General features: G+C 37.2%; 65 protein-coding genes and 1 tRNA gene (2 of these 66 cut by a window edge). 53 read left to right on the top strand and 13 right to left on the bottom strand.

Annotated elements, in window-relative coordinates:
• The 13 genes from E7Z78_RS01025 to E7Z78_RS00965 all read left to right on the top strand — a co-directional run.
• Positions 1-70, top strand: partial view of an iron ABC transporter permease gene (locus E7Z78_RS01025; RefSeq protein WP_303723317.1) — the final stretch only. The gene continues 944 nt to the left of window position 1, outside the view; 70 of the gene's 1,014 nt are visible here — the last part of the coding sequence; its start codon lies off the left edge, out of view; it ends in the stop codon at positions 68-70.
• Positions 61-864, top strand: a complete 804-nt coding sequence (locus E7Z78_RS01020; protein WP_303723316.1) for an ABC transporter ATP-binding protein — start codon at positions 61-63, stop codon at positions 862-864. Before E7Z78_RS01025 ends, E7Z78_RS01020 begins: the two co-directional genes overlap by 10 nt.
• 6 nt (positions 865-870) lie before the next feature.
• Positions 871-1,443: an FmdE family protein gene (locus E7Z78_RS01015; RefSeq protein ID WP_303723396.1), complete on the top strand. Its 573-nt coding sequence runs from the start codon at positions 871-873 to the stop codon at positions 1,441-1,443.
• 213 nt (positions 1,444-1,656) lie between these two features.
• A complete protein-coding gene (locus tag E7Z78_RS01010; protein ID WP_303723315.1) occupies positions 1,657-2,304 on the top strand; it encodes a peptide ABC transporter permease in 648 nt (215 codons plus the stop codon).
• A complete protein-coding gene (locus E7Z78_RS01005) occupies positions 2,305-2,946 on the top strand; it encodes a MotA/TolQ/ExbB proton channel family protein (RefSeq protein ID WP_298523370.1) in 642 nt (213 codons plus the stop codon).
• A gap of 4 nt (positions 2,947-2,950) precedes the next feature.
• Positions 2,951-3,250, top strand: coding sequence for a DUF2149 domain-containing protein (locus E7Z78_RS01000; protein ID WP_303723314.1), 300 nt, complete (start codon positions 2,951-2,953; stop codon positions 3,248-3,250).
• Positions 3,251-3,386: 136 nt separating this feature from the next.
• Positions 3,387-3,599, top strand: a complete 213-nt coding sequence (locus E7Z78_RS00995) for a hypothetical protein (RefSeq protein WP_303723313.1) — start codon at positions 3,387-3,389, stop codon at positions 3,597-3,599.
• Between the two features lie 182 nt (positions 3,600-3,781).
• Entirely contained in the window at positions 3,782-4,339 is a 558-nt protein-coding gene (locus tag E7Z78_RS00990; protein ID WP_303723312.1) for a 50S ribosomal protein L15e, read from the top strand.
• A gap of 35 nt (positions 4,340-4,374) precedes the next feature.
• Positions 4,375-4,794 (top strand): RNA-binding protein, encoded by a 420-nt coding sequence (locus tag E7Z78_RS00985; protein WP_303723311.1) that lies wholly within the window; start codon positions 4,375-4,377, stop codon positions 4,792-4,794.
• A gap of 102 nt (positions 4,795-4,896) precedes the next feature.
• Positions 4,897-5,094 carry a helix-turn-helix transcriptional regulator gene (locus E7Z78_RS00980; protein WP_303723310.1) on the top strand — a complete coding sequence of 66 codons (198 nt, stop codon included), beginning with the start codon at positions 4,897-4,899 and terminating at the stop codon, positions 5,092-5,094.
• A 113-nt stretch (positions 5,095-5,207) separates the two neighbouring features.
• The gene (locus E7Z78_RS00975) at positions 5,208-5,897 is read left to right on the top strand and encodes a DUF4013 domain-containing protein (RefSeq protein WP_303723309.1); all 690 of its coding nucleotides are present in this window, start codon (positions 5,208-5,210) and stop codon (positions 5,895-5,897) included.
• Positions 5,898-6,348: 451 nt separating this feature from the next.
• The gene (locus E7Z78_RS00970) at positions 6,349-6,738 is read left to right on the top strand and encodes a hypothetical protein (protein ID WP_303723308.1); all 390 of its coding nucleotides are present in this window, start codon (positions 6,349-6,351) and stop codon (positions 6,736-6,738) included.
• A gap of 80 nt (positions 6,739-6,818) precedes the next feature.
• Positions 6,819-7,016 carry a helix-turn-helix transcriptional regulator gene (locus E7Z78_RS00965; RefSeq protein ID WP_303723307.1) on the top strand — a complete coding sequence of 66 codons (198 nt, stop codon included), beginning with the start codon at positions 6,819-6,821 and terminating at the stop codon, positions 7,014-7,016.
• A gap of 140 nt (positions 7,017-7,156) precedes the next feature.
• On the opposite strand, the gene E7Z78_RS00960 is transcribed toward E7Z78_RS00965, so the two are convergent.
• Positions 7,157-8,395: a transposase gene (locus E7Z78_RS00960; protein WP_303723306.1), complete on the bottom strand. Its 1,239-nt coding sequence runs from the start codon at positions 8,393-8,395 to the stop codon at positions 7,157-7,159.
• Between the two features lie 524 nt (positions 8,396-8,919).
• Here E7Z78_RS00960 and E7Z78_RS00955 point away from each other — a divergent pair.
• Entirely contained in the window at positions 8,920-9,255 is a 336-nt protein-coding gene (locus E7Z78_RS00955; RefSeq protein WP_303723305.1) for a carboxymuconolactone decarboxylase family protein, read from the top strand.
• A gap of 160 nt (positions 9,256-9,415) precedes the next feature.
• Here the strand turns inward: E7Z78_RS00955 and E7Z78_RS00950 are convergent, their stop codons facing one another.
• Positions 9,416-10,372 (bottom strand): CPBP family intramembrane glutamic endopeptidase, encoded by a 957-nt coding sequence (locus tag E7Z78_RS00950; protein WP_303723304.1) that lies wholly within the window; start codon positions 10,370-10,372, stop codon positions 9,416-9,418.
• A gap of 114 nt (positions 10,373-10,486) precedes the next feature.
• On the opposite strand from E7Z78_RS00950, the gene E7Z78_RS00945 reads away from it, so the two are divergent.
• Positions 10,487-10,762 (top strand): 4Fe-4S dicluster domain-containing protein, encoded by a 276-nt coding sequence (locus E7Z78_RS00945; protein WP_303723303.1) that lies wholly within the window; start codon positions 10,487-10,489, stop codon positions 10,760-10,762.
• Between the two features lie 422 nt (positions 10,763-11,184).
• Here E7Z78_RS00945 and E7Z78_RS00940 read toward each other — a convergent pair whose 3' ends face one another.
• Positions 11,185-11,373, bottom strand: coding sequence for a hypothetical protein (locus tag E7Z78_RS00940; protein ID WP_303723302.1), 189 nt, complete (start codon positions 11,371-11,373; stop codon positions 11,185-11,187).
• Between the two features lie 440 nt (positions 11,374-11,813).
• Between E7Z78_RS00940 and E7Z78_RS00935 the strand changes: the two genes are divergently transcribed.
• From E7Z78_RS00935 to E7Z78_RS00920, 4 genes are all read left to right on the top strand, one after another.
• On the top strand, positions 11,814-12,080 hold the full coding sequence (locus tag E7Z78_RS00935) for a DUF6110 family protein (RefSeq protein WP_303723301.1): 267 nt from the start codon (positions 11,814-11,816) through the stop codon (positions 12,078-12,080).
• A 26-nt stretch (positions 12,081-12,106) separates the two neighbouring features.
• Positions 12,107-14,254 (top strand): heavy metal translocating P-type ATPase, encoded by a 2,148-nt coding sequence (locus tag E7Z78_RS00930; protein ID WP_303723300.1) that lies wholly within the window; start codon positions 12,107-12,109, stop codon positions 14,252-14,254.
• Positions 14,255-14,341: 87 nt separating this feature from the next.
• A complete protein-coding gene (locus tag E7Z78_RS00925) occupies positions 14,342-15,091 on the top strand; it encodes an ABC transporter permease (RefSeq protein WP_303723299.1) in 750 nt (249 codons plus the stop codon).
• A gap of 8 nt (positions 15,092-15,099) precedes the next feature.
• Positions 15,100-15,852 (top strand): ABC transporter ATP-binding protein, encoded by a 753-nt coding sequence (locus E7Z78_RS00920; RefSeq protein ID WP_303723298.1) that lies wholly within the window; start codon positions 15,100-15,102, stop codon positions 15,850-15,852.
• A gap of 17 nt (positions 15,853-15,869) precedes the next feature.
• On the opposite strand, the gene E7Z78_RS00915 is transcribed toward E7Z78_RS00920, so the two are convergent.
• Genes E7Z78_RS00915 through proS form a run of 4 tightly spaced genes read right to left on the bottom strand, consistent with a single transcriptional unit; the run spans position 15,870 to position 19,073 of the window.
• Positions 15,870-16,247, bottom strand: coding sequence for a putative zinc-binding protein (locus tag E7Z78_RS00915; RefSeq protein WP_303723297.1), 378 nt, complete (start codon positions 16,245-16,247; stop codon positions 15,870-15,872).
• A gap of 4 nt (positions 16,248-16,251) precedes the next feature.
• A complete protein-coding gene (thiD, locus tag E7Z78_RS00910) occupies positions 16,252-16,986 on the bottom strand; it encodes a bifunctional hydroxymethylpyrimidine kinase/phosphomethylpyrimidine kinase (protein ID WP_303723296.1) in 735 nt (244 codons plus the stop codon).
• 4 nt (positions 16,987-16,990) lie between these two features.
• Positions 16,991-17,662 carry a 2-phospho-L-lactate guanylyltransferase gene (gene cofC, locus E7Z78_RS00905; RefSeq protein WP_303723295.1) on the bottom strand — a complete coding sequence of 224 codons (672 nt, stop codon included), beginning with the start codon at positions 17,660-17,662 and terminating at the stop codon, positions 16,991-16,993.
• 7 nt (positions 17,663-17,669) lie between these two features.
• Positions 17,670-19,073: a proline--tRNA ligase gene (gene proS, locus E7Z78_RS00900; RefSeq protein ID WP_303723294.1), complete on the bottom strand. Its 1,404-nt coding sequence runs from the start codon at positions 19,071-19,073 to the stop codon at positions 17,670-17,672.
• Between the two features lie 188 nt (positions 19,074-19,261).
• Between proS and E7Z78_RS00895 the strand changes: the two genes are divergently transcribed.
• Genes E7Z78_RS00895 through E7Z78_RS00880 form a run of 4 tightly spaced genes read left to right on the top strand, consistent with a single transcriptional unit; the run spans position 19,262 to position 21,653 of the window.
• Positions 19,262-20,305, top strand: a complete 1,044-nt coding sequence (locus tag E7Z78_RS00895) for an NAD(P)-dependent glycerol-1-phosphate dehydrogenase (RefSeq protein WP_303723293.1) — start codon at positions 19,262-19,264, stop codon at positions 20,303-20,305.
• A complete protein-coding gene (locus E7Z78_RS00890) occupies positions 20,306-20,743 on the top strand; it encodes a UPF0179 family protein (protein WP_303723292.1) in 438 nt (145 codons plus the stop codon). It begins immediately after the preceding gene.
• Positions 20,744-21,430 (top strand): ribose-5-phosphate isomerase RpiA, encoded by a 687-nt coding sequence (gene rpiA, locus E7Z78_RS00885; RefSeq protein WP_303723291.1) that lies wholly within the window; start codon positions 20,744-20,746, stop codon positions 21,428-21,430.
• 7 nt (positions 21,431-21,437) lie between these two features.
• Positions 21,438-21,653 (top strand): hypothetical protein, encoded by a 216-nt coding sequence (locus E7Z78_RS00880; RefSeq protein ID WP_303723290.1) that lies wholly within the window; start codon positions 21,438-21,440, stop codon positions 21,651-21,653.
• A 46-nt stretch (positions 21,654-21,699) separates the two neighbouring features.
• Here E7Z78_RS00880 and E7Z78_RS00875 read toward each other — a convergent pair whose 3' ends face one another.
• Positions 21,700-24,651 (bottom strand): right-handed parallel beta-helix repeat-containing protein, encoded by a 2,952-nt coding sequence (locus E7Z78_RS00875; RefSeq protein ID WP_303723289.1) that lies wholly within the window; start codon positions 24,649-24,651, stop codon positions 21,700-21,702.
• A gap of 365 nt (positions 24,652-25,016) precedes the next feature.
• On the opposite strand from E7Z78_RS00875, the gene E7Z78_RS00870 reads away from it, so the two are divergent.
• From E7Z78_RS00870 to E7Z78_RS00860, 3 genes are read left to right on the top strand one after another with little or no spacing between them, the layout of a single operon-like run.
• Complete coding sequence (locus E7Z78_RS00870) at positions 25,017-26,747, top strand: nitrous oxide reductase family maturation protein NosD (RefSeq protein ID WP_303723288.1); 1,731 nt, start codon at positions 25,017-25,019, stop codon at positions 26,745-26,747.
• 55 nt (positions 26,748-26,802) lie between these two features.
• A complete protein-coding gene (locus tag E7Z78_RS00865) occupies positions 26,803-27,207 on the top strand; it encodes a secondary thiamine-phosphate synthase enzyme YjbQ (protein WP_303723287.1) in 405 nt (134 codons plus the stop codon).
• Positions 27,208-27,230: 23 nt separating this feature from the next.
• Positions 27,231-27,491, top strand: a complete 261-nt coding sequence (locus E7Z78_RS00860; RefSeq protein ID WP_303723286.1) for a winged helix-turn-helix domain-containing protein — start codon at positions 27,231-27,233, stop codon at positions 27,489-27,491.
• A 189-nt stretch (positions 27,492-27,680) separates the two neighbouring features.
• On the opposite strand, the gene pheT is transcribed toward E7Z78_RS00860, so the two are convergent.
• A complete protein-coding gene (gene pheT, locus E7Z78_RS00855) occupies positions 27,681-29,339 on the bottom strand; it encodes a phenylalanine--tRNA ligase subunit beta (RefSeq protein WP_303723285.1) in 1,659 nt (552 codons plus the stop codon).
• Positions 29,340-29,357: 18 nt separating this feature from the next.
• Entirely contained in the window at positions 29,358-29,714 is a 357-nt protein-coding gene (locus tag E7Z78_RS00850; protein WP_303723284.1) for a hypothetical protein, read from the bottom strand.
• A 174-nt stretch (positions 29,715-29,888) separates the two neighbouring features.
• On the opposite strand from E7Z78_RS00850, the gene E7Z78_RS00845 reads away from it, so the two are divergent.
• Positions 29,889-32,603: a valine--tRNA ligase gene (locus tag E7Z78_RS00845; RefSeq protein WP_303723283.1), complete on the top strand. Its 2,715-nt coding sequence runs from the start codon at positions 29,889-29,891 to the stop codon at positions 32,601-32,603.
• Here the strand turns inward: E7Z78_RS00845 and E7Z78_RS00840 are convergent.
• Both E7Z78_RS00840 and E7Z78_RS00835 read right to left on the bottom strand, forming a co-directional pair.
• Positions 32,596-33,189 carry a hypothetical protein gene (locus tag E7Z78_RS00840; RefSeq protein ID WP_303723282.1) on the bottom strand — a complete coding sequence of 198 codons (594 nt, stop codon included), beginning with the start codon at positions 33,187-33,189 and terminating at the stop codon, positions 32,596-32,598. The genes E7Z78_RS00845 and E7Z78_RS00840 overlap by 8 nt on opposite strands.
• Before the next feature lie 8 nt (positions 33,190-33,197).
• Positions 33,198-33,764, bottom strand: coding sequence for a sugar O-acetyltransferase (locus E7Z78_RS00835; RefSeq protein WP_303723281.1), 567 nt, complete (start codon positions 33,762-33,764; stop codon positions 33,198-33,200).
• A gap of 44 nt (positions 33,765-33,808) precedes the next feature.
• On the opposite strand from E7Z78_RS00835, the gene aroA reads away from it, so the two are divergent.
• From aroA to E7Z78_RS00740, 19 genes are all read left to right on the top strand, one after another.
• Entirely contained in the window at positions 33,809-35,131 is a 1,323-nt protein-coding gene (gene aroA / locus E7Z78_RS00830) for a 3-phosphoshikimate 1-carboxyvinyltransferase (RefSeq protein ID WP_303723280.1), read from the top strand.
• Entirely contained in the window at positions 35,124-35,753 is a 630-nt protein-coding gene (gene nth, locus E7Z78_RS00825) for an endonuclease III (protein WP_303723279.1), read from the top strand. The genes aroA and nth overlap by 8 nt, the downstream gene beginning before the upstream one ends.
• A 140-nt stretch (positions 35,754-35,893) precedes the next feature.
• Positions 35,894-36,841, top strand: coding sequence for a cysteine synthase A (gene cysK, locus E7Z78_RS00820; protein ID WP_303723278.1), 948 nt, complete (start codon positions 35,894-35,896; stop codon positions 36,839-36,841).
• Positions 36,842-36,901: 60 nt separating this feature from the next.
• On the top strand, positions 36,902-37,609 hold the full coding sequence (gene cysE / locus E7Z78_RS00815; protein WP_303723277.1) for a serine O-acetyltransferase: 708 nt from the start codon (positions 36,902-36,904) through the stop codon (positions 37,607-37,609).
• 11 nt (positions 37,610-37,620) lie between these two features.
• The gene (locus tag E7Z78_RS00810; protein WP_303723276.1) at positions 37,621-37,995 is read left to right on the top strand and encodes a transcriptional regulator; all 375 of its coding nucleotides are present in this window, start codon (positions 37,621-37,623) and stop codon (positions 37,993-37,995) included.
• A gap of 73 nt (positions 37,996-38,068) precedes the next feature.
• Positions 38,069-38,140, top strand: a tRNA-Cys gene (locus E7Z78_RS00805).
• A 32-nt stretch (positions 38,141-38,172) separates the two neighbouring features.
• Complete coding sequence (gene cysS / locus E7Z78_RS00800) at positions 38,173-39,519, top strand: cysteine--tRNA ligase (protein ID WP_303723275.1); 1,347 nt, start codon at positions 38,173-38,175, stop codon at positions 39,517-39,519.
• 83 nt (positions 39,520-39,602) lie between these two features.
• Entirely contained in the window at positions 39,603-40,031 is a 429-nt protein-coding gene (locus tag E7Z78_RS00795; protein ID WP_303723274.1) for a M48 family metallopeptidase, read from the top strand.
• Positions 40,032-40,299: 268 nt separating this feature from the next.
• On the top strand, positions 40,300-41,058 hold the full coding sequence (locus E7Z78_RS00790) for a hypothetical protein (RefSeq protein ID WP_303723273.1): 759 nt from the start codon (positions 40,300-40,302) through the stop codon (positions 41,056-41,058).
• A gap of 1,034 nt (positions 41,059-42,092) precedes the next feature.
• Positions 42,093-42,977 (top strand): tetratricopeptide repeat protein, encoded by an 885-nt coding sequence (locus E7Z78_RS00785; protein WP_303723272.1) that lies wholly within the window; start codon positions 42,093-42,095, stop codon positions 42,975-42,977.
• Between the two features lie 18 nt (positions 42,978-42,995).
• Positions 42,996-44,102: a tetratricopeptide repeat protein gene (locus tag E7Z78_RS00780; protein WP_303723271.1), complete on the top strand. Its 1,107-nt coding sequence runs from the start codon at positions 42,996-42,998 to the stop codon at positions 44,100-44,102.
• 345 nt (positions 44,103-44,447) lie between these two features.
• On the top strand, positions 44,448-45,743 hold the full coding sequence (locus E7Z78_RS00775; RefSeq protein ID WP_303723270.1) for an O-acetylhomoserine aminocarboxypropyltransferase/cysteine synthase family protein: 1,296 nt from the start codon (positions 44,448-44,450) through the stop codon (positions 45,741-45,743).
• A 55-nt stretch (positions 45,744-45,798) separates the two neighbouring features.
• Positions 45,799-47,007, top strand: coding sequence for a cysteine desulfurase family protein (locus E7Z78_RS00770; RefSeq protein ID WP_303723269.1), 1,209 nt, complete (start codon positions 45,799-45,801; stop codon positions 47,005-47,007).
• Between the two features lie 2 nt (positions 47,008-47,009).
• The gene (gene nifU / locus E7Z78_RS00765) at positions 47,010-47,384 is read left to right on the top strand and encodes a Fe-S cluster assembly scaffold protein NifU (protein ID WP_296789873.1); all 375 of its coding nucleotides are present in this window, start codon (positions 47,010-47,012) and stop codon (positions 47,382-47,384) included.
• A gap of 54 nt (positions 47,385-47,438) precedes the next feature.
• A complete protein-coding gene (locus E7Z78_RS00760; protein ID WP_303723268.1) occupies positions 47,439-47,804 on the top strand; it encodes a desulfoferrodoxin family protein in 366 nt (121 codons plus the stop codon).
• A gap of 88 nt (positions 47,805-47,892) precedes the next feature.
• Positions 47,893-48,393: a hypothetical protein gene (locus E7Z78_RS00755; protein ID WP_303723267.1), complete on the top strand. Its 501-nt coding sequence runs from the start codon at positions 47,893-47,895 to the stop codon at positions 48,391-48,393.
• Positions 48,394-48,407: 14 nt separating this feature from the next.
• Positions 48,408-50,669: a DHH family phosphoesterase gene (locus E7Z78_RS00750; RefSeq protein ID WP_303723266.1), complete on the top strand. Its 2,262-nt coding sequence runs from the start codon at positions 48,408-48,410 to the stop codon at positions 50,667-50,669.
• 5 nt (positions 50,670-50,674) lie between these two features.
• The gene (locus E7Z78_RS00745; protein ID WP_303723265.1) at positions 50,675-51,568 is read left to right on the top strand and encodes a hypothetical protein; all 894 of its coding nucleotides are present in this window, start codon (positions 50,675-50,677) and stop codon (positions 51,566-51,568) included.
• Positions 51,565-52,545: a zinc ribbon domain-containing protein gene (locus tag E7Z78_RS00740; protein WP_303723264.1), complete on the top strand. Its 981-nt coding sequence runs from the start codon at positions 51,565-51,567 to the stop codon at positions 52,543-52,545. Before E7Z78_RS00745 ends, E7Z78_RS00740 begins: the two co-directional genes overlap by 4 nt.
• A 2-nt stretch (positions 52,546-52,547) precedes the next feature.
• On the opposite strand, the gene E7Z78_RS00735 is transcribed toward E7Z78_RS00740, so the two are convergent.
• Complete coding sequence (locus tag E7Z78_RS00735) at positions 52,548-52,835, bottom strand: winged helix-turn-helix domain-containing protein (protein WP_303723263.1); 288 nt, start codon at positions 52,833-52,835, stop codon at positions 52,548-52,550.
• 131 nt (positions 52,836-52,966) lie between these two features.
• Here E7Z78_RS00735 and E7Z78_RS00730 point away from each other — a divergent pair, with 131 nt between their 5' ends.
• The 7 genes from E7Z78_RS00730 to rrp41 form a co-directional block, all read left to right on the top strand.
• Entirely contained in the window at positions 52,967-53,596 is a 630-nt protein-coding gene (locus tag E7Z78_RS00730) for a zinc ribbon domain-containing protein (RefSeq protein ID WP_303723262.1), read from the top strand.
• Between the two features lie 75 nt (positions 53,597-53,671).
• Positions 53,672-54,382 (top strand): ribonuclease P protein component 3, encoded by a 711-nt coding sequence (gene rnp3, locus E7Z78_RS00725; RefSeq protein ID WP_303723261.1) that lies wholly within the window; start codon positions 53,672-53,674, stop codon positions 54,380-54,382.
• Entirely contained in the window at positions 54,372-54,728 is a 357-nt protein-coding gene (locus E7Z78_RS00720) for an Rpp14/Pop5 family protein (RefSeq protein ID WP_303723260.1), read from the top strand. The genes rnp3 and E7Z78_RS00720 overlap by 11 nt, the downstream gene beginning before the upstream one ends.
• 210 nt (positions 54,729-54,938) lie before the next feature.
• Entirely contained in the window at positions 54,939-55,718 is a 780-nt protein-coding gene (psmA, locus tag E7Z78_RS00715) for an archaeal proteasome endopeptidase complex subunit alpha (protein WP_303723259.1), read from the top strand.
• A 36-nt stretch (positions 55,719-55,754) separates the two neighbouring features.
• Positions 55,755-56,456 carry a ribosome assembly factor SBDS gene (locus tag E7Z78_RS00710; protein ID WP_303723258.1) on the top strand — a complete coding sequence of 234 codons (702 nt, stop codon included), beginning with the start codon at positions 55,755-55,757 and terminating at the stop codon, positions 56,454-56,456.
• A 26-nt stretch (positions 56,457-56,482) separates the two neighbouring features.
• Positions 56,483-57,394 (top strand): exosome complex RNA-binding protein Rrp4, encoded by a 912-nt coding sequence (gene rrp4 / locus E7Z78_RS00705; RefSeq protein WP_303723257.1) that lies wholly within the window; start codon positions 56,483-56,485, stop codon positions 57,392-57,394.
• 22 nt (positions 57,395-57,416) lie between these two features.
• Positions 57,417-57,671 carry the start of an exosome complex exonuclease Rrp41 gene (gene rrp41 / locus E7Z78_RS00700; protein WP_303723256.1) on the top strand. The gene runs 438 nt beyond the window's last position, so the window shows 255 of its 693 coding nt (coding positions 1-255); its start codon is at positions 57,417-57,419; its stop codon lies beyond the right edge, outside the window.

Below are 57,671 nucleotides of genomic sequence, written 5' to 3'. Positions count from 1 at the left end.
ACTTACAGCAATAATTGGAGTGCCGATTTTCCTATACTTACTTAAGAGGGGTTATTCAGAATGGTCATAGAAGACAAGCTATTTGAAGTCAAAAACATTTCCTTTGACTATGACGGCGAGGAGATATTCTCCAATATCAGCTTTTCCATTGAAAAGGGTGACGTATTGTGCATTCTCGGGCCAAACGGAACCGGAAAGACAACACTGATTAAATGCCTCAACGGACTTCATGAGATAAACTCAGGCGAGATACTGATTAACGGTGAAAACATCAGGAAACTGTCATTCAAGCAAATCTCAAAGCATATTGGCTACATTCCACAGGCACATGTTCCATCATTCCCTTTCAAGGTGTTTGATGTGGTCCTGATGGGAAGGGCACCATACCTGAACCTTACGGATTCCCCGAAAGAGGAGGATAAGAAAATCGCCCTTGAAGCCCTCAAGACTCTTGGTATTGAGGATTTGAAGGACAAGGAATACACTAACCTGAGCGGAGGGGAAAGGCAGCTCGTTTTCCTGGCAAGGGTATTGTGCCAAAAGCCGGACATACTAATATTGGACGAGCCGACATCCCATTTGGATTTTGGAAATCAGATTAAGCTATTGGAGATAATCGACAATCTCTCAAAAAGCGGGCTGTCCATTATAATGTCATCACACTTCCCTGATCACGCTTTCTTAAGCTCAACAAAAGTGGCAATCATGAAAGACAAGAAATTCATTGATTTCGGAACTCCTGATGATGTGGTTACAGAGGATAATTTGAGAAAAGCATATTCCATTGACGTTAAGCTGATGGAACTGGATGATGAGAGAAAGGTATGTGTACCTTTAAAGACAAACTTAAAATTAGATTTATAGGTGATAATTATGAATGAAAAGGATTATGATGAGCAACTGGCTAAGGCCGCTGAGTTTCACGGACACATCTGTGGTGGAATAGCCATTGGAACAAAGCTTGCAATGTACGGATTAGAGCTTTTGGGAATGGAACTTAACCAAAGGCACAAGAACCTTATCGTCTTTTTGGAAATCGACAGGTGCATGTCCGATGCAGTGCAGTCAGTGACAGGATGCTCCATGGGTAAAAGAACCCTGAAACAAATGTATTACGGCAAGTTTGCAGCAACATTCATGAACCAGGACACTGGTGAGGCATTAAGGATAACTGATGCTGATGCCAACAAGAAATTCAAGGATGAGGAAACAAAAGAGGAAATGATTGCAAGATTCAGAAGAACACCTCCTGAAGAGCTTTTCAAGGTCGATAAGGTAAAAATTGAATTGGGTCCGGGGGACATGCCGGGCAAGCCTTACACCACGGCGTTCTGTTCAGTTTGCGGTGAAAAGGTTTCTGACGGAAGGCATAGGCTCATCGGTGGAAAGCCAGTTTGCAAGTCCTGTGCCGAAGGGTCTTATTACGAGTTAATTGAAGAGTAATTTATATTGTATTTTATTTTTCTTTTAATTTTCATTTTTTTATATTTTAAATCAAAATTCTTCATCTATTTTTATATTTTTTAATCTATAATTTTTATTTAACTATTTAAATTGATATTTGCTCTTTATTTTATTTTTAATTAATTCATTTCGATATGCTTATATATTCATGTTGTCTAATATTAAATTAGATAACGAGTATGAAAAGGTTAAATGATGGATTTGATTGGAGGATATCTGTTAATCATTCTGGTGTTGTTTGCGGCAAATGTCGCACTGATGCTTGGAAATTATAAGCTGAATAATGTAAAGGTAATAGTGCTGGCATTGGCATGTGCCGCAGTCACTTTTGCATTGATGAGCATTTCAGTTTATCTGAATGCTCCATTGTCATTTCTATTGTATAATTTCAGCTATCTGTTTTTAATCATCACAATAGTAATCTTTGCATCTATCGTGTACTACATCAAGAGGGATGATTTCAGATTGCCGTTTTATGCAATCCTCGTGACATCTGCGGTTTCAACAATATTGTTCTCCTCCCAGACAAGTCTTGACATTTTATCAATGATTTTATATTCATTATTCGTTTTCATAATATTATTTGTTGTTTATCAACTCACAAAATTATTGCATCATGCAAAAAGACAATATCCTGTAATAATCGGCGAGTACATGAGCCTGTTTTCAATATTGATGTTCATTTTCGCATTGACATACAATTCCACAATGGCCCTGGACTACACCAAATTCAGTCCTTTTTTAATATTGACTCCAACCTATCAGCTGATTTACGTTGTTATAGGAATCATTGTTGTCTTGGTTGCTGGTGTCCTTATAAATGATACAAGGGGGAAATAAATGATTATTCAAGGAACTGAAACATTGACCTCACTGATTCACATAATCTCCGAAAGCCTATTGACACCGGTTGTCATACTGCTTGTAATATCAATCGTCATAGTTATCCTGGCATTCGGAGGGCTGATCAATGAGTTCATTTCAAGAAAGGCCATATCCTCTGCAAACCTGGAGGATCTGGTGAGACGCGTTTCATTCTCAACTAATGTAGGTCAAATGAAAGAGGAAATATCCAATAGTGATCTGTTTGACTATCAAAAGGAGATACTGACAAGAATTGCAGACAACCATGACATTGGTCCTGAAGCAAGAAAGGCACTTGCAAGCGAACTCATCTCAGCACATGAGACAAGACTGATTAAAAAGACCAACAAGACAGACATTCTTGTTCGTGTAGGGCCTATCCTTGGGCTTTTGGGAACATTGATACCATTGGGTCCTGGTCTTGCAGCACTTGGAACAGGGGACATTGCAACCCTTGCACAATCTCTGACAATAGCATTCGACACTACCGTTACAGGTTTGACCGTCGGGGCTGTTGCATTCCTGATTTCCAAATATAAAAAGCAATGGTATGAGTCCGAACTGATTGATGTTGAAACCGTTGCGGAAGCGGAACTTGAAACAATAAACAAATGGTGATTTGATGCTTAGGAAAAAAAGAAGAATTTCGGAATCTGTTGACGATGACCCGATGGGAGGATTGAACAACCTTTCGGATGCAATGCTCGTGTTGGCCTTGGGCTTTCTGATTTTTGCAATTATGGCTTTATCGGCCAATCCTGATATGATTACACAATCTCAATCCACACAGGATGTTTCAACAGCGGACACTTTCACCCAGAACTACACTGATGCTGGCGGACTCGAGGACAGCGGATACAGTGAAGTCGGAAAGGTCTATGAGGACCCGACCACCGGTGAGCTGGTGATGGTATCGGGTTAAATCAGGAGTTAACGCTCCTTTTTTTTCTATTTTTTTTCATTACAATATTGCTTTAACCTTGTAAAATTGCTATTTTTTGAAACTGATTGTTTTATATGTTTTTAAGATATATATTAAAAATGAGGAGTAGCTTAAAATGCTTTTTAATCAAGACAATTTGGACATATTTGGATATCCTGTTAGTGATTTTGACCCTCGTATGAAAAAGGATTGGTTATTAAATCATATTGATGAGGCTATGGAGGAAGTTTCCAAATGGGATTCAAATCCTCGTGAAGATCTTATTAATTTAAATAAGGAATTAGGCATTGACTTTGATTTTGATAAATTTCTTCGATTAGATGAGTAATTGTTTAATTCTTTTTTTTGGTTTTGTATTAAATTTCATGATAGTGTCTATTAACGATACCTTTATAAATAAATAAAATGAAATATTTTATTACTGTTATTTTATGACAGTGATAATTACTTTTTTTGGGATAAGTTCCCAATTGGATGTGGCCCTCGTGGCTGAACAAAAAGGTGTTATTTATGTACAAATATATTAGAGACGCATGGAAAAACCCAGATGAGTCCTACGTACGTGAACTCATGTGGCAAAGAGCCCCTAAATGGGCAAAACAAGGCGCAGTTCAAAGAATTGAAAGACCTACCAGACTCGACAGAGCTAGAAGTTTAGGTTACAGAGCTAAAAAAGGTTTCATTGTAGTAAGAACCAGAGTAAGACGTGGTGGAAGAAGGAAAACCCGTCGTTTCAATGGTCGTAAACCTAAAAGAATGGGTGTAAACAAAATTACCCAAGCTAAATCCATTCAAAGAATTGCAGAAGAACGTGTAGCTAAAAAATACCCTAACATGGAAGTTTTAAACTCTTACTGGGTATGGTCTACAGGAAAACATAAATATTATGAAGTAATTTTAGTTGATCCTAACAGTCCTTCTATCATTAACGATAAGAAAATCAATTGGATTTGCTCCAAAAAACACACTAACAGAGCTCTCAGAGGCTTAACCAGTGCTGGTAACAAAGGACGTGGAATCAAATCTAAAGGAAAAGGCTCAGAACAAGCTAGAAGAAGAGATTTATAATCCTTCTTTTCCTTTTTTTATTTTTTTGATATAAAATGATTCATAATATCAAATTCAGGGCTTTCGTCTATGAGGATGAGGATGTAGACGAGATCTCACAAGCTATTTTAAACATACTTCCTGAAGCTGAAATCGAGGCCGAAGAGGCTGAAGGTATGCTTGAGGACAGGATACTTATTTTATCAGGTGTTGTTTCAAAGAAAAGATACACAAAGGCTTTTTTCAACACACTTCTTGAAAGCGTTGACTTGGATAAGCTCAATGATGACTTGGAACGCAAGATGGATGAGAAAGGTAACTGGTTTTTACGCTTAGACAAAACCGATGCATTAGACGAGAAATGGACTATTCTCGACAAGGGCGATGCGATACACTTAAAGGTTAAGGTTGCTGCATTTCCAGCTAAAAAAGAGATTGCTGTTGACAAGGTTCGCGAGGCCATTTTAGATAGATGACTTTTTTTAGTTGTAACAATAAACAAACTTTTATAATAAGGTTGCATATAATATTATTAAACCGTTCCATTTTGTACTTATGGAGTGTATAATCGGATTGTCATGAAGAATAATATTAAAATTTTAAGGAAAGCCAAGGGGATTACCCAAGAAGAGCTGGCAAAAGAGGTGGGCATTTCACGCCAGGCCATGAACGCCATTGAAAACAATCGTATGAGTCCTAATTTGATTCATGCATTCAAGATAACGTTTTGCCTTAATCAGAAATATATTGAAGATGTATTTCTATATGAGGATTAGTCAAAAATTTATTCCACAAATTTTAAATAATTAGTAAACATAAGTTTACATAACAGTTGAAATTCGTTCACTTTTTGAACAATTCTAAAAAATTTCAATTGTTGTGTGATATGATGATACTTGATATACTATACGACTCATTGAAATATTCATTTTCCAATCCTAAAAATATTTTAAAGTTGGGATTGTTTGAGCTTTTCTCCATATTTTTCATACCTTCGTTTTTCGTTTCAGGATATCAATATAAAATCATCAAGCATTCCCTTAATCTCATGATCCATGAAAATACCCAAATGGTGGAATTAAATGGGTTTAAGGAGCTTTTCATCAATGGAATTAAATTATATTTTGTAAAATTTGTTTATTTGATTATTCCATTATTTTTAATGTTGTTGCTTCGATTGGATATTATTCAGGGATTATCCTATCTGTCACTGTTTACAGTATTGTTTGTCGTGATGTATTGCTATTCATATGTTGCAATTGCCCATATGATCAGGCACGATTCCGTAAGAAAGGCCTTCAATCTTAAAGAAATAACCAACATAATCTTAAACGGAATTGGAGTTAGGGTGTTGGTCGGCATTCTAATCGGTTTCATAATAATTTATGGGGGATGCGGATTATTCATAGATGACTTTGCATATTATCTGGGTGTTATAATCAATGTTCGCTTTGTAATTTTTTCCCATACGCTTAGCTTAACCAGTGTGGTTCTGTTTTTGATAACAGCGTTGTTTTTCCAACCGTTCTTCCACATCATGGTTGCAAGAATATCAGGCATGGCATATACGGATTTGTAGTTAAATTAATTTCCAGAATTGATTATGGTGTTTTTATTTTTTTGGATGGATTTAAATAAATGATTCATTGAAAAAAACTTCCTGTAGTACTTGAAGTTGCGTTTATTAATTTTAAGTGTGAATTCTTTGTCTTTTTCAATCAAGAATGGTTCAATGCCTGGAAATTAATTTCAATGGTTAGATTTAAAAGGGAGATATGATTTTATTGAGTTGAAATTTAACTAATAATATCAAAAATCTAACCAGTTATGTAAATATATATTTACATATTTGTTATTTTATTGCATTATATTATATAAATATTTTGGTAAACTATTTTTTAAAAATTATTAATTATCTTTATTTCTTGTTTTAAATGTTTATAATTTCTTTTTTATTTTGTAAATCTATATTTACATATGACCAATAACTTTATTTTGATATATTTTCAAATATAATTCCAGGGGATATTGTGGAAAGGCAAAGCAAGTACTTAATAATTCTATTGGTGGCATTGGTAATATGTATAGGAGTGTTCTGGTTCCAGTTCAACAATAACGTTTCAACATTCATAATAGTCAATGAGACAGAGGTTGCCGAGAACGGATCATTTTCAGGCATGCTTATGGATGCATACAGCTATGGCGTTGCAAACAAGACAATAACTTACCACAAGCCTGGCCATGATATGGGAACAATTGTGGATACGACAACCGATGAGAATGGTGAGTTCACGATTGAAAACGCAGAATATCTTCCGGATGCAGGGGATGACAATTACTATGGCAATTTCACATTCGCCGGTGACGGCAAGTATGTTGGCTGCACATATGAGGGTAAAGTCACTGTAAATCCGAACTGATATTGTTTTCATTACCTTTTTAAATGATGAAATCAAACATACTAATGTTAAAAATATATTTCATTTTTTAAGGTAATCATATGATGAACAATATTAGACAGTTAAGGGAACAGTTAGATATCTCTCAAGAGCAATTGGCAAGCCTTGCAGACATATCTGTTGAGGAATTGGATGATATAGAAAACAATAGGACAATTCCCTCTTTAATCACTGCCAACAACATTAAAAATGCGCTGAATGAGGATTTCATCGCAAATGTCTTTATCTTTGATGATTAAGACACACTTTTTTTAATTTAATATTCATTCTATTTTGAAAAAATTGAATGATGTCCATAATTTTTACAAGTTTGTCTAAATGTTTATATCAATATAAACTAAATTATTGAACCTCTCCAGCTTGTAGAAGCTGGAGATTCTTAGGCCATACCTATTGTTTTGTCAAGGCCTTTCCATTCGTAATAATATTCGAATTTGCCTTGACCAATTGGTATGAAATCTACTAAGCATAGCACCATTGAACCAGTGGCGCGTAGAGCTTCGTCTAAAATATTTTTTGCAGCATTAACATCTCTTTGAAGTATGCTATGGCAGCGTGGACATTCCCATTCTCTTTCATCACGACCTAAACCATGATTTATTTCACCACAAACATTGCATCTTTTACTGGAAGGGAACCATCGATCGATTTGTACGAATTCACGTCCGTACCATTCTGATTTGTATCGTATCATTTCAATGAGTTTTCCCCAGCCTATTTCATGAATGCTTCTGCTTAAACTTCTTGCTCGTATCATTCCTCGTATGTTTAATGTTTCCATTGCTATGAATTCGCAGTGTTTTACAATATTGTAGGATATTTTATGATAATAGTCGTTGACGACATTGTTTTTCTTGTTTATCCATTTGTGGAGTTTTTTTAGTGTTTTTTTCCAGTTGGATCCACCTTCTTTTTGGCGTGCTAGTTTTTGTTGGTAATATTGTATTCTACGGTTTATTTTTTTTAAATCGGGTTTGTGTATGACTTTTCCGTTGGAAAATGTTAGGAAGTCTGTTAATCCCAAATCTATGCCTACATATAAAGAAGGGCCGGAAAATGTTTCCCGTGGTTGTATTTTTTCTACTTCATATGTTATGCAGACGAACCATTTTCCGTTTTCTTTTAGGATTGTGGCTTCTTTGATTTTGCCGTCGATGTCTCTTTTATGTTTGACTTCAATGTATCCTAGTTTGTTTAAGCGTAGTTTGTTATCTTCCCACCTTATTGAGGCTTTTATTCCGTTTTTAGTTTTATATTCGTTGTTTCTGAGTGTGATGGATTTTACTGGATTTTTTTTAAGGGATTTGAATTTAGGGTGTCCAGTTCTTCCATCATAGAATCCTTCGTATGCTTTTATTAAGCGGTCGGTGGATGCTTGTATGCAGGTGGATTCTGCTTTTTTTAGGAATGGTTTTTGTTTTTTTAGAGTTCTTACGATTTTTTGTGTGTAAGTGCGGTTGATTTTACATGTTTTTCCTATTCCAAATTCTTTGACTAGGTTTTCACGGTAAATGCTGTATTCTAATGTTTTGTTGAATACATAACCGGTTGCCCGTAAATTGAAATTTAATTCCCCTTCTAAATCCTCATCAGGGATAAACTCAATTTTATCGGTCAAAATAAAAGTTTTATCAACCATAAATAAATGCTCCCCACACTTTATTCTTTTTTTAGACAAAGATGTCATTAATTTTATTTGTATACTCGAAAAAAAAAACATGGATTTTAATTTTTTTTGATTAATCATCAAAAAAAGAATATGTTTTCTTTTTCTTATAACAACTTATATACCTTTATAATAAATAGAGTTTATCTAAGAGCATTTGGAAAGTAATATGCATATTTTTTTTTGCAAAAAAAATTCTAAAAATTCAACATCTCTCTTAAAAGTGCAATTCATCTCCCGGCTTAAAGAAGCCGGAGAATTCTTGCACAATAATGTTAAAATCGAATTGCCGATGCACAATCTAAACAGAATGGTCATTGCAACAAAAAGATAATCGGATATCATGGCATGAGGGAAATTTTTCAAATCTTAAAGGAAATGCCCAAGGTTGGCACCTATGAGGAAAACTCAGTTTCTAATTAATTATATATAATTTAAAATGTAAATTAGTATTAATTAATAGTTGAGATGGTTATATGAAAGGAGAAGTATTTTACGGCAAAGGAATTCGTGAACTTGAAGGGGAATACCCTGAATTGTACGAATTGGTCAAAGACATTAACGAAACCGTTTGGACAGGTAAGGTTCTTGATTACAGGACTCAAAAATTGATAGCTATTGGAATCACAGCTTCCCGTGCAGATCCAAGAGCCACCAAAAAGCAAATAAAAAGCGCAATCCATGAGTTTGGAATGACCAAGGATGAGATTGTGGATGTTTTGAGGGTAGTGCTTTTGACCTCCGGAATGCCTGCATTTTCAAAATCACTTCAGATTCTAAACAGCGTCATTGCAACAATGGATGAGGAATAATCCAATCCATTGCCTTTTTTCTTTTTTTGTATGTAGATGGCATCACTCTAATGTTTGTAAATAACACAATAACTCATTTTACTTTGAAACATGTCTGTTTAAATTGAAGCTATTTTTCACACACTCATTTTAATTAATTGCTTTCTTAATTATTCGTGGGTCACATTACCATTTGCCTTATCATTTCGAATATGAAGAATGCCACAAAGCATATCATTCCTGGATTCATGAACATTGTTGTGTATTTATATTCAAGTTCGATTTCTGTTTTCTTGCCGTTGAACTTGGCCTTTTTGTATCTGCTTAGTCCAATTATGCCCAGCACTATGAAAATGATAAACAATATCATGTATGCCACGATTATGGTCAAATCGGTTGTGCTTATGGACTGCTGCAGGTTCATCATTGCCTGTGAAATTACCTGGCTCACCACAGACCCCATGAAGTTCACGATTGCGTGAAGCACTATAGGGTATATGATCTTTCCGGTTTTGATGTAGACGTATGCGAAAAATCCACCCATCAGGAATGCATAAAAGAACTGGTTCAGATTTCCGTGAAACAGTCCGAAAAGGAGTGCCGAAAGGATTATTGACACTTTTGCCCCGTATCTTATTGTCTTGTCAATGAGCATTTTCCTAAAGAAGAACTCCTCGAAAATAGGTGCGAGGATGCTTACAATCACTATGTTGAACCAGATGTTGGTGCTGTTGATGAGTTGCTGCACCGGATTTGTTATGTCGTTTTGTATTGCCCCTCCAAGAAGGAATGTTATTGCAAGCCCAATGAGGTTTCCAATCCACATAAGGGTCATTGTTATTCCAATGTAAAGTATGAATGTCCAGATGCCCACCTTTTCCTTTTTCATTTTACGGCTTTCAATCCTTTTCATCAGCCAATAGAATATCGGCAATGGTATGAGATAGTTGCACATGGCGGATATGATGTATATCAGGTTAACGTCGCTCAATGCGTTTGGATTTGTGTTTGCAATGATATTGGTTATGATTATCTGGATTATCACTGCAACCAGTCCCAATATAAGGTAGTTGACTCCTATTTTTGAGAAGAATTTTTCATGAGCATTCAATTTTACACCTGCTTTTTGTTTTAACATTATTTTATCAATTTTTCCTATTTAACATTAACTGAAAAAATTTAGGTATTCCAAAATATTTATATAGAATCAGCAATAAATTTAGTTATACCTAAAAAGTGAAGGTGATTGTATTTGAGGCATCGTGGAGGACATTCGTCAATAGGTTTGGAACTGGGAATGCATTTGTTTACTGAATTTTTAATGTCATCTCATAAGTCAAGGTGGAGAATTGGAAACGATATCCAAAGATGCACCCTATGCGGCAGATGCCAGGCAGTATGTCCGGTAAATGCGATAACAGTCAGTGTCCACAACAAGACCTGGACACTGAACAACAGGCGCTGCACACAGTGCCTGGGATGTGTGATCAGATGCCCTCCAAGCTGTCTTACACAAGTCAAGCTATAGGTTTAAAGCATCTGAAATCTCTTTTCTTTTTTATATCATTAACTCTTTGTTTTATCGCTGTCGAGATTAATGTATTTTTTGCATGTTATTTTTTAACTTTTAAGTATGGTTAAATTTATTTTACCATAATACTGATTTTCATTACTATTTTTAGGCATAACTCAATTTATAATCGTTTAATTTAAATATTATGATTGAGTAATTAATTAATGGTATAATCAAAATTTATACCGTAAAGGCTTTTTAAATTTGAATTAGCTACTTCATGTTTTAGCATGATTTTACCTCAAGTACACACCTTTGCTTTTTTAAATTTAATTGCCTTTATTGTTTAGTCTTTTTTTTTGAAATTTAATAAGTAAGGATGTTATTCAAAGCAATTTTAGTGTGTTTGGGATGGTTGTAAGGTAAAACTCACTTAATTATTCTTCATCATTATCTTTTAGGGATTCAAGATATGCTTCACGGATTTCATCTGCAAATTCATCGTTTCCCTCTACAATTGGTCCGGTGTAATCACAATCCCTGCAAATGCACTGGGACCAGTTTTGAGGAATAATCCAATCAACATTTTTGGATCCGCATCTTGGACAAAGTTTATGCATCTTCATTTTTAATCACCTTTAATTCATGTTAGGATTACTTGATGTTTTCAATTATATCATATATGAATATTTTGTTCATTATTTTTTTGGAGGGACTAAAAATTATTTTGATGCACATAAATTATTTTTTAGTTTAACTAAATATTTATTCTTAGATTAGCCTAAAAAAGCCTTAAAAACCGATTGATTTATATATAATGAATTATTTAACATATATTGTCAGATGGCTTATGCAAATCCATTATTGTTTTTAGGTTTGCATAAGTTTTGAGATCAGGTTCAAAATATCTTCTAGGCTGAGCGGAAGAGTCTTTGTTTCCAGCAATAAAAAAGAAATATTTTAGGCATTCCTAAAATATTAATATTAAAAAAACTAAAAGTATATTGTTGAAGTATAAACTTCAAGAAAATAACTAAAAAAATTAACTAAAAAGGATGGTATTATAATGAGACGTGAAGATATTATTAACACTTGTGTAGAACATAAACATGCATTAATTTTTGCAGCAGGAGTTGCAACAGCTCTAATCGGAGCTAAAGTTGTAAAATCCCAAGCATTCAAAGACACCACCACCAAAGGTATGGCTGCAGTAATGTCCGCTAAAAAAGATGCTGAAGCATGCTTCCAAGACATGAAAGAAAACGCAGAAGACATCGTAGTTGACGCAAACGCTGATACCAAAAAAGAAATCTACGTTGAATCAAAAGAATAAATTCATTTTTTAAAAAAGGGATTTATATGAAATATCAAGTAATGCATGATAGCGGGTCCCGCTTAAGGGTCCGTGCCGGCCAATGGGCCTTCACCAAGGAGGAAGGTTACGGCCTCGCTTCATTACTTTTAGACCAAAGCTTTATCCATGAGGTATTCACATCCCATAGGAACGGTAGCATATTAATTTACTATGATGGAAGCATTGAAAGCAAGCAAAAGATTTTTGACATTCTTGATTCAATCACCATGGATGACCTGTTTGAAGCCGAACCTACTCAAACTCAGGTTTCAAAGGAAATCAGTGAAGACTTCTATCTCAGATTGACAAAAATGATATTGCATAGAGGAGTATATAAGCTATTCCTTCCAATGCCTATCAGAAATGCTTTAACAATTTACCATGCTCTGGAATATGTCTGGCACGGATTGGACAGTCTGACCAGTTTCCGTGTTGATGTGGCCTTACTTGATGGTGCAGCAGTTGCTGGTGCATTATTACATAAACAATATCAACCGGCAAGTTCAATGATGTTCTTATTGTCCATCTCCGACGCTTTAGAAGACTATACAATACAAAAAGCCAAAAGCACATTAAAAGACAGTTTGGCCTTAAACATTGACACAGTCTGGGTAGTCGGAGAAGATGGTGAGGAAAAACAATGCCCTGCTGTAGACATCGACAAAGGGGATAAAATCAAGGTTCACATGGGTGATGTGATCCCTGTGGACGGTAAAGTAATTGAAGGAGACGGAATGGTTAATGAGGCTTCAATGACAGGAGAACCATTGGCTATCCATAAGAGTCCAGGTAAAACAGTTCACGCAGGAACCGTTATAGAGGAAGGTAATCTAATCATTGAAGTTTACTCAATGAACAAGGAAACAAGATTGAACAAAATCATTGATCTTATTGAGAATTCAGAAGAATTGAAGGCTGAAACTCAAAGCAAGGCTGAAAAGCTGGCTGATTCAATCGTTCCATACAGTTTCATTGCAACAGCATTGACATATCTGATTACAAGAAACCCAACCAAGGCACTGTCCGTCCTGATGGTTGACTTCTCATGTGCAATCAAGTTGACAACTCCATTGTCAATCATCTCTGCAATGCGCGAAGCATCAGACAACAGGATGATGATTAAGGGTGGAAAATTCCTTGAAAGCTATGCAAATGCCGACACAATCGTATTCGACAAGACTGGAACACTGACCAATGCAACTCCAAAGGTTGTGGAGGTCATTCCAATGTCAAAAAGATACGATAGGGATGAAATCCTGAGAATGGCAGCATGTATTGAGGAGCACTTCGCACACAGTATCGCAACAGCCATCGTAAAACAGGCTGAAGAGGAAGGCCTCAAACATGAAGAGGACCACAGTGAAGTGCAATATATCGTTGCTCATGGTATTGTAACCGAGTATGACGGCAAGCGTGCAGTAATCGGATCCAAGCACTTCCTGTTCGATGACGAGAAAGTCAAGATGACCAAGACTCAAGAGAAGAAGGTCGAAAAAGAGGCAAAAGAACACTCTGTTGTTTACCTTGCGATTGACGGAAAACTTGAAGGACTCATCTGCATCGATGACCCTGTGCGTGAAGAGGCAAAATACGTCATCGAGGAGCTCAAGAGTTTAGGCATTGAAAATGTCATAATGCTGACTGGTGACAGTGAAAGCGGTGCTAAGGCTGGAGCTAAGGCATTAGGAATCACTGAATACAGGTCACAAGTGCTTCCTGAAGACAAATCAAGAATTGTTGAAGAGCTTAAGGCAGAAGGCAAAACCGTAATCATGGTCGGAGACGGTATCAATGATTCACCTGCACTTGCAGCTGCTGATGTGTCAGTTTCCATGAAAAACTCATCAGACATTGCACGTGAAGTTGCAGACATATCACTCCTATCCGATGACTTGTACGATCTTGTAACCTTAAGAAAACTAAGTACTGGAATGCTTGACAAGATTAACTCCAACTACCGCAATATTGTGGCAGTCAACGGTTCACTTTTAGTGCTTGGTGTTGTTGGTGCAATTTCCCCGTCAACATCCTCAATGATACATAACTTGTCTACAATGCTGTTTGGTGCATTGAGTACAAGATCAGTTCTTAAGGACTCAGATTACAGTAAAGGTATTGAAGTAGAGGCTATTGAAGTAGCTGACGCTTCATAATTTTTCTTTTTTTTAACATTTTTTTTAAAGTTTTTATACTATGATTGTAATATTTATATATGTATAAAATTTCAATTAAGTGATTTAATGTTAGATGATTATAAAAATAAATTTATTCCATTAATTCTACCGATTTGCATAATAATCTTCTGGTACTTGATTACAGAAGGATTGGGACTTGTAAATCCATACATCTTGCCGGGACCAATCACAGTATGCCAATCCGCTTGGGAATTGATACTGAATGGAAAGCTTCTTGCAAATACATTAGACACATTATATAAAGTGTTTGGAGGTTTAATATTAGCTTCTGTTGTAGCCATTCCTCTTGGAATCATTCTTGGAAGCTATAAGACCCTGGAAGACATTGCCACATTGGTGATAAGTATCTTAAGGCCAATTCCTCCGGTTGCATGGATTCCATTTTCAATCTTATGGTTTGGAATCGGAATGTTTCCAGCAGTATTCATCATATTCATGGGTTGTGTATTCCCAATTCTAGTTTATACAATTGATGGGGTTAAAAGAACTGATAAGGTTTTAATAGAATCAGCTCAGACACTTGGTGCAAGCGATTGGAATGTATTGAAAAGGGTAATCTTGCCTTCCACAGTTCCATATATTGTATCAGGTCTTAAGGTCGGAATAGGTATTGCGTTAATGTGTACCATTTCCGCTGAAATGGTTGGTTCAAGCAGTGGTTTAGGTTATATGATTTTGACAGCAACTAGTTTATTTGATCCAGGAACAACAGTTGTTGGTATGTTAGATATCGGGCTGATTGGTATCATATTTGATTATGTATTCACCAAGGCTCAAGACAGGATATTCTGGTAGGTGTTAAAGTGTCAATTGAAGTGAAAAATATTAACAAATCATTCAAAAGCAAGAAAAATGACCAATTATCAGTTTTAAGTGACGTGAACTTAACCATCGATGACGGTGAACTGGTATGTCTTTTAGGCCCGTCAGGTTGTGGAAAAACCACTCTCTTGAGATTAATCGCAGGTCTTGACCAGCCTACCTCCGGTGAAATCATTGCCAATGGCGAAAAGGTTGAAAAGCCATCCGGTGACAGGGCAGTGATTTTCCAGCAGTATTCACTGTTCCCATGGCTCACAGTATTGCAGAACGTAACCTTCGGTCTTGAGATGACCAACAAGGGCTCAAAGGAAGAGAACATTGAAACTGCCGAAAGGTATCTCACAAGAGTAGGTCTTATTGACTTCAAGGATAGCTATCCGCATGAACTTTCAGGTGGTATGAAGCAGAGGGTTGCAATTATCAGATCATTGCTTAACCATTCACCTATCCTTCTTATGGATGAGCCGTTTTCTGCATTGGATATGCAAAATAGGCACAAGCTTCAGGAACAGCTTATTGGCGTTTGGAAAAGGTTCGAAAACACAATTGTTTTCGTGACCCACGATGTTGATGAGGCGGTTTATCTGGCTGATAAGATAGTTATCATGGACAAGAATCCTGGAAGGATTGCATACGTCGTTGATGTTGATATCGAAAGGCCTAGAAAAAGAGATTCCAAAGAGTTCATAGCTCTTCAGGAAAGAATAGTTGAAGACTTGGATATGGGAGATTAGCTACTGGCTAATTCTCATTAAATTTCTTTTTTTATATTTAAAATTTCATTTTTAATTATCTCAACGCATTTTTCATCATTATCGTTGATTCTAACGGTGCATTGAGCTTTCATATTATTCTTTTTCAATAATTCAGAAACGTTTAGATTATACTCAACTGTCGCATCCTTGGTTTTCAGGATATTTTCAGGACAGCAGTTATCACAGCCGTTCACTGCAATCACATTATTGTTTTTTGCAAGGTCAATGAACTTCTTATAATCTCCGCCGCTTGCAACGATGCAGCAGTATTCAATGTCATCGTATTCAACACTTAAATCATAAACGCTAACCCTTGCCACTTCTCCACGAGGATTCATTCCGCTGCAAGCGCATAGTACTGTTTTATCACTCATATTATCACAATTTAGCTATTAGAGTTCCATGATCGCCGTTTTCTATTCCATCATACACATAATCCAATGCGTTTAGAATGGAAGTGTGCAAATCATTGCCCTTTGCCAGGTAGGCGGTAATTGCTGCTGAGAGATTGCAGCCGGTTCCATGGAGATTGTCGGTTTCAATAAGTTCCTGCTTTACAATGGATGTTTCACCGTCAATGTTAATGGTGTTTATTCCATCCAAGTGGCCTCCTGTAATCAGGCTGTCGCATTTGATCTTTTCAGTGGCTCTGATTGCATCATCCTTGGTGCTGATTTTTAAACCGGTCAGCTTTTCAGCTTCTGAGATGTTTGGTGTTGTTAAAATTGATTTTGGAAGAAGATACTTGTTGAAAGCCTTTGCAATGTCTTCCCTTGTAAGGTCTCCGCCGGATGTGGCAACCATCACTGGGTCAACAACGGCCTTCAAATTGTATTCGGTAATCTTTTCAGATACAAGTTTGATTATTTCAGGTGAATAAAGCATTCCAGTCTTTATATATTCCACTTCATAGGCATCCATTACAGAATCGATCTGCTCGGATATGTAATCCTCACTGACTGGCAATGTTGAGAAGAACTTATATGGATTTTGTGCTGTAAGAGCAGTTACAATGCCTGTTCCATAAACGCCAACTGCCTGAAATGTCTTCAGGTCTGCAAAAACACCTGCACCGGCTGATGGGTCAACGCCTGCAATGCTCATTACAATCATAAAATCATCCTCTTGTAACCTTAATCCTTTCACTGCCCCTGTAAGGCTCAAATTTGACCTTCAATTCTTTAAGGTATTGTCTGGTATGGGTTTTCTCCCCATGAATCATGATTTCGCCCAAGTCTTCAGTGGTGTTGACGTCAAGTGCCATGAAGAATGAGTCATGAACCTGCGGATTCAATTTTTTCTTTTCGGCGGCATTGACATGCTCCTTGTAGCTGAAGCCCTCAAATCTAGTATGGATTGCCATCGGTTTCATGATTATCATGTTTGTTCCGCCACCCTTGGCTGGAACTATGATGAAATCCAGGTTTTTGGATGCGTCAATCAGCATCTGGATGTTTGTCTTTCCAATCAGCGGAATGTCTGACGGCACGATTATGACTTTTCTTGCCTTTCCCTTGCAGAGTTTCATTGCCTGGGTCAGTGCCTTGTTGAGGTTTGAGTTCTCATTTTCATGGATTGTGTTGACATTAAGGCTTTCAGCATAGCTTAAAACGTCCTCGTCACGGCTAATGATGAAAATCTTGTCAACATGCTTTTTCAATGTGTCTGTCACGTCCTGAAGCATTACCTTTAGGAGCTTTTCCCTTTCATCTTCTGATAGGAAGGGTGATAAACGGGTTTTTGCGTTTTTGAACTTTGTCACAGGAATTATTGCGTATATGTCATCCATATTATCACTAGTATGTTTTAGCAATCAATGCAATGTATTTGGCGTCTTTTCCACTGGCTATGCATTTTCCTTCGGACACTTCTTCCTGAATTCCTAAAACGTCATAACCGGTTTTCTCTTCGATTTCGTGTCCGACTTCCTCTTCTCCGCACCAGTAGAATCTAACAACGTTTCCGGCTTCGATAAGTTCAGGAATTTCATCAAGGTTTTCTGCGAACTTGACGTGTTCTTCCTGGAAGTCCCATGATTGCTTGGATAGGCTTTCGGATGATTTGTCTAGCAAGTCAATCACATTATCTGCGAGATTGTCATCCAATGGGAGTTCAATCTTCTCTTCAATGTCCCTTTGCATTGCTATTGTAATGTTGTTTTCAAGATCCCTTGGTCCAAGTTCCAGCTTGATTGGTGTTCCCTTGAGCTCCCAATCATTGAATTTCTTGCCCGGTCTGATGTCACGGTCGTCGATGTTGACTCTCAATCCTTTTGCTTCTAATTGCTCCTTGATTTCAGCGCATTTGCCAAGAACTTCCTCTTTTCCTTTCTTGAAGAGGATTGGAATAATGGTTACCTGATTAGGTGATACTTTTGGTGGAAGGCGTAAACCCTTATCGTCCCCATGCATTCCAATGACTGATGCGATTACCCTGTCGGACAGTCCTGCACAAGTCTGGTAAACGAGCTTGTGCTCACCGTCCTTGTCCTCAAAGGTTATGTCGAATGTTTTTGCGAATGTCTGGCCAAGGTTGTGGATTGTACCAATCTGGAGGGTCTTTCCGTTTGGCATTATGACGTCAAATGCCATTGTGTAGTCGGCGCCTGGGAACTTGTCCCATTCAGGCCTTTTTGAAATGAGGTAGGCCAATCCCAAATCATCAAAGAATTCCTTGTACATTTCAACGAAATCCTCAACCTGCTCATCGGACTCTTCCTTGGTTGCATGGGCAGTGTGTGCTTCCTTGAATGTTGTAATCTCCCTTACCCTTATTAACGGTCTTGTGTGTTTTGTCTCGTATCTGAAAGTGTTCACGATTTGATACATTTTGATTGGAAGGTCAATGTGTGTCCTGATCCATAATGAATACATTGGATATATTGCTGTTTCACTGGTAGGCCTTAATGCGAGCTGTTCGTTGAGGTCCCTTTGACCTCCTTTTGTAACCCAGTAAACCTCATCCTCAAATCCTTTAACGTGTATTCCTTCCTTTGCAAGTTCGCTTTCAGGAACAAGCATTGGGAAGAGAACCTCATCATGATCCTTATCCAATAAGTTTTTGATTATGTTCATGGAATGTTTTCTTATCTGAAAACCGTAAGGCCTCCAAACTGCCATTCCCTTAATAGGATATCTTGAATCAGTAATGTCTGCTTGTTCTAAAATGTCATGAAACCATTCGTCAAAATTTTCCACCATATCACCTAAAATAATTTTTTATAATATTAAATTATCTGTTTTTAATGAGTATTAAATTTAATTATGTAAATTTAAATGGGAAATTGGTTATGTTGGGTGAATCATTTTTATGAGTTTGTTGAATTGAAAAGTTATTTATAATTATTTCATACATATATATTAATGTATAATTTATTTTAGGAGATAATATGAGCAACAGGAAAATACAGATGCCACGTGAAGTCTACATTGATCCGGGTATCATAAAGGATACTGGTGACATTTGCAAGTCTTTGCATTTGGATAAAAAGATTTTAATCGTTACAGGTGACCATACATATGATGTTGGTGCAGTTCCTGTAATGGAAAGCCTTGAAAAGCAGGATATTGAATGGGATGTCATAAAAGTCAAGAGGGCAACCTATGAATCAATATCAGAAGTTGAGGAATTAATCACTCCAGACACCACAGTTCTTGGAATCGGTGGGGGAAAGGTGATTGATGTTGCAAAACTGTCCTCACATAATCAGGGTGTTTACTTCGTATCCATGCCGACAACCGCTTCACATGATGGTATCGTATCTCCTTTGGCTTCAATTAAAAATCCCAATACATCAACATCCGCTAAGGCACAGTCACCTATAGCGGTCATTGCAGACACTGAAATCATTGCACAGTCTCCATTCAGACTGCTTGCGGCAGGTTGTGCGGATTTGATTTCCAACTTCACAGCAATCAAGGATTGGGAATTGGCTCACAGACTCAAGCATGAACCTATAAGCGAATCAGCCGCTGCACTGTCAATAATGTCAGCACATCTCATAACCGACAATGTGGCTAACATCAAGCCTAATCTTGAGGCAAGTGCGCGCATAGTCATGAAATCCCTATTCAGCGGAGGAATGGCGATAAGCATTGCAGGTTCATCCCGTCCAGCAAGCGGATCAGAGCATCTCTTCTCACATGCCCTTGACAAGATTCTTGACAAGCCTGCCTTGCATGGAGAGCAATGTGGAATAGGTACCATACTGATGATGTACCTTCATGGAGGGGACTGGAAGGCAATAAGAAACGCCCTTAAGGCGGTTCAGGCACCAACCACTGCAGCTGAAATCGGCATTGCCGATGAGGATGTGATTGAAGCATTGATGATGGCTCATACTATCAGACCTGAAAGATACACCATACTTGGAGACAATGGAATTTCAAAAGAGGCGGCCTACGAGCTTGCCTATAAAACAGAGGTGATTTAGATGATAACATTGATTGGTAAGGATTTGGCTAAAAAAGGACAGGAATTCGTTTTCCTTGGGCCTGCTGATGAATGCGAAACATGCAGATTCAAATCATCCTGTGTTGGAAACCTTGAACTGAACAGAAAATATGTTGTTGTTGATGTTAAGGAAAACGAACAAAAATGTCCAATACATGCAGAGGGTATTGTTATTCCTGTTGAAGTCGACAGAGCTAAAATAGACCTATTAACCACTTCTAAAAGTATTTTTGAAGGATCAACATTCACATATAATGCTCCAGATTGTGACGAGAAATGTGATTACCATGACTTATGTTTCCCTGACGGCTTGGCTGAAAACGACAAGTGCATCGTTTTGGAAAGCGATGGAAAACATAAAGGGGAATGTAAGAAAGGATATAAACTTAATAAACTCACTTTAGGATTTGTGATATAAATGAAAGATACCAGTAGTAATAGTTCTGCCAAAAAGAATGCAGGATACAAGGCAGCTGAATATGTTGAGGATGGAATGGTTTTAGGACTTGGAACAGGTTCAACCACACACTTTTTCATTGAAAAGGTGGGAATGAGAATCAAGGAAGAAGGAATCAAGGTTTTAGGAATTCCGACATCATTCCAGTCACTTTTGATTGCAAAACAATGGAACATACCTATAACCACCCTTGAAGAGCATGACATCGATTTATCTGTTGATGGTGCCGATGAGGTGGACTCTGAATTTAACTTGATAAAAGGTGGAGGAGCAGCACACACCAAGGAAAAGATTGTAGATTATGCTGCAGACAAGTTCATAGTGATTGTTGACGAATCCAAGGTTGTAGAATCCTTAGGAGCATTTCCAGTGCCTGTTGAGGTATTGCCTGATGCATCTCGTATGGTAATTAAAGCCCTTGAGGACATGGGTGCTACTTGTGAGATTAGGATGGCTCAAAGAAAGGACGGTCCTGTAATCACTGATAACGGCAACTTCGTCATTGATGCCAAGTTTGATGAGATAGAATCTCCTGCACACTTGGAAATTGATTTAAATTCAATTCCAGGGGTCGTTGAAAACGGTATATTCTCACAGATGGTTGACAAGGTCATAATCGGAACCGACGACGGCACAAAAGAGTTATAGTGATAACATGCCAATGTTTGACATTCCGGATATCAGGGATCTTCTCTATAAGATAGCTATCGTATTCGGTGCAATAATAGTGATTTACGGTGTCTTATGGTTGCTGGTTAACCTGGGAATAATTCCTGCAATCATCGCAGCAATATTTCCACAGCTAGTGCTGATAATCATAGGATTATTCATCATTTACGCTGCAATCGATAGAAAAAACAAATATTATTAATTATTTTTTTAAAAAAAAGAAAATTTAAGAAGAGAATCAATCTCTTCTATTTTTTAACTGTTATTTTTACTTTTTTACTTACTTTGTTAAAGTACTTGTTACCTGCAAATGTGACTGTGGCTTTGTGTTTGCCTTTTTTAGTCAATTTGGTAATTTTAAAGGTTGCCTTACCTTTAGCATTGGTTTTTGCAGTGTATTTTTTGCCTTTAACTTTGATGGTAACTTTTGCTTTTGAAATCGCTTTACCAGATTTGGATTTCAAGGTAACTGTGTACTTTTTGGTTTTGGTTTTAGCCTTGAAAGTTTTCTTTTTAGCAGTCAATTTGGAAGCCTCCTTGGTGACTTTAACAGTAGCGGTTTTGCTTGCTGCCTTGTATGTGTCATCACCAGCGAATTTGACTGTTGCCCTTAAAGATCCGGTTTTTGTAGCTTTTAAAGTAACTGTAGCAACACCGTTTGCATTGGTTGTTGCCTTGTAGGTTTTGCCGTTGAAACTGACAAGTATTTCTTTTCCAGCTATTGCTTTTCCGTTTGCATCCTTGAGGGTTACTTGGTATTTGCTGCCTTTAGCAATCGCTTGCAAGTAAACGTTTTTGTTCGCTGCGGTTAATGCAGTAGTGATTTTATTGATTGTCACGGAAGCATTTGAAGTTGCAGCTGCATAGTTGTCGCTTCCCGCAAAGCTAATTTCTGCTGTAAATGTTCCTACTGGCAAATCAATAGGAAGAGTTGCAATACCTTTCTCATCAGTTGTCACATTATAAGTTACATTATTGAGTTTAACTGAAACTGCTTTTCCAGCCATTACTTTATTGTTTTGGTCAATTAATGTAATGGTCAATGCACTGTCCTGATTTAATTCAGAGGTTACATCAGGAGCGTTGATTGTAATGGTTTCCTTATCTGAGTAAGTTCTCATAACTCCATTAGCGCTTTGGTACTTGTTGTCTGCTCTTGCAAGGTAAGTAACAAAAGTAGGTGGGAATGGCAAGTAATCTAATGTATATGAGTTTTCACCGATTGTCACGTTGTAGTATCCTCCACCAAGTAAAATGCCAATTCTGCTTCCGGAAATTGTGTTGTTGAATATAGCTTCGTTTCCAGATCCGTATGCAGTAATTCCACTTATTTTACAGTCTTTCACTGTGTTGTTGTAGACACTGTGGCCTTTGGAGTGCATGAGATATATTCCTTCTTTTGCACCTGCAATGGTGTTGAATGCGATTGTTACATTAGGTCCGGTTCCGTGTCTGGTGTCAATACCATGGTTGACCGCATTTGTGATTGTGTTTTCAACAATGATTGCATTTGGGGAACCGAAGTTCATGATACCGGTAGTGTAGATGTCATGCACTGTATTTTTACTGATGATGCTGTTTGAAGAGTATTCTCCGAAAATACCCCATGATGCACCGGTAATGTCACATCCGGTAATTACCATGTTTTTATTTCCTGTTGCATAGATTCCGGCTGTTTTATATTCATCAGTAGTTGTTGTTACTTTTGTAGTGTCATATCCTGTGTATTGAGCCTTGATATTCAGGTCACTGACTACTGCTCCAGTACTGTTCACTACATATAATACTGCACGGTATGCAATAGCATATCCTCCATTTTCAGTTGAGTTTCTAATTTTTTCAGGTAAATTGTTAATGTCAATGTTAGTGAGTCCGATTAATGTAGCATTATTTCCGAATATTTTAATGTTTTTATCGGTGTAGATGCAAATGTCATTATAAACTGCATTTTCAGCAAAGCTTAAGGAGTCGCCATCGCTCATGCCATCGATAATGGCTTGAATTTGTGAACTTGTGTATCCTTCAGGAACCTCATGTACAGTTCCGGTTTTTGTCAAGATAGTGTCATAGTCAATTGCAATGTCTTTAGGAGCATCAATTCCTGTGAATGCGATGTAATTTGGTGAATAACTTGACATATCGCTAAATGTACCCATCATTTTGGTAGCGCTTTGATAATCTACTTTTGCTTCAGCAACATAGTAAACAAAGGTTGGTGGGAATGGCAGGTTATCTAAAGAGAAGGTGTTTTCCCCAACAGTGATGTTCTTGTATCCTCCGCCTAATAATATTCCAATTCTTGATTTTTGCATTTTGTTTCCTTTGATGTTGATGTTGGATGATCCGTAACATGAAATTGAACTGATAGTACAGTTAATAAGTGTATTGTTTGCTGCGGTGTGGCCTTGTGAGTGCATGAGATAGATTCCTTCTTTAGAACCTATTACTGTGTTGTTTATCACTTGAACATTTGGTCCGGTTCCGTGTCTAACGTCAATACCATGGTTTTTAGCATTGATGATTTTATTATTTTCTATTTGGGTTCTAGCTGAACCGAAGTTTAAAAATCCGGTAACTGCTTGGTCTTTAATTGTATTTCCCTTAACAATTCCATCACTACACATTTGGAAGTATAATCCCCATGATGATCCGTCAATGATGTTGTTGGTTAATGTTATGTTTTTAGCCTGATATGCATAGACCACTGCATTGGAGTAAGTTTGAGCACTGTTTGCACCTCCAACTATGGTCAATCCGTTTATTGTAACTCCGGTTGTTTTTAGTATGTATAATGTTGCGAAGTTTCCAATTGCATATCCGCTTTCATTTGTTGGTTTCCAAATTAGGTCTGGAGTGTTGTCTTTTGAAGGAGTGTCATATCCTATCAACTTTGCGCCATTACCGTTTACTGTAATGTTCTTGTCAATGTAGATACAGATGTCGCTATAGTCTCCAGCCTCGAAGTTCAAAGTGTCCCCATCGGACATTTGATTGATCTTTTCCTGTATTTGTTCGCTAGTTGAACCAGCGGTAATTGTCTGTTCTGATGATAATTTATCATCGTCAGTTTCTTCAATTACTATATCGTCATTTTGTTGTAGTTGAGTATCGTCTGTAATCTCTTCAGCAAATACAGAACTTGAACTCATTATTACAACAAATAGAAGAAGTATAGCAAGTATTAAACTCTTTTTTTTCATTTTTTTCTCCCTTTTTAATTTTTTTGTATTCGTGTATTGCTTTAACAAATCGATAAGCAAGACAATTTATATTGTATTTTTTATCATATTTAAATTTAAATATCTTTAATTAATGATATAACATTGTTAATAATGTATGTAAGCAGTATAAAGCGTGCATATGCTTTATTTTCCATAGTTTTCAACAAAGTTTATATACTAATATGGAATAAATATTTTATTATATAGTCAATATTAAAGTTAATATAATTCGTTGCTCTTTAAAAGCAACAGGTCCATTTTAACTACATATTATCAATCAATAGTAAAATAATTTCACATGATTGGTAATATATTGATTATAAGTATATACCGGAGAGACAGATATGAATAAAAGATTTTCAAGTATTTTATTCATATGCTTAATCGGTTTATTCCTGGTGACTGCCGTTAGTGCGGCTGAAGAAAATCAAACAGACAACACTCTTGCGGGAGTGAATTATCAGATCACCTCTGATTTGTCAAATGAAGATATTCAGGGAATGCTTGATGGAGCCAGTGATGGAGATACGTTTGAATTTACAGACAAAACATATAATAATGTTTCTTTGGTTGTGGATAAAAAATTGAATATTATATCCAAAACCAACTCCAAGGTTTACACTTCAAGCCAATTAAACACTAAGGCAAAAAGCCTGGGAATAACTGACACTTTCGGATTTTACTTTACATCAAATAGCGCAGGCAGTGTTCTATCTGGAATAACAATTATTGCATCCAATAGTGATTATGGAATAATTGTCGACTCATCAAGCAAGGTGACAATTGACAAGAACGTAATCACCGGCGGTAAAAATTGTGTTTTAGTAAGGAATTCTGATAATATTGCATTGACAAACAACAATATTTCAAAGGCAACTTCAAATGGAATTCAACTGAAGAATGTTAAAAATTCAGTGATTTCAAAAAACATTGTCTCATACAACAAGAGATCAGGAATTGAAACTTCCAATATATATTATTGTAACATAACCAACAATACGGTTCATCACAATAATTTCAATGGAATTTCATTGTTCAATATCTCTAAAGGAAATATCATAAAGCATAATCAGGCTTATGAGAATCCAAATGGAATTTATATTGATTCACAGTCCAAAAATGATGTGATTAATGCGAATTCATTCACTTATAACCGTAGAGACACTAGTTATGAATTGGGGGCTTTTGAATCCGGTAACGGTTTGCTGTTTGGTGCGGATTTCAGGACTGCTGAGGAAGGGGATCCTTCAAGATTAGAAGTCAAGTACAATGTTCTGGCTCATAATGAAGGATATCAGGCCAAAAACAATCCTGAATTGCCAACATTCAAGCTCGGTGACAATTGGTTTGACTCCACTGATGACGAAAACACATTCGTCTGCCCAATGCTTCTTGCAGGAATCATGAAAATGGGTACAATATCAGTCAAGAACGGTATTGGCCTTCAGATGTATGACACAAGCGGTCAGGCCGTAAAGGAATTCGGAACCTTTGACACTACAGTCAACATTAACGGAAACCGCTACACTGCGAAGTTTGTCAATGGTAAGGCTACTATTGATGCCACTCTTGATCCTGATAAGGAATATGATGTGGAAGTCATGATTGGTGGAAAGCCGGTGACCTACAAGTATAAGGCTGCCTCAGGTGATGAGGGGGACAACAAGGACTCCCAGACATCACAGTCAACAGACGGCAAAACTGGTGCTCAGGGTTCTAGTTCACAGACTTCAACCAGTGCAAGCACTGGCGTTGCTAAAGGAAACGGAGAAAATGGAACTTCAAACAGTGCCCATTATGCAAATTCCAATAAGTCAGGTGTTTACGGTACCAATGCATCAGGGTCATTTAAGGATTCCTCAGATAACGGTGAAAGCGCATTGACTAATGGTAACATTAATGCCGGTGATGCCAGTGAAGGTGAAGTGTCCGAAGAGGGTAAAGCATATGAAATTGTACCTCCAAGCAAGATTTCAAAAGAAATCACTGATACATCCGGTCTTGTAGTGTTAAGCATTCTTTCCGTTATGGGAATGCTGATCTATGGGTACTGGCGTAGAGAAGATTTTGAATAAAATTTTCTTTTCTTTTTTTTCTTTTATTTATACTATTAATTACTAATTATTATTAATGAAAATCAAAACTCATTCTTTTAAAATCAACACTAACAAGAACTTTGAAATCATCGATATCACATCAAGAATCAATGATTTAATCGATGTCGAAAACGGAATAGTCTCAATCTTTTCAAGACACTCAACTTCAGCAATTGTTGTCAATGAAAATGAGTCTGGTCTTTTAAGCGATTTGGAATTCACATTGGACAATTTGATTGATGAAAAGTTCTCATATGAGCATGACAGGATTGACAATAACGCACGTTCACACTTGAAATCATTCCTGCTTTCATCAAGCGAGTGTCTGCCAATTAAAAACAGCAGGTTGGATTTGGGCACATGGCAGTCAGTGTTTTTCGTCGAACTTGACGGGCCAAGGCATGGAAGAACAATAAGTTTAACAATAATAGGGAAATAATATATTACTAAGATGTGAATATTATGGATGATGAAACATTAAAAACCTACGGTTATGTAATAAGTTCCTCTTATAGGGAAAGGTCTGTAAAGTCATTGAACGAATCCAATAAGATCCCGACAGACTTGGCGGAGGATATTGGAATCAGGTCAAACCACATTTCAAAGGTTCTTCGCGAACTCAAGGAATGCGGTGTTGCCGAATGCATCAATGAGGAAAAGAGAAAAAACAGAATATACAGATTAACACCAAAGGGCGAAGATATTGCAGACCTTATAGGTTAAGCTATTTAAAAAAATAAATCTTGATGATGGATGGTATTTAATTGAGAAAATGGACAATAATCTTGATAGTTATAATTATATTATTGTTAATTTTCATACTTGTTTTTAATAATTATGATGTCTCTCCTAGCGTGAGCAATTACTCCCAGATGGAGACTCAAATGAGAAAATTGTGGTATTGAAAAGAATCTATTTGTTAATAAATTCTATTTCAAACGCAATTACAGGATACTCCAAGGTGAAGTTGGTAATCACTTCAGGTGAAACCTCACCGAAGAATCCTTTAATGAATCCTTTTTCAGACTCACCTTTAACGTCAGCCACTCTTCCTTCAATGAAGGTCTTGTTTTCACTGTCAGCTATTTCCATAGTGTATCCGAGGTTTGCAAGAACGCTGGTCATCACGGACTTGATTTCAGTGAAGTTTGCTGTTGAATGGCAAATCAATGCAGCTAATTTCTTAGATGAGACTGTCTTGTTTTCCTTGGTTTCATCAAGGTATAAAACATCACCGATTTCGAAAATCTTTTGAGGCAAGTCCTCGTGCTTGTTGTCCTCTAAAAATTCCATGAGGCTGTTGATGAGACTAGTCCTGATCATGGTCCTGTCGATAGTGATTGGTTTTGCCACTTGAACATGAGGTTTTTCTTCCTGGTTCATTTTTGTGTAGTGTGCGTCTTCGCTTGTAAGCATGAGGCTCATTATTTCCTGGAATCCTAAACCAACCATGACTTCACGAATTTTTGATTCAGCTCTGAACCAGTCGTTTTCATAAGCTACAGTGTTGATTTCAGGCAATTTAGCTTCAACGGCATTGATGTGGTATTGCACTGCAATGTTTTCAACGATATCCACTTCGTGTAAAATGTCAACCCTGTATGCTGGAATGATTGCTTTTACTTCATTGTCGCTTAGTATTTCAGCGTCAAAACGTGCCTTTTCAAGCAATCCCTTGATGTCTTCAGCAGTCAGGCTGGTTCCTCCAATCAATTCGTTTGCTGTGTCAACATGAACGTTCATCTCTTGAGGAGTCAAGTCAGGGCTTACCACAGTGTGGTCTTCGTATTTGACTTCCATTGACTTGATTTGGCCGCCCACTTCAGCAAATGATGAGCATATGATGTTTAATGCTTGATTGACTGCCCGTTCATCGGTACCTGTAACGTCAACAATGATGTTGTGGGTGTCTTCCTTGATTTTGGTTAGCTCACCGTTGATGATAGGTGGCATGGACAATACCTGGTCGTCCTTATCAAGGATTAACGGATACTTGTCAAAGTTTTCAATCAAATGAGCGTAATCCTTTCCTTTGTCATGTTCAGTCAAGATTTCATCAGGAGTCATTTCAGTGTCTTTTTCTAATGGAACGAATGCATTTGCATCCTTTGGGGTTGCAATGTATTTAAATGGAGCGTTTACAACATCTGCATTGTGGATACCGATAGCCACTTTTTTCCTGTCCCTTCCGATAACCCAGTGAAGGTTTTCCTGGAAATCCATAATGTATTTCAGTTTATCGCCAGTAAAGTCAACATTATCGATTTTTGCAAAGGCAATGTACGGTCTGATGGCTGCAACTTCAGCTTCAACGATAACTTCCTCATTGGATGGCACAACAGGATAGTCAGGAAGTCCTGTTTCCTGACCGATGAATCCCTTAAATGATCTTGCCACTCCTTCAACGGAGAGGTTGTCCGGACGGTTTGGGAAGAATTCCACCTTGATTTCCTCATCGTCAAAGTCCTCGATGTCGCTGGACATCATAGGAAGGGTGTCTATCAGTTCATCTTTTTCCATATCTATTCCTAAATCTTTCAAGTCTTCGTATTTGAATGTTATAACTGGCATTTAATAACTCCATTTAATTTATAATCCATAAATAAGCATGAAAAATAGAGATTCAATAACGAAATGAAGAGCTCTATGTTCCAACTCACCCATATCCCTTATTAGGATGGTGTGAGTCACATCAATCACAAAATGAATCAGGGCTGCTAGGATACCGACAACAGGGTTTAAGAACACTATTGATATAACTATGAAATGAAATCCTGCTTCCATTGTCTCATGTGCTAGCCATGTCTGCCATGTGGAATGAGTGGATTGCTGAATTAATCCTCCCAACACTATGTAGAAGTTGTTGAAGACCTTCCACATTAATGTGGTGTGCAATACATCGCTTATAGCCAAAACAACGGCCACGTAAAACCATAATAAATTCATTTTTATACACAGTCCTAATTTTTGATAATATTAATAATTTGATTTTTTTATATAATATATTTAACTATTAATCTATTTTATTTTGCAAAAGATTTGAAATTCAATTACTTTTTTAAATAATAAATTACATAATTAATAATATTATTTTTACTTACATTAACTAGGAGAAAATACATGTCAAAAGAAGAAATTCCTAAAGACTATGACTTTAAAAAAGAAAAGGTTTGGGAGCAAAAATGGGAAGATGAAGACATCTACAAATACATTGGAGATGGCTCTCGTCCTAGATACATCATTGACACTCCCCCACCATACCCAACAGGTTCCATTCACTTGGGACACGTATTGAATTGGGTTTACATTGATATGAACGCAAGATACAGAAGACAAAAAGGCAATGACGTATTGTTCACCCAGGGATGGGACTGCCACGGTCTTCCAACTGAAGTTAAGGTTGAAGAAACTCATGGAATCAAGAAAAATGACGTTTCAAGAGCTAAATTCAGAGAACTTTGTGTTGACTTAACCACTGATAATATTGCTAAAATGAAATCACAGATGCGTGCAATGGGTTATTCACAGGATTGGACTAGAGAGTTCGTTACAATGACTCCTGAATACATGAGAAAGACCCAGTATTCATTTTTAAAAATGTATGAGGAAGGTTTGATCTATCAGGGAAAACACCCTGTAAACTGGTGTCCTCGCTGTCAAACAGCTATCGCTTTTGCGGAAGTTGAATACTCAGACAACACTACATTCTTAAACTATGTCAATTTCCCACCTGCTGTGGAAGATTCATATGAAGACATTGCATCATCACAGGAATCAGGAAAACAGGCTGACCCTAAAGATGAGGGAATCTTGATTGCAACCACCCGTCCTGAACTGATGGCTGCATGTGTGGCAGTTGTAATTCACCCCGAAGATGAAAGATACACTCACCTTTTAGGAAAATATGTTGAAGTTCCTCTTTCACATCAAAAAGTTAAAATCATTGCAGATGAAGAGGTTGATCCGGAATTCGGTACCGGTGCAGTAATGATTTGTACCTTCGGGGACAAGACTGACGTAAGTTGGGTTCAAAAATATGACCTTGAAGTAATCGATATCATGGATGATTCAGGCATATTGACCTCAGCAGCTGGAAGATATGAAGGAATGGACCTTCAAAGCTGTAAAAAACAGACAATTGAAGATTTAGATGCTGAAGGCTATCTTTTAAAACAGGAAGAAGTTGACCAAAATGTAGGTCAATGCTGGAGATGTAAAACTCCTGTTGAAATTCTTCTCAAAGAGCAATGGTTTGTTGCGGTGCGTGACTTAATCGAAAAAACCAAAGTTGCAGCAGATGAAATGAAATGGGTGCCTGAACACATGAAATCCCGTATGGTCAACTGGGCAGATTCCATGGAATGGGACTGGTGTATCTCCAGGCAAAGGATATTTGCAACCCCAATACCTGTATGGTACTGTAAGGACTGTGGTAAAGTAATTTTACCTGACGCTGAAGACTTGCCAATTGATCCTACAGTGGACAAGCCTAAACATGCATGTGAATGCGGTTGTGAGGAATTCATTCCTGAAGTGGATGTTTTAGACACTTGGATGGACTCATCAATTTCACCGTTATCCATTGCAGGATGGCCTGATGAGGATTACGTAAATCATTTTCCATCTAGCATTCGTCCGCAAGGACACGACATCATCCGTACATGGGCATTCTACACCACTTTAAGATGCATTGCCTTAACCGGCAAAAAACCATTCGATGACATTGTAATCAACGGTATGGTGTTCGGTGAGGATGGAAACAAGATGAGTAAATCACGTCCTGAATTCGTTGTCGGACCGGAAGAGGTAATTGAAAAATACGGTGCAGACTCCTTAAGGACATGGGCAGCTAACAGCGTACCAGGGTCTGACGTAATATTCGACTGGAAAGACATCAAGCACGGTTACCGTTTCTTAAGAAAATTCTGGAACGCATTCAGATTCATAAGCATGCAAATCTTCGATGAGGAAGTAACATATGATGAAGTTAAAGACAATTTAGGGCCATTGGACTTATGGATTCTTTCAAAATTAAACAACTTAAACAAGATTGTTGACACTGCATTTGCAGAATATAACTTCGCACAGACAATCACTCCAATCGAAAGGTTCTTCTGGCATGACTTCTGTGACGAGTACATCGAGGCTGTAAAATACAGATTATACACTGATGTTTCAGACGAATCAAGAAGAGCAGCAAAATACACTTTAAGAACTGTTGTTGAGACTTCATTAAAATTGATGGCTCCAATCGCACCGTTCTTCACAGAAGAGGTTTACCAATACTTCTCAGACGAGTCAATCCACACTACCTTATGGCCTGAAGTCTATGAGGAATTAATCAGTGAGGAAATGGAAAGCAAAGGTGAAACCACCGTTGAGCTTATTGACGAGGTCAGAAGATTCAAGTCAGCTTCAAAAATCCCATTGAATGCAGAACTTGCGGAAGTCAACGTATACACTTCCGATGAGGAATTGGTTGACATTTTCAACCAGTTTGATGAAGACATCAAGGGAACATTGAAAATCACTGATTTGGAAATCAGCTCAGGAAAACCTGAAGTGCATGAAAAAATCATTGAAGTTGAACCTGAAATGTCAAAAATCGGACCAACATTCAAAGGCGATGCAGGTAAAATCATTGGTTATCTCAAATCAACCGATATCGATGAAATCGGTGCTGCCTTAGAGGAAAACCATGAATTGACCATCGGAGATATTGTTGTTCCTGAAGACATGCTTAACATCAAAAAGGATATTGTTGGAGCATCCGGTAAGAAAGTGGATATTCTCCAATCCGAAAACTTAGATATGATTGTGGAAGTAATCAGATGATTACTTTTCCATTAACTTTTTTTAAGATTAAAGCTATTGCATAGGTAATGGCTAAAATAACGACAGTCCACATTATCGAATGGATTACCGGCTGATTATAGACCAACAGGAACGGGTAAGGCCCTTCCACTATTTTTAAGATATTTAAAACAATCATGATTATGGCATATATTATTGTGAAGCATAATCCATGAATTGCATTTAATTTATCGTATTTTTCAATTGAAAATGCAAAAATTGCTAAAACCGGACAAAGCGTGTGATGATACAGCATGGACCCTCCGAATAAGAGATGATGCAATCCCAAATCTGTTGTCCATGACAATACGGTCAATACGATTATCAGTGTCAATGTTGTTGAGACAATTGCAGCAAATCTTAAGGACTTGAACCATGATGGAGGTTCCTCATTTTTCAGCAGTAATATTAGAAATATTGAAGATGAAATTAAAAGCAGCAAATTGCTGTCCTCAGTGTAATATTCCAATGAAGCAATTCCAAGCTCGTTAAAAACCAGTAGGAATCCAATGATTTCCAAAATAATAATTAATAGGTTTATTGCAATATTAATGTTTCTTGAATTCATGTTATTTTTTAGTCCAAATCATTTTCAATTTCTTTTACTACTCTTGCAGGAACGCCCACTGCAAGGGAATTGTCTGGAATGTCCTTTGTCACAACAGCTCCGGCTCCAACTACCACATTGTCTCCAATGGTCACGCCAGGCAATATTGTCACATTGGCGCCCAACCAGACATCATTGCCGATTCTAATTTCACTGGCCTGTCCCATATGTTCCCTTCTTTTTTTAGGTGATAATGGGTGGCCAACGGTTGTTATTGTAGTGTTTGGACCGATCATGACATTGTCTCCAATATGAACCTCGTTAATGTCAAGTATTGTCAAATTGAAGTTTCCAGTAAAGTTGTTTCCGATATGGATGTTTTTGCCATAGTCAAAGCAGAATCTCTTTGCAATCCATACCTTTTCACCCACTGAACCTAAAATTTCACTCAATACCTCATGTTGCTTGTCCAAATCGTCCTCGGGAAGTGAATTGAATATGTTTGCGTTTTCAATGGCGTGCAATTTCATTAAGGATATTTCCTCTTCGTCATAACAGTACTCAAGACCTGCCAGCATTTTGTCAAATTCCTTCATAGGTAAGTATTTATTGAATTTTAATTAAAAATATTATTGATAAAATGATTCTTAAGGTAAAAAATATTTCAGAAATCGGTGGGGTCGTCAAGGCACCACCATCAAAAAGCTATTCCCACAGAGCAGTAATTCTGGCCAGTCTGGCTAATGGAACCTCAAAACTTTATGACATGCTATACTCAGAAGATACCTTAGCTTCCATTAGGGTGTGTGAAGCTTTAGGTGCTGAAATTACCAAAAAAGATGATTATTTGGAGGTAATCGGTACCGGTGGAAAGTTGCACAATTCATCAGACGAACCGATTGACCTTGCCAACTCAGGAACTACCTTAAGACTCATGACAAGCGTTTCTGCGTTAAGCGACAATGAAGTCATATTGACCGGTGACGATTCGCTTCAAACCCGTCCGATGGGACTTCTTATGGATGCCCTTTGGCCGTTAGGTGTTGAAACCGAATCATTGAATGACAATGAGAAGGCACCGATTTTAATCAAGCCGGGTTATCTTGGCGGTGAAACCAACATCATGGGTAATGTGAGCTCACAGTTCATCTCATCAATCATTATCTCTTCACCTTTGTCTGAAAAGGGCGGAACATTATATGTGCTGCCTGAATTCAAGTCAAAGCCTTATGTGAACATGACTGTGGATATAATGAGGAAATTCGGAGTCAAGGTCCTTAAGGGATATTACCTGAAGCATGACTCCTGCGACAAGGAGCATCAAAGCTGCAGGATTGATGAGTATAAGGTTTTAAAGCAGGATTATGTTGCCTGTGACTACACTGTCGAGGGAGATTACTCCTCAGCATCATATTTATTAGCATTGATTGCAATCAATGGTGGAAAGGCTAAAATCAGGAACCTGTTCTTTGACTCCAAGCAGGGGGACAAGTACATATTGGACATTCTCCAGGATATGGGCGCCACAATAGTTCGTGGAGAGGATTATGTTGAGATAGTCTCTGACGGCAATCTGAAAGCCATTGACGTTAACTTATCCAATGCGCCGGATTTGCTGATAACTGTTGCGGTATTGGCTGCAATGGCAGAGGGAACAACCAATATAACTGGTGTGGCTCATGCAAGGGTTAAGGAAACCGACAGAATTGACACCACCTGCAGGGAACTTGAAAAACTGGGCTGCAGGCTGGAAGAGCATGAGGACGGCATGAGCATCACAGGTGGCGTGACATCAGGTGTTGTTGACTCTCATGGTGATCATCGTTTGGCCATGGCATTCAGCCTCATTGGCCTCAAGCATGACATTAAAATTACAAATGGGGAAGTGTTTGACGTGTCCTTCCCAAATTTCATTGAAAGCATGGCTGAATTAGGATTTGAACTGGAGTTAGAGGATGAATAAGGAAGAAAGAGTTATCAAGTTGATTGAAGAGTTGGAAGGAGTATTTACAATCAGAACCTTCCTTGACCATGACCCTTATAAGGTCTTAATCAGAACAATACTGTCCCAAAGGACAAGGGATGAGAATACAGATCAGGCCACTAATAACCTGTTTGAAAAGTATCCTGACATTTACGCAGTTGTGGATGCACCTATTGAGGATGTCAAGGAGCTGATTAGGCCTGCTGGTTTTTACAATGTGAAGGCTGCCCGTATTCAGGAGGTTTCACAAATCCTTATTGACCAGTATGGCGGAGAGGTCCCGGATACCGTTGAGGAAATGATTAAGCTTCCAGGAGTCGGCAGGAAAACCGCAAATTGCGTGATGGTTTTTGCTTTTGAGCTTCCGGCTATTCCGGTTGACACTCATGTTCATAGGATTTCAAACCGTTTGGGCTTGGTTGATACTAAAAATCCTGAGGATACTGAACTTGAACTGTGCAAGATTGCTCCTGAGGATTTGTGGATTAAGCTGAATGACCTGATGGTGCAGTTTGGCCAGAATATCTGCAAGCCAATTGGCCCGCAATGTGAGATTTGTCCATGCACAGATATCTGCGATTACTTTGCAGGTAATGTGTGATTTTTCTATTTTTTCCAAAACATTTATAAAGTAAAACAATGTTATATAACAATAGTTATTATAACGAATGTTATATTAACGTTTAAATTAACCCTTTTAATATACCAGTAAAAACAATTAATAAATAAGGAGAAAAAATTATGGTAAACGTTCCAAAATTAAAAAGAGGAGTACTTGATAGTGTTGTAGACGCAATTGGAAACACTCCGATTGTAAGATTGAACAACCTAACAAAAGATTTAGAAGCAGAAGTCGACGTTAAAATCGAATCATTCAACCCTACTGGTAGTGTAAAAGACAGAGTTGCAGTTGCAATGATTGAGGATGCAGAGGAAAAAGGCCTTCTCAAGCCGGGTGCAACAATCATCGAGCCAACCAGTGGAAACACCGGTATAGGACTTGCATTTGCAGCGGCTGCCAAAGGCTACAAGCTGATATTGACCATGCCTGAAACCATGTCCATCGAAAGGAGAAAATTCCTAAGCATATTGGGTGCAGAATTGGTATTGACTCCAGGTGCCGATGGAATGGGCGGAGCCATTGCAAGGGCAAATGAACTCAATGAGGAAACTCCTGACTCAATTATTTTAGGCCAATTCGACAACCCTGCAAATGTAAAGATTCATGCTGAAACCACAGCTCAGGAAATCTTAAGGGACACTGAAGGAAACGTGGATATTGTCATTGCAGGTGTTGGAACCGGAGGAACAATCACCGGAATCGGTAAGGTATTGAAAGAGGAAGTTCCTGATGTCAAAATCGTTGCCGTTGAACCTAAGGATTCACAGACCTTGGCAAAAGGCGAAAAAGGACCTCACAAGATCCAAGGTATCGGTGCAGGATTTGTGCCTTCAATCTATGACGCTGAGGTGATTGATGAAATCATTCCGGTTGAAAATGAGGATGCCGGAAACACTTTGCTTGCTCTTGCTAAGGAGGAAGGTATATTTTCCGGAATTTCATCAGGTGCAGCAACATGGGCAGCATTGGAATTGGCTAAAAAAGAAGAAAATAAAGGCAAAAGAATAATAGCAATCTTACCGGATAACGGTGAGAGATATCTCTCTGTAGACTGGTTATTTGATTAAGTAAAATTATATATACCATATGTTATATAAAATTAAAGTATAACATCACTGAGGGGTATAATGTTCAATGGGTTAAGGGCTGAAATACAAGCTATTAAAGATAAGGATCCTGCAGCAAGGTCTACGTTAGAGATATTCTTATGCTATCCGGGATTTTATGCATTATTATTTCATAGAGTGAGTCACTGGTTATGGAATCATTCTTTAAAGTTGCTTGCTCGTATGAATTCCAATCTAGCTAGGTTCTTAACCGGAATTGAAATTCACCCCGGTGCAACATTTGGCAAACGCGTATTTATCGACCATGGTATGGGAGTCGTTGTTGGGGAAACCGCCATTGTTGGCGATGATGTCCTAATCTATCAGGGAGTGATTCTTGGAGGTACAAGTACAGAAAAAACAAAAAGACACCCTACAATTGAAAAGGGAGTGATTATTGGAGCTGGTGCTAAGGTAATGGGTAATATTACCATAGGTGAATACTCAAAAATTGGTACAGGCGCTGTAGTGCTCAAGGATGTTCCTCCTCAATCAACATGTGTTGGTGTTCCTGGCCGTATCGTAAGGCGCAAAGGAGTGCGTCCGGAAAAAGTCGACCTTGACCACAATAAACTTCCAGACCCTGTCGCTGATGCAATCAGGATACTCGAAAAACATCTTCAAGAAAACGATAAAAGATTTGAGATTTTATTTGAAAAGCATGAACTATGCTTAACTGAAGATATTCGAGATGAACAAGAAGATTTAGAGGATTTGTTTAAAAAATAGAAGGGATTTTTATGAAACCACCTTGTGAAATCGTAGTATGGTATGTAATACCTGCAATCAGATCTGAACTAGCAAAAGAACTTTTGAACTTAGGAATGAAACAGAAGGATGTTTCCGAACTCATGGACATTACCCAGCCTGCAGTTTCCCAGTACATAACTGATAAAAGAGGCAGTGGAATTAAGCTTGATGATAATGTAAGGGCAAAGATTCATGAATTTGCTCGCCAATTGTCTGAAGGGGAAGCTACAAAAGCTGACTTGATTCCAAGGACATGTGCAATATGCAAGAATGTTAAAACAGTAGATGTTTTAGAGCAACTTAACATTAATAAGGATGAGCTTGGCGAAGATTGTCAATCTTGCTTGGGTTCCGAAGCGGAATAGGAAAATATTGGGAAAAATAGTAAACTATATAAACTATTAATCACCAATATTTTATTATCCTATATATGTTGATGGCAAGTTTACCGAGTGGCTTAGGTGTGTGGCTGCAGACCATAATACGGGGGTTCAAATCCCTCACTTGCCTTTTACAATTACTTTTTTTCGAGGTTTATTTTTATGGAAATTTATTCAACTTTAACTCGCAGTAAAGAGGATTTTGTAACAATTAACGATAACAGAGTTAACCTATTTGTATGCGGTCCGACAGTTTATGATGACGCACATATTGGGCACGGAAGAACATACATTTCATTCGACACAATAAAAAGATACTTGGAATATAAGGGATATGCAGTATTCTATATCCAAAACGTAACCGATGTTGATGATAAAATAATCAACAGGTCAAAGGAAAGCGGAATACCTGCCGGCGAATTGGCACGCAAGTTTGAAAAACGCTACCGTGAAGACATGGCCAAACTGAATGTCAACGGGGTCAACCTATTCGCAAGGGCAACCGATCACATGCCTGAAATCATCGACCAGATCCAAAGGCTGATTGATAAGGGATTCGCTTATGAAACCGAAGATGGAGTATACTTTGAAATAGACACCTTTGAGGAATTCGGAAAACTCTCAAACAGGAATGTTGAAGAGCTTGAATCCCACAGGGAAATTGCAGAAACCACAAAGAAAAACCATCAGGATTTTGCGCTATGGAAAAAACGTGAAGGCGTCGACGAGCCAACATGGCCGTCCCCATGGGGAGACGGAAGACCTGGATGGCACATTGAAGACACTGCAATAACTGAATACTACTTCGGAGAGCAATACGATGTCCACGGTGGAGGACTTGACCTGATATTCCCTCATCACGAAGCGGAAATCACACAGATGGAAGCGGTATCAGGAAAATCCCCAATGGTAAGATACTGGTTGCACACAGGATTCTTAAACGTTAATGGAGAAAAGATGTCAAAATCACTCCATAACTTCATCACAATCCGTGAACTGCTTGAAAGCTATGAACCGGACACTTTCAGATTCTTCGTGCTTTCAACCCATTACAGAAGCCCGATTGACTTTTCCAAGGATTCACTTCACCAATCAGAAAGAAGCCTTGACAGAATCAGGAAATACTACGAGCAACTTGACGTTGAAGTCGGAGATGAAAAATTCGAATGTGATGCATTGGCACCTCACATGAAGGAATTCTTCGACAGCATGGATGATGACTTCAACACTCCAAAGGCAATCGCTGCAATATTCGGATTGATCAATGACACCAAAAACGAGTTGGACAGCTACTCAGATGAGGACAAGATTGCAATAAAGGCATTCCTTGATGATGTTGCTCATATTTTGGGAGTCAGCTTTGAGACTGAAGAGGTCAATGCAGGTTCCGATGACCTTCTTAACTTGATTTCAGAAGTAAGATCAGAGTTAAGAGCCAACAAGCAATATGACCTTTCCGATAAAATACGTGATAGCCTACAAGAGTTAGGCTATGAAATCAACGATTAAGGGAAAATCATTTTCTCTTTTCTTTTTTTATTAATTCTTTTTTTATTTCATTATTTTTCTAATTTTACCATGTAAGTAAGCGCTTGCATGCGAAAAACTTTATATATGCTGTTTTTAATAAGTTTAACCATAAATTACATATTTTTTTTGGAAGGGACAGAAAAAGTGACATACTTTCTAAGATGGGTGATTATCATGCAGCAATTAATTTAATGGATCGGTGTCTTGATTTAAATCCTGGCAATTTGTCATATCAAATTTCCAGATGTTGTTTATTAGTTTCGATTGGAAGTTTTGAAGGGGCAGTCATAGGTTTTGAAAAAGTTTATGACACTTATTTTGATGATTATAATTTAGTTAAGTTATTCTATTTAAAATATGGTCAGGCTTTACAGAGGATGGGAAAGTATGATGATGCATTAGAACTGTATGATGAGTATTTAATTAAATATGAGGAATTTCCTAAAGTTGAAATTCAAAATGAAAAGAATAGGTTGATTTTAATTAAATAGTTTTTTTTATAATTTCATTGATGAAAGTCATGGAGGGGATTGTTAAAAATAATGTTAATACATATTTAATCTAGTATTTGTTCAATACTGATTGTTTCATTCATATTATCTCCAGATATTGCAAATAAAATATTGCCTTTTGAATTAAAAGGAGTAATGGGTTAAAAAATTTTTGATAATTGGAATACTACTTATGGCAATGATGGGGTACTATTTATGATGGTAATTTAAAGTAAAATGGTTGCTGATTACTATTGGAGGTGTATTTTTGTTTACTAATTTAAATATCATTAGATCTAAAGGGTGGATTAATTTAAATAAGGATGAGCTGAAAGTTTATTCAATTTATTTATTTTTTTACACGGAAGTTTTAGGTTTATTTTTGTGTTTATTATTATATTTTTTCCTTCATATTGATTTTGTTTTGTCATTATTGGGAATAACTATTCTTGGAGTGATGTTTTCAATATTGATATATAAGAGGGATTTTTTAGATGAGAAATACGATTTGATTTCTGGAAGGTTTCCGGGGATGTCTTATCAGGGTGTAGTGATTATACTCTTTCCATTAACATTTGCTGTGTCCTGGTTTATTGCATTGCTTGCATTTACTTTTGAAGGATTGGGCAGTGCCGTTGCTTTTGGACTAGCGATGTATTTTCCATTTGTGTTCATGTTTTTAAGATTGAATGTTTTTCGTGATGAAAATTGCCGTTTAGTGTCTGGCAAGCAGGTTATCGGTTATCATCCGGTATTTTTTCTTCTTCTTGGTTTCATGTTAGGAAGGGGTCCATTAGGCATTTCGTTATTGTGGATTATAAAAGATGTATTAGGTTACTCTAATTCATTTAATCATGATATTATTGCATTGGCAGTTTCATTATTATGCGGCGGTTTAATTTTATCTCCAGATATTATGAATAAAATGCTGCCGTTTGAAATAAAGACTTTTGATGGTTTGTTGAAATATTGCTTATTTGCTGTTATCTTGATAAGTGTAGTATTATTTATTATTAACTTTATTTAGAATTATAAACATGAATTTATAATTGGCGTAATGATTATGGCAATGATGGGGTACTTATTTATAATAAGGTAACTAAAAATGTAAAATAAGTAAAATGAGGTTTATAAATGTCTTTTTTGAAGCTGATGATCCTATCCTATTTTGTTTTCAGTCTAATAGTCTATTTCATATATAAAATCCGTGGAATTGATAAGTGGGATGGATTTTTTTATAAAATCATCATAATTGATACAATATTGTTATGCATTCTTATTATTTTGGATAAATATAATCTATTTGGGTGATTTTAAATGAAATGTGACAATATTCATGTTTTGTATTTGTATATTATTTTTTTAAGTGTCTTCATTGTATTCGGTTATTTTATCATTGCTTATCATTCAGTTGAGAGCTTCATTGCCATGGTTTTGATTTCGGATGGAATTTTACTTCTGTTTTATGATTATTTGTCGAATAATTGTTATGTTCTTTTAAATCGTGAATTGAATTTCAAATCGTTCTTTTTAACATGGGCTGTATTCTTTTTAATATATTCCTATGTTCTTTTCCCAAAAAACGATTTAAACAGGTATTTATAGTATGGGTGATGATAAATTATCATATTTAACAATGAGAGTCAGAGCCATGTTTGTGAAAAAGGTTAATGGTCGTCAATTGGCAAGATGCATCGCTTATTTTTATTTTATTTTATGGATTCTATTCATAATATTTATGATATCAAGATTTGGTTTGAATGTATATTTAGATATTGATTTGCTGATACCTTTGATTGTTACAACGATTATTGACATATCGTTGGCTTTTATTATTTATGTATCTTCATATAAAATTGAAAATGATAATCATCTATGCATTTTATATGGGATTATTTGTGTATTATCGGTTTTATGGTACTTTAATTGGTTTGGATTGATTTTTCTTGTATTATTTATACTTGCAATATTTATTATCAAATTTGGGCAAGATACTTGATTTCATTTCTCATGAGCTTTGTTTATTGAATCAAGAGGTTAAATCAAATGTTTAAAAAACGTATGTCTAATAATTTACTTAAAAAAGCAGAATATTATTCTGATAGGTTTGAAAATGAAAAGGCAATTAATTATCTTGATAAACTTCTAATCATTGATGGAAATAATATTGATGGTTGGTTGTTGAAGGGTTTGTGCCATGCATTTCTATTTCAAAAGGAAGAGTCGTTCAGATGCTTTGATAAGGCCTTAAAAATAGATTCCAATAATTTGAATGTTTATCTCAAAAGAGGTGTGGCATGTTATCATATGGGGGAATATGAATTGGCAATCGATTCGTTCAATCAGATAATTGAACATATTCCGGATGAAACTTTCTCATTGAATAAAATAGGGTCATGTTACCTCTATTTGGAAAAGTATGATTTGGCTTTGAGCTATTTCAATAAGGTTTTGGAGATTGACAGTGAAGATTCTGACGCTTTGCTTAATATGGGATTATATTACAATGATTTGGAAATGTATGATGATGCATTAATCTACTTGGATAAATGTATTGAAATCCAACCGAATGACGGAGCCGCATTATTGCAGATGGCAAACATCTATAAAAACAAACAGGATTATCATAATGCATTGAGATATGTCAATCAGGCTCTTGGCCAAAATCCTAATGATTTGATGCTTCAATTAACAAGAAATCTGCTATTGTCCAATATTGGCGAATTTGAAGAATCAGTAAATGGATTTAAAAGTATTTCACTAGAAGGCATTGATAATTATGGTTTAATAAGCATGTACTATATTTATTATGGCCAAGCTTTACAGACAATGGGAAAGAATGATGAGGCATTAGAACTGTATGATGAGTATTTGATTAAATATGATGGGTTTCCTAAAGATGAAATTCAAGATGAAAAGGATAGGTTATTGATTTTAATTAAATAGTTGAAACAGAGTGTTTAAATGAGTTTTTTAAAAGATATTAGTTTAAAAAATAAAAAGGAATATCATAAAGCACAGAATTTTTTAGAAATGGGCAACTATGCTGAAGCTTTAGATATTTTTAATACATTATTGGAAAAAAATTTTCATGTATTTTATGTGTTGTCTAACTTGATTATCATTCATAAAGAATTGAATTCATTAAATGTTCTTTTAGATAAAATCAACGACTTGATGAATGATAAACAATATAATCGTGAAGAATTATTAATACAAAAAGGATATGTATTATATCTTTTGAAAGATTATGACAATGCCATTGAATGCTTTGATGAAGTTTTAAATAATGATTCTGATAATTTATGGGCATGTTTCTATAAATTCAAAGTTTTAAAAGATATGAATGTTGATGCGAATTTTAATTTATTGTTTTTAAAAATAAAGGAATGTGATCCTGATTATTATTTATCATTGTCTCTCGGCGAGTTTTTTTTAGAATTGGGATTAATGGAGGAGTCTTTATTCTGTTTTGATTTGAGTTTAAAAAAGAATTCTAAAAATTGCAATGCTTTAATATATAAAGGTTTATGCTTAAAGGAAATGGGGATGTATGACAAATCATTAAATACATTGGATACTTGTTTGGAATTAGACCCTAACAATCTTATTGCATGGAATTATAAAGGAACCATTTATAATTTGATGGGCAAATATCATGATGCATTGGAATGTTTTGATAAATGTTTGTCCATTGACTCAAATAGTGTTCCGGCCATTGTTAATAAGGCAACTTCATATTTTCATCTTGGAAATATTGATGTTTCATTAAAATGCTGTGAATTTGCATTGAAATTAGATTCAACAAATTGTCCTGTCTGGGACAATTATGCCACATTCTTGTTTCATGCAAATCGATTGGATGAGTCATTAAATGCATATGACCATGCATTAGAGTTATGTCCTAAAAATATAAACTTATTGAAAAATAAATTAATATTATTGTTTAATATGGGTAAATGGGAAGAGGTTTTTATTTTTGCTGATGAAATATTAAATTTTGACAATGAATTGGATTGGGTTGAGGATTACAAAAGATTGGCATTAGAGGAATTAAATAAAAGCAATTAATTTTACTTTTTGTAGTATATTAAATAAGATTATGAGGATTTTTCATGAAATTTTTATCGTTTATAAATAATTCATTTTTAAAATGGGAAAGTCATTGGCTTTAAGAGTGTAATATCAAAAAAACTTATGATGTGATTTGTTTTCGATTTTTCTTTGAAAATATAACAATGTTTATATACTAAAAATAACAGATGTTATATCTGTATAACATAGGTTATAATTTATTTTTTACATGATGTTTTTAGGCTGACGAAAACATTTATATATAAAAAATAACTATTGTTATATAGTAATATAACACGTGATATATTTACTAAAATTTCAAAAAAATAAAGGTGATAAAAAATGACTAATAAAGATTATGGATTAGCAACATTAGGCGTCCGTGCAGGACAGCAACCAGACCCCGTAACAGGAGCTCAAGCAGTTCCTATTTACCAGACAACATCATACGTATTCAAAGACTCAGATGAAGCTGCAAGGAGATTCGCCCTTCAAGAGTTCGGACAAATTTACTCCAGACTCACAAACCCTACCAGTGATGTATTTGAAGCAAGAATTGCCGCAATCGAAGGCGGTAACTCAGGAATTTCAACATCAAGTGGTCTTGCAGCAATCTCATACGCAATACTAAATGTAACAGAACCTGGAGACAACATCGTATCAGCAGACAACCTCTACGGAGGAACATATCAACTGTTCAACTACACATTCAAGGACCTTGCAAGAGACGTAAAATTCGTCGACTCACAGGATCTTGAAGCATTTGAAGCGGCAATCGATGAAAAGACCAAGGCAATATATGTTGAATCAATAGGAAACCCAAAACTCGACGTGCCTGACTTTGAGGCATTAGCTGAAATCGCACACTCACACGACATACCATTGATAGTGGACAACACTGTAGGTGTAGGACTTGTAAGGCCATTGGAACATGGTGCAGATGTCATCGCAGCATCAGCTACAAAATATGTCGGCGGACACGGTACAGCAGTCGGAGGATACATTGTTGACTCAGGTAAATTCAACTGGGGAAACGGAAAATTCCCTAACTTCTCCAAACCAGATCCAAGCTACCACGGACTAGTATTCTGGGATGCATTCGGAGACGTGCCTGAACTTGGAAACCTTGCATTCACAGTAAGGATAAGAGCAAGACTCTTAAGAGATCTTGGAGCAACCCAGGCACCAGTGCACAGCTTCCTATTCCTACAAGGATTGGAAAGCCTTGACGTGCGTATAAAAAGACACTCTGAAAACGCACTCAAAGTGGCTAAATTTTTAGAATCACATCCTAAAGTCAAATGGGTGAACTACCCTGGACTTGAATCCCACCCAACATATGAAATCAACAAGAAATACCTGAAAGATCACTTCGCAGGAATTTTAGGTTTCGGTGTTGAAGGCGGAGAGGAAGCAGGACGCAAAGTAATCGAAAAGCTTGAACTCTTCTCAATACTTGCAAACATCGGAGATGCAAAAAGCCTTGCAATCCACCCTGCAAGTACCACACATCAACAGCTAAGCCCTGAAGAGCAGGAGGCAACAGGAGTTACACCTGACTTCATCCGTCTGTCAATCGGATTGGAGGATGTTGATGATTTAATCGCAGACTTAACTCAAGCATTAGATAGTATATAATTTACTATCTAAATCATTTTAAATTTAAATTAAAGACAATTGGGAGATAAAGAAAATGTATTTGGACAACTCAGCAACCACTCAAGTTAGTGAAGAAGTTTTTAAAGAAATGGAACCATATTTCATCGAGGAGTTTGGAAACCCTTCAACCCTTTATGGAATAGGTCGTGAATCCAAAAAGGCATTGGATCTTGCCCGCCAAAGAGTGGCAGATTCAATAAATGCAAAACCTGAAGAGATAATCTTTACAAGCGGTGGGTCAGAATCCGACAACCTTGCAATCAAGGGAGTTGCATTCAAGCTAGCTAAAAAAGGCAAACACATTATTACCACCAATATCGAACACCCTGCCGTTAAAAACACTCTCGGATTTTTGGAATCCCTGGACTTTAAGGTAACCTACCTTCCGATTAATGAGGATGGAGTAATCGAAATCGACGACCTGAAAGAGGCAATTACAGACGAGACAATTCTAATCACTGTAATGCATGCCAACAATGAATTGGGTACTATCCAGCCAATCGAGGAGATAGGTAAGATTGCACGTGAAAAAGGCATTAAATTCCACGTTGATGCAGTGCAAAGCTTCGGTAAGATTGAAGTGGATGTTGAGAAGCTAAACATTGACTTGCTCTCTTTATCTTCCCATAAAATCAACGGACCGAAAGGTGTCGGGGCACTCTACATCAGAAAGGGAACCCGTGTCGTGCCATTAATCCATGGTGGAGGACAGGAAAGAGGCATCAGAGGAGGAACCGAAAACGTTCCTGGAATCGTCGGATTCGGAAAGGCATGCGAAATCGCAACAGAAAAGCTTGATGAACACTACAAGAAACTCTCCTCAATCCGTGACGAGCTAATCGACAAGGTATTGAGCACAATCCCTGAAGCATACCTCAACGGTGGAATTGAAAACAGATTACCTAACCTTGTGAACTTCCGTTTCAAGGCTATTGAAGGTGAATCATTGATTCTTCTTTTGGACGCTAAGGGATATCAGGCATCAACAGGTTCAGCATGCTCATCAAACACTCTTGAGGCATCACCTGTCCTTACCGCTTTAGGCCTTGACCCGGTGGACGTGCATGGATCTTTAAGAATATCACTTGCACCTGAAAGCGATGCATTTGACGTTGACGAATTTGTTGAAACCATAGCAGAATCTGTCAAAAGACTAAGGCAAATGTCACCATTGTGGAATCAAGAATTGGATTATGACAATATAATGTGTAGAAAACATGAAGACAACTGTAGGAAGTGTTAAAAATGGATTATTCAGAAAAAGTAATGGATCACTTTGCAAACCCTAGAAACTGTAGAATGATGGAAGACGCCAATGGTGTCGGAACCGTGGGAAACCCGACCTGTGGGGATTTGATGACAATTTATATCAAGGTCAATGATGATGAAGTCATTGAGGACATTTCATTCCAGACCTTCGGTTGCGGAGCAGCTATTGCAACAAGCAGCATGATTACTGAAATTGCAGTGGGCAAAACCCTTGAAGAAGCATTGAAAATCTCACGTAACGATGTGGCAGATGAATTGGACGGTCTTCCACCAATCAAGATGCACTGTTCCAACCTTGCGGCAGACGGTCTTCAGGCAGCCATTGAAAACTATTATGAAAACAATCAATAATAATAAATACTTTGACTAATAAATTATCTTTAACCTATTAAGGAGATGTTTATTATGGCAAAAATATTAAAATGTAATGAATGCGGAAGTATCATTCAAGTTTTAGCTGAAGGCGACGAAAACGTCTGCAACGACCACATGCTTGAATTCCCAGTCCAAACCGAAGGAGAAAAAGCTCCTAAACACAAACCTGTAGTTGAAATCGATGGTGACAAAGTAACCGTTAAAGTCGGTGAAGCAGCTCACCCAATGGACGATGACCACTACATCCAATTTGTTATCGTTGAAGCAGGAGCTGAACAATACGCAAAATGCTTTAAACCTGGAGATGTTGCAGAAGCAACCTTCACAGTCAACTCAACCGATGACGTTAAAGCATTAGCATTCTGTAATTTACACGGACTCTGGTCCAGCGAATAAGTTTAAAATATTTTATTTTAAACTTTCTTTTTTTCTTTAATTTTTTTATGACAAATTTTAATAATATCCTAAGATATAATTAAATAATGTGTCCAGTTATATAAAATTAATAATTTTTATTGTAGTTCTGCTTTTAATATCCGCAGCTATCGTTTTTATCGATAGTTCAATGGACAATATCAATGAATCAATGCCATCAATCAGTGACAGTATTGTTCAGGGGGATGAGGATTACAATGAATCCGTTGAATTATTGAACAGTCGAAATTTTGACCAAGCCAGTGATAAGGCAAAATCTGCCGGAGACAATTATAATGACAGTTTGGAAAGGCTTGAAGGAATTAGGGATAAGTTTGACAAGGACCTGAACGAGGTTCACAAGGACTATCTAGACACAACAATAAAAGAATTGCAATTTAAGCTCAAGGCAGTTGACGAGCTTAAGGAATCAATATATTATCTGGAAAACTATTACAATTACACCGGATCAACTCACGGAACCGAGGCAAATGAGCTGATGTATGATGCGGTAAAGTATCAGGACGAGAGAAACAGCATTGTCAGTGAGAATCCGGAATTATTCAATTAGATAGAGGTTTTAAATTGAAAACAAAATGTCCGAAATGTAAAGGAAGAGGTTCCGTTGTAGTGGACTATAAGGAATGCGATGCATGTGGCGGAACCGGTTATGAAGATGATGCCTTTAATGTAGGAAGCCATTTTAAGGGCATAAACAGCAAGGCAAGAGACAAGTTCGACCTTGGAGGAGAAGAGGATATTCCATGCGAAGCATGTAATGGAAAAGGCCAGGTCGAAGTGTTCGAGGAATGTCCACAATGCCATGGAACAGGTCAGATAAACGTATGCAGGGACTGTGGAAAGCCCCTTGATGAGAAATATGATATCTGCCATGAATGCGGTGAGAAAAGAAAGGCTGAAAAGGCAAAGCACGAGGAATTCGAGGCAAGAAGAAAAGCCGCACGTGATGTTTACGTCTTGGATGCAATCTGCAACATGCGCGACATTGACAAGGACAAATTATACAAAGGTAAGATTACAAGAATTGAAAGATATGGTGCATTCGTAAGCCTTAACAATAACGTTTGGGGACTTATGAGAGGAGATGTCTCCGAGTACAATGTTGGAGATGAAATCATTGTATTTGTCACATCAATCAAGTCAAGAGAAGGAAAAATAGACTTTGCACCGGCTTATGTTGACTCATATAACCTTAAAAGATTAACAAAATCAATTCCAAGAACTTTAATCGGTCAGCTTGAAGAGAAGAAAGGTAAAATCGTTAGAATCGATGGTAAGGTTCAGCAAATTCAGCAGACTTCCGGACCGACAATTTTCATCATCAGCGATGAGAGTGGAACCACTGAAATCGCCGCTTTCGACAAGGCTGGCGAGAGGTCATATCCTGAAATCGAACTTGACGATGCGGTTCAGGTCATAGGTGAAGTTAACGAACATGGCGGAAAAACCCAAATTGAGTCATCATCAATGATAAAACTTGATGAAGAAAGCACAAAGCAATTAAATAAATTGATTGACGATGCATTAAATGCCAAGGCCAAACCTGAAGAGGTCGATTTCTTGGTCAAAAGTGATGTTTTAAACAGACTTAAACCTAAGATGTATGAGGCTGCCCAAAGAATCAGAAGGGCAATACTTGACGGAAGGACCATACTTCTAAGACACCACAATGATGCCGACGGAATCGTGTCAGGAGTTGCAATGGAAAAGGCTATTGTTCCACTGATCCAGGAAATTAACCCAAGTAATGACGCTGAATACTATTACTTCAAACGTTCACCAAGTAAGGCTCCATTCTATGAGCTAGAGGATGTTGTAAAAGACTTGTCATTCGCACTCGAAGACCAGGAAAGGCACGGTCAGAAATTGCCGTTAATAGTATTGCTTGACAACGGTTCAACCGAAGAGGATATCGTTGCGTTAATGCAGGCCAAAATCTATGATATCGAGGTTGTAGTTATAGACCACCACTCACCAGGAGAGCTTCTGACAAAAATAGAGGAAGACGGTGAAATATACGGCGCTACCGTTGCAGTGGATGAGTATGTGGATTGTCATGTCAACCCTTACCTTGTCGGAGGGGACTCACAGCTGACAGCAGGATGCCTTGCAACAGAAGTGGCTCACATTATCAATCCTGATGTTAAAAGATTGATTCAGCACCTTCCGGCCATTGCTGCACTTGGAGATCGTGCGGAATGCGGTGAGGTATACCAATACCTGAAACTTGCATCACAAAAGGGTTTCACACAGGAACACCTTGCAAAAGTGGCTGAATGTGTAGACTTTGAAGCTTATTTCCTAAGATTTATGAACGGTAGGGGAATAATGGACACAATCCTCGCCGTTGACAATATTGACAAGCACAAGAAAATGATTGAGGCATTATATAAGGAGTATCAAAAAAGAATCGATACACAGCTCAGGGCAGCATTGCCGAACATCAAAAGAACACAGCTTGACAACGGAATCTACTTCAACCTATTGGATGTTGAGAAGTTCGCACACAAGTTCACATTCCCTGCACCAGGTAAAACCTGCGGTTTCGTGCATGATCACGTGATAAAGGAACTGGGCGAAGACAAGCCTATTGTAACTTTAGGTCACGGGCCTGATTTCGGAGTGTTCAGGGCAACTGATGCAGTTAACGAACAGTATGGATTCAATGTAAATGAAATTGTAGCTGAAATGATTGAAAAGGTACCTCAAGCAGGTATTGACGGAGGAGGCCATGAATGTGCCGGATCCATCAAATACATTGAGGGACTCGGTCAGGAAGTATTATATAAGGTTGTGGAAGAAATCCAATCCTTAACCAAAAACTGATAAAAATGCATGCGGGAAATTACTGTAAGGTTTGTGGACACAGAATCCTTCCAAATGAGCCATACTGCACTGGATGCGGTGCCAAGACAGGTAATGATGCAAGCAATGAAACCTGTATTTTAACACCTCCAATCCATAACATTGGCTTTTTCAATTTCCCAATCGATTTTTCACCATATATCATTACCAATAGTGATTTTAAATATGATATTTGCTCATGCGGATATCTCAACGATATCGATAATGAGTTCTGCTACATGTGCGGGGCCAAAAGGTCCGAGAGCAAGCTGTCAAGAATATTTAAAAGAAAATCAAAACCCAAATTCTCAATTGATAATGTCCTATGCGAATGCGGAGCCGTAAACTCAAAGGAAAACGTATACTGTGAAATGTGCGGAAAGCAATTGAAGGACGATACAGTCAAAAAGGACAATTACAGCAATTTCAATCTTGAATTTAAGGATTCCATATTCTGCTATTGCGGTGAGGAAAATGAGAAGTTCTCAATGTTTTGCAGAAACTGCGGAAGACCACTTAGAAATTACGGATCATTGAATGACATTGCAATCCTATGCACATGCTCAACCCTTAATGAAATCACATCTGACTTTTGCATTGAATGCGGAACCAACCTCAAAAGGGAGGACAAAAAGATTGTCTGCGTTTGCGGCCATCACAATTCCCCAAATTTGAGGTTTTGCGAAGACTGCGACAGGCCATTGAACCCTCAAAGGAATGTCAAGACAAAAATAGTGTGTTCCTGCGGTGAAATTCTTGACTGGGATAGTGATTACTGTCCGAATTGCGGAAAGAATGTCAAGATGAGAATCATACATAAGAATTCAGTCAAGTCAACTGTCAGAAGCCTCAAGGATATGTTCAAAGAGGGATTGAAATGATTACCTGTGACATTTGCGGAACACGAAACTTCAAGGAAAATAATTATTGCACCCATTGCGGCAATAGGTTGATACTGGAACGTGTCTGTCCCATTTGCGGTGAAATCAATAATGATGACGCTACCAACTGCGTCAAATGCCAAAACCAGTTGAACCCAATCAGCATTGATGATTTTGACATATTGTTCAGTGAATTCAACCAGAACCTCATGGCCAATGCTGAAATCAGTGACGAGAGGTATATGGAATTGCTGTCCAACATTTTCATAAAGGCAGATTACATTGACGTTTGGGGTGAAAACACAAAAAACAAGATTTTAAACCTGGCCAGCATATTCACAGAGTGCAAGCCAAAGGCAAGGGGATATGAGAGAGGATTCATATTCCTTGGAACATGCATATTTTACGATGACAGGCTTGCCGATTCTGTTCAGATAGCAACAATCATCCATGAGCTTGCCCATTACTTTTTATTCCATATAATTGAAACTTTAATGTGCGATATACTAAAAGTCAGGTCATCTTCAACAATTCAAAGCTTTGTCTGGTATTTCCTCAACCTTCTGGAGTTCAAGATCATGGGTGAGTACTGTGCCCATACTGTTGAGGGAAGATTCATACCATTCGGCTATCAGAATTACGGTTCATACAACAGTCTGATTGAAAATTCAGGATTTGACAGTGAAACTCTTGATGTGGCGGTTAAGCTGGGCAATTCATTTGCATCAGAAATCATAGTCTATCTGGAAAAGTATATAAATGACGCTTTGAGAAATGAGATAAAGCTTCAGTACAGAAAGGACTTGACTGCTCCGACTAATCAGTCACTCCTTCTGGAAACTGAGGATATTTTCAGTTTAAATGTAAAAAACAAGTATTTCATCAATATGTTGTGTGATGTTTTAAAAGAAGTTTCTAATGATATTGACGCTCGAAAAGAATTAGAAATTATTAAAGAAGGGATAGAATTAAGTTAAGTCTATTCTTTGCTTTCTTTTTCTTTAATAGTTTCCAGTACGTCCTTACCGGTATCGGTTAAACGATATAGTCTTCCTTTACGAGCTTCTTCATTTATACATTCAACTATTTCTTTACTTTTTAATTCGCTTAGAACTTTTGAAATATGATTTGTTCTAATTCCACTGTCTTTTGCGATGTTAGTTGGTATTTTAACTTCGTCTCCAATGGATTTCAAGGTCTTTTCTCTATACTTTGAAATTTGAACATATGAAGTTAATTTCAAAAGCTCATCACTCTCTTTAACCATGTAATTTATTATATTAGTTATACTATAAAATGTTTTATAACAGTGTATAATTATTTTAAACACCATTTAAATTATTTTAGATTAATGGGTAACTAGTTATATAAGTTGTGTACAATATTATTATAGATAACATGAAATGTAGTAAATGTGGTTTTGAAAACAAGGACAAGGCAAAGTTTTGCACTAAATGTGGAACTCCATTGAATGAGCCGGCTCCGGGACCAACTTCTGCAAGTTCCAATAACAACACCAAATATATCATAATAGCCCTGATTGCGGTTATAATAATTTTGGTTGGAACAATTGGATTTTTCGCTATGAACAACGGTTCCGATTCAGTTCAAAGCAATGACAATTCACAAAGTGCCGCTTCCCAAGAGGATGATTCAGTGGATGATTCCGATGATGATGCTAAAACAGAATCAGTATCCTCATCCAAAAAGACTACTGAATCACAGGATAAGAAATCGTGGGAATCTATTGGAAGCTATTCCGGTTCAGGATCTGGTTCTGAGACCATTAGCGTTCCTGAAGGTAAAATCATGGTAAAATTGTCTGCATACCCTATCAAGAACTATGCAACAAACCATTTATATGTCTCAGGCTCAAACGGTGAGTCAGGTGGAGTCGATTGGGGTTCAAAAAGTAGTGTTGAAACAAGATCAGACTCATTCACATACACTTCCAGTTCCGAAGAGACATTCACAATAGATTACTATGAAACCGTAAGCTGGGAAGTTGAATTCTTCAGATATCAATAAGTGATTATTCCAATCACTTTTTCTATTTTTTTTTTTAAGATAATTATTAATATATAAAGTTATAAAGTAATTACTATGTTTTTTGATTTGAATATTAAAGGAGCCAGCTTGGAAAATAACATTAAACTGGCTGTTCAAGCTTCCGAATACGGATGGGAGCATATTAATTTTTCATATAATCAAAATGATTTCAAGGATGCCCTAAGCATAAAAAACGATTTATCTGATTCTCTTGAAGGTATCATTGACTTTGACTATACTCTTGAAATCAAATCAACAAACATTAATGAAATCAGAAAGTACGTGAACAATTTCCGCTCAAGGGCTTCATGCATAAGCGTCATCGGAGGAGACTTGAAGGTCAATCGTGCCGTTGTTGAAAACATCAAGATAGATGCATTGTCAAGGCCATACTTAAACAGGTTCGATTCCGGATTGAACCATGTGCTGGCAAAGGAGGCAGTTCGAAACAATGTGGCGATTGAAGTGTGCTTCAAGGATATTCTAAGGACATACCTCACTCCAAGGGCAAAGGTCATCTCCAACATTCGCGACATATGTGCATTGCATCACAAATTCGACTTTCCAATGATTATTTCATCAAGGGCAGAGTCAATAATGGATATCAGGACAACTCATGATTTCTGTGAGGTTTTCAGGCAATGCGGCTTGAGCGATGAGGATATAGATAAGTCATTCGAATCTGCCAAATCCATACTGGAGTATAATAAAGACCGCAAGAACATGATTTTCAAAGGTGTCAGGAGGGTTAGCGATGAAGCTTAAGGTATTGCCCCCTACACTTAGAAAGAACAATCACTATCTTACACTTGACATAAAGATAGCATCCCAAATCGACAAGGATGATCTTGTAAACATAATTTGGGACGCATGCATTCGCTTCAAGGGAGAATGTGGAACATCCAATTATAACCTATGGGTCATGAAATTCTATGAATTTGAAAACATCGATGATTACCATCACTATAAGGCAATAGTCAGATGTCAGAGGGATTTTGTAGGTGAGGTCAGGTCATCCCTTGCACTTGCAACAAGGTACAATTCAAGCGAAATGGCAATCTCCACAATTGGAGTGTCAGGCACCATAAAGGCATCACAGAAATATATTTAATTACTTTTTGTAACTTTAAAATAGAAAACTTTATAAATTACTATATTTATAAATAACAATTGGATTTATGGAAAAAAGAATAAAAAACAATTTTAATATTCCACTCCGTGGGGATTAAAATTAAAAATTTGCCTTTTCATGGAAGATTTGGTTTTATTTTTTTATGTAGTCGAATTAAATTTATATTTATAAAAAATATGAGGTATTAATATGCAACCTTTACAAAGTGCTGGATATGATAGGGCTATTACTGTCTTTAGCCCAGATGGAAGACTTTTCCAAGTAGAATATGCAAGAGAAGCTGTTAAAAGAGGAACCACTTCAATTGGTGTAAAAAGTTCCGAAGGTATTGTATTAGCTGTAGACAAAAGAACCACTTCTAAATTGGTTGAAGCATCATCTATCGAAAAGATATTCAAGATAGATGAACACATTGGTGCCGCCACTTCCGGTCTTGTTGCAGATGCAAGGGCTTTAGTGGAAAGAGCAAGAGTAGAGGCACAAATCAATAAAATTACCTACAGCGAACCAATTCGCGTAACCAGCTTGTCTAAAAAATTATGTGACATGCTACAGTTATACACCCAAAACGGTGGAGTAAGACCATTCGGTTCAGCTCTAATCATCGGTGGAGTGTACAACGGCAAATGCAAACTCTTCGAAACCGACCCAAGTGGTGCATTAATTGAATACAAGGCAACTGCAATCGGTTCCGGAAGAAACGCTGCAATGGACATCTTCGAAGAAAAATACGAAGACGACTTAACCTTGGATGGTGCAATTGAATTGGCATTAACCGCAATCAATGAAGCAACAGACCATGACACCACATCCAACAATGTTGAAATTGCAGTAATCAAGATTGAAGATGAAAAATACGTGAAACTTCCTCAAGATGAAGTGCAAGCATACATTGACAAAGTGCTTCCAGCAGAAGAAGAGGAAGAAGAAGCAGAATCCGAAGAAGATTCTGAAGAAACTGAAGAATAATTATTATTCTTAAATTACTAGTTAGGGGATGCTTTGATGGTAAATGTTGATGAAGCTATTATTGCCAAATACGAATACATGGGTGAACACTTTGAGATATTGGTTGACCCTGATTTAGCGGCAGATTATCGTAATCCTGATGGCCCAGATGTTGCCATCGAGGATCTTTTAGCTGTTGAAGAAATATTTAAAGACTCCAAAAAAGGAGATAAGGCTTCCGAAGAAGCCATGAATAAGATTTTTGAAACTACTGACCCAATAGAAGTTTCCAAAATCATCCTTGAAAAAGGTACTGTTCAATTAACTGCGGATCAAAAAAGGAAGATGCAAGAGGACAAGAGAAAACTTGTCATCAACAAGATTGCCAAAGAGGCAATCAACCCTCAAAACGGATTGCCGCATCCTGTTCAAAGAATCGAGAACGCATGTGATGAGGCGAAAGTCAAGTTTGATCCATTTACTTCAGTTGACCAACAAGTCCAATCAGCCCTAAAAGCTATCAAACCGTTAATTCCAATCAGGTTTGAAAAGGTTAAAGTTGCTGTCAGACTCCCAGGTTCTGCAGCGGGAAGCGCCTATAATGTGATTCATGGATTTGGAGAAATAGTAAATGAGGAATGGCAACAGGACGGTTCATGGATTGCCGTTATTGAAATGCCAGGTGGTCTTCAAAACAATTTCGCTGCAAAAATGGCTGAAATTTCAAGTGGAGAAGCAGAAACTAGAACTATTAAATAATTGAATTTCATACTTATGGGATTATTATGATATATGTGGAGAATAAAGATTTAGTTATTCCAGGTCAAATCTTGGCCGATGACGAATACTATTCAGGAAGAGGTACCTTCAAAGAAAACGGTAAAGTCTGCTCTTCTTTAATGGGACGCGTTTCCTTGAGGAATAAGAAACTCAGAGTTATTCCTCTCAAAAGCAAATACGTTCCTAAAAAAGGAGATGTTGTAATAGGTAAAATCAATGATGTCAGATTCTCAATGTGGGATGTGGATATCAATTCACCTTATTCTGGAATTTTACCTGCTTTTGAAGTGTTTGGTCGTGAGAAAAAAGAGCTCAACAAAGTGTATGATGTTGGGGATGTGCTATTTTTAAGAGTTGTCGACGTTGATGAAATCAAGAAGGCAAAACTCGGTTTGAAAGGAAGAGGAATGGGTAAATTCAAGGGAGGAATAATTGTAGATATTGCTCCAACCAAAGTTCCAAGACTAATCGGTAAAAAAGGTTCCATGATTAACATGATCAAGGATAAGACCAAATGTAAAATCGTTGTTGGTCAAAACGGTCTCGTTTGGGTAAAAGGAGACGAGGACATGGAACAGCTTACCCGTGAAGTTATTCACTTGATTGAGGAAGAGGCTCATACTTCTGGTTTAACAAACAAAATCAAGAACAAATTATACTTAGCAATCGACGGTGAATTGCCACCTGAAGAAGTTGAAGAGGCTGAGGAAGAGTTTGTATTGGAAAAACCTAAACTTCAAAACTTTAAAGAAGAATTAGAACAAGAAGAAAGAGAAGCTGAAGAGAAAAAAGAGAAAAGCGATAAACCAGATATTGGTGAAGTTATAGAAGAATTCAAAAGGAAAAATAAAAGCAAGGACAATTCCTTGTCATTAAGTGATAACTCTAATAATTCTTTTATATTGAATAATAAATGATTTCAGAGTGTGAGGTTGAAATATGTCAGATTTAATAAGAGATGATGGTAGGAAATTTGATGAATTACGTCCTATTAAAATTGAAGCGGGAGTTCTTGAAAGAGCGGACGGTTCAGCTTACCTTGAAGTTGGAGGAAACAAGATCCTTGTAGCTGTATACGGTCCTAGAGAATCCTATATCAGAAGATTGCTTGAGCCAAATACTGGTGTAATCAGATGCAGATACAACATGGCTCCATTCTCAGTGGACGACAGGAAAAGACCAGGTCCTGACAGA

This window comes from Methanobrevibacter thaueri (assembly GCF_015062915.1).
GTDB lineage: Archaea > Methanobacteriota > Methanobacteria > Methanobacteriales > Methanobacteriaceae > Methanocatella > Methanocatella thaueri_B.
This window is presented reverse-complemented; position numbering and strand designations above follow the sequence as displayed.

What these genes read in the sequence shown, in the direction of transcription:
- E7Z78_RS01020 (WP_303723316.1), top strand. Translation starts at nt 61, where the DNA reads ATGGTCATAGAAGACAAGCTATTTGAAGTCAAAAACATTTCCTTTGAC.
- E7Z78_RS01010 (WP_303723315.1), top strand. Translation starts at nt 1,657, where the DNA reads ATGATGGATTTGATTGGAGGATATCTGTTAATCATTCTGGTGTTGTTT.
- E7Z78_RS01005 (WP_298523370.1), top strand. Translation starts at nt 2,305, where the DNA reads ATGATTATTCAAGGAACTGAAACATTGACCTCACTGATTCACATAATC.
- E7Z78_RS01000 (WP_303723314.1), top strand. Translation starts at nt 2,951, where the DNA reads ATGCTTAGGAAAAAAAGAAGAATTTCGGAATCTGTTGACGATGACCCG.
- E7Z78_RS00995 (WP_303723313.1), top strand. Translation starts at nt 3,387, where the DNA reads ATGCTTTTTAATCAAGACAATTTGGACATATTTGGATATCCTGTTAGT.
- E7Z78_RS00990 (WP_303723312.1), top strand. Translation starts at nt 3,782, where the DNA reads ATGTACAAATATATTAGAGACGCATGGAAAAACCCAGATGAGTCCTAC.
- E7Z78_RS00985 (WP_303723311.1), top strand. Translation starts at nt 4,375, where the DNA reads ATGATTCATAATATCAAATTCAGGGCTTTCGTCTATGAGGATGAGGAT.
- E7Z78_RS00980 (WP_303723310.1), top strand. Translation starts at nt 4,897, where the DNA reads ATGAAGAATAATATTAAAATTTTAAGGAAAGCCAAGGGGATTACCCAA.
- E7Z78_RS00975 (WP_303723309.1), top strand. Translation starts at nt 5,208, where the DNA reads ATGATACTTGATATACTATACGACTCATTGAAATATTCATTTTCCAAT.
- E7Z78_RS00965 (WP_303723307.1), top strand. Translation starts at nt 6,819, where the DNA reads ATGATGAACAATATTAGACAGTTAAGGGAACAGTTAGATATCTCTCAA.
- E7Z78_RS00955 (WP_303723305.1), top strand. Translation starts at nt 8,920, where the DNA reads ATGAAAGGAGAAGTATTTTACGGCAAAGGAATTCGTGAACTTGAAGGG.
- E7Z78_RS00950 (WP_303723304.1), bottom strand. Translation starts at nt 10,372, where the DNA reads ATGTTAAAACAAAAAGCAGGTGTAAAATTGAATGCTCATGAAAAATTC.
- E7Z78_RS00940 (WP_303723302.1), bottom strand. Translation starts at nt 11,373, where the DNA reads ATGAAGATGCATAAACTTTGTCCAAGATGCGGATCCAAAAATGTTGAT.
- E7Z78_RS00935 (WP_303723301.1), top strand. Translation starts at nt 11,814, where the DNA reads ATGAGACGTGAAGATATTATTAACACTTGTGTAGAACATAAACATGCA.
- E7Z78_RS00930 (WP_303723300.1), top strand. Translation starts at nt 12,107, where the DNA reads ATGAAATATCAAGTAATGCATGATAGCGGGTCCCGCTTAAGGGTCCGT.
- E7Z78_RS00925 (WP_303723299.1), top strand. Translation starts at nt 14,342, where the DNA reads ATGTTAGATGATTATAAAAATAAATTTATTCCATTAATTCTACCGATT.
- E7Z78_RS00915 (WP_303723297.1), bottom strand. Translation starts at nt 16,247, where the DNA reads ATGAGTGATAAAACAGTACTATGCGCTTGCAGCGGAATGAATCCTCGT.
- thiD (WP_303723296.1), bottom strand. Translation starts at nt 16,986, where the DNA reads ATGATTGTAATGAGCATTGCAGGCGTTGACCCATCAGCCGGTGCAGGT.
- cofC (WP_303723295.1), bottom strand. Translation starts at nt 17,662, where the DNA reads ATGGATGACATATACGCAATAATTCCTGTGACAAAGTTCAAAAACGCA.
- proS (WP_303723294.1), bottom strand. Translation starts at nt 19,073, where the DNA reads ATGGTGGAAAATTTTGACGAATGGTTTCATGACATTTTAGAACAAGCA.
- E7Z78_RS00895 (WP_303723293.1), top strand. Translation starts at nt 19,262, where the DNA reads ATGAGCAACAGGAAAATACAGATGCCACGTGAAGTCTACATTGATCCG.
- E7Z78_RS00890 (WP_303723292.1), top strand. Translation starts at nt 20,306, where the DNA reads ATGATAACATTGATTGGTAAGGATTTGGCTAAAAAAGGACAGGAATTC.
- rpiA (WP_303723291.1), top strand. Translation starts at nt 20,744, where the DNA reads ATGAAAGATACCAGTAGTAATAGTTCTGCCAAAAAGAATGCAGGATAC.
- E7Z78_RS00880 (WP_303723290.1), top strand. Translation starts at nt 21,438, where the DNA reads ATGCCAATGTTTGACATTCCGGATATCAGGGATCTTCTCTATAAGATA.
- E7Z78_RS00875 (WP_303723289.1), bottom strand. Translation starts at nt 24,651, where the DNA reads ATGAAAAAAAAGAGTTTAATACTTGCTATACTTCTTCTATTTGTTGTA.
- E7Z78_RS00870 (WP_303723288.1), top strand. Translation starts at nt 25,017, where the DNA reads ATGAATAAAAGATTTTCAAGTATTTTATTCATATGCTTAATCGGTTTA.
- E7Z78_RS00865 (WP_303723287.1), top strand. Translation starts at nt 26,803, where the DNA reads ATGAAAATCAAAACTCATTCTTTTAAAATCAACACTAACAAGAACTTT.
- E7Z78_RS00860 (WP_303723286.1), top strand. Translation starts at nt 27,231, where the DNA reads ATGGATGATGAAACATTAAAAACCTACGGTTATGTAATAAGTTCCTCT.
- pheT (WP_303723285.1), bottom strand. Translation starts at nt 29,339, where the DNA reads ATGCCAGTTATAACATTCAAATACGAAGACTTGAAAGATTTAGGAATA.
- E7Z78_RS00850 (WP_303723284.1), bottom strand. Translation starts at nt 29,714, where the DNA reads ATGAATTTATTATGGTTTTACGTGGCCGTTGTTTTGGCTATAAGCGAT.
- E7Z78_RS00845 (WP_303723283.1), top strand. Translation starts at nt 29,889, where the DNA reads ATGTCAAAAGAAGAAATTCCTAAAGACTATGACTTTAAAAAAGAAAAG.
- E7Z78_RS00840 (WP_303723282.1), bottom strand. Translation starts at nt 33,189, where the DNA reads ATGAATTCAAGAAACATTAATATTGCAATAAACCTATTAATTATTATT.
- E7Z78_RS00835 (WP_303723281.1), bottom strand. Translation starts at nt 33,764, where the DNA reads ATGAAGGAATTTGACAAAATGCTGGCAGGTCTTGAGTACTGTTATGAC.
- aroA (WP_303723280.1), top strand. Translation starts at nt 33,809, where the DNA reads ATGATTCTTAAGGTAAAAAATATTTCAGAAATCGGTGGGGTCGTCAAG.
- nth (WP_303723279.1), top strand. Translation starts at nt 35,124, where the DNA reads ATGAATAAGGAAGAAAGAGTTATCAAGTTGATTGAAGAGTTGGAAGGA.
- cysK (WP_303723278.1), top strand. Translation starts at nt 35,894, where the DNA reads ATGGTAAACGTTCCAAAATTAAAAAGAGGAGTACTTGATAGTGTTGTA.
- cysE (WP_303723277.1), top strand. Translation starts at nt 36,902, where the DNA reads ATGTTCAATGGGTTAAGGGCTGAAATACAAGCTATTAAAGATAAGGAT.
- E7Z78_RS00810 (WP_303723276.1), top strand. Translation starts at nt 37,621, where the DNA reads ATGAAACCACCTTGTGAAATCGTAGTATGGTATGTAATACCTGCAATC.
- cysS (WP_303723275.1), top strand. Translation starts at nt 38,173, where the DNA reads ATGGAAATTTATTCAACTTTAACTCGCAGTAAAGAGGATTTTGTAACA.
- E7Z78_RS00785 (WP_303723272.1), top strand. Translation starts at nt 42,093, where the DNA reads ATGTCTAATAATTTACTTAAAAAAGCAGAATATTATTCTGATAGGTTT.
- E7Z78_RS00780 (WP_303723271.1), top strand. Translation starts at nt 42,996, where the DNA reads ATGAGTTTTTTAAAAGATATTAGTTTAAAAAATAAAAAGGAATATCAT.
- E7Z78_RS00775 (WP_303723270.1), top strand. Translation starts at nt 44,448, where the DNA reads ATGACTAATAAAGATTATGGATTAGCAACATTAGGCGTCCGTGCAGGA.
- E7Z78_RS00770 (WP_303723269.1), top strand. Translation starts at nt 45,799, where the DNA reads ATGTATTTGGACAACTCAGCAACCACTCAAGTTAGTGAAGAAGTTTTT.
- nifU (WP_296789873.1), top strand. Translation starts at nt 47,010, where the DNA reads ATGGATTATTCAGAAAAAGTAATGGATCACTTTGCAAACCCTAGAAAC.
- E7Z78_RS00760 (WP_303723268.1), top strand. Translation starts at nt 47,439, where the DNA reads ATGGCAAAAATATTAAAATGTAATGAATGCGGAAGTATCATTCAAGTT.
- E7Z78_RS00745 (WP_303723265.1), top strand. Translation starts at nt 50,675, where the DNA reads ATGCATGCGGGAAATTACTGTAAGGTTTGTGGACACAGAATCCTTCCA.
- E7Z78_RS00740 (WP_303723264.1), top strand. Translation starts at nt 51,565, where the DNA reads ATGATTACCTGTGACATTTGCGGAACACGAAACTTCAAGGAAAATAAT.
- E7Z78_RS00735 (WP_303723263.1), bottom strand. Translation starts at nt 52,835, where the DNA reads ATGGTTAAAGAGAGTGATGAGCTTTTGAAATTAACTTCATATGTTCAA.
- E7Z78_RS00730 (WP_303723262.1), top strand. Translation starts at nt 52,967, where the DNA reads ATGAAATGTAGTAAATGTGGTTTTGAAAACAAGGACAAGGCAAAGTTT.
- rnp3 (WP_303723261.1), top strand. Translation starts at nt 53,672, where the DNA reads ATGTTTTTTGATTTGAATATTAAAGGAGCCAGCTTGGAAAATAACATT.
- E7Z78_RS00720 (WP_303723260.1), top strand. Translation starts at nt 54,372, where the DNA reads ATGAAGCTTAAGGTATTGCCCCCTACACTTAGAAAGAACAATCACTAT.
- psmA (WP_303723259.1), top strand. Translation starts at nt 54,939, where the DNA reads ATGCAACCTTTACAAAGTGCTGGATATGATAGGGCTATTACTGTCTTT.
- E7Z78_RS00710 (WP_303723258.1), top strand. Translation starts at nt 55,755, where the DNA reads ATGGTAAATGTTGATGAAGCTATTATTGCCAAATACGAATACATGGGT.
- rrp4 (WP_303723257.1), top strand. Translation starts at nt 56,483, where the DNA reads ATGATATATGTGGAGAATAAAGATTTAGTTATTCCAGGTCAAATCTTG.